Raw genomic sequence first — 49,084 nt, forward strand, 5'->3', positions numbered from 1 at the left:
AGCTGCCCGAGGGTCCAGTCGAACCACTCGCCCGTCCACGGCAGGTCCGGCCGCTGCACGACGCAGGCCGCCGAAGCGATCCACTCGTTTCCCCGAGCCATGGTCACGCCGCCTCAGGTCCGAGGCCACCCGCGTCCGCAGCAGCCGTGGCTGGTCGGGACTGACGGGTGCGCGGCTTGCGCGGAGACCGCGGCTTCCGCCCAGTGGGGAAGTCCTGGACCCGAGCCGATGGGGCGTCCTCGGACGTCTCCACGTCGGCGTGCCGCGAAGCCTCCGGCGCGGGCGGGGCAGCAGCCTCGAAAGGAACGACGCCGTCCTCCACAACGAGCGCCGGGAACGTGGCCGCGGTGTGGCGGACGAGCTCGTCGGGCCAGAAGTCGGCCCGGACCCGGTCAAGGGAGCCGTCCTCCTCGACGACCCACGCCGACCCCGGAGCCGCAGGCGAGAGCCGGTGGGCGGGGGCGAGGGCGGCGGTGCCATCGCCGAGGACCATCCGCGTCTCCTCCGGGGAGCGTAGGCGCAGGGCGATGGTCTGGGTGAACAGGCCCCGCATGCCGACGACCTCCTTGCGCGGGTCCTGCACACAGGCCAGGACGACGACGCCGAGGGCTCGGCCTTGGGTGAGGACCTCCGACAGCAGCCGGGAGGCCTCGCGCTTGGTATCCGCGTCGGCGTAGGCGGTGAGGGCGGCGAGCTCGTCGATGACGAGCACGTGCAGCGGGTCCCCAGGCCGCGGGACATGCAGCCGGGAGACGCCGGCCATCGAGCGTCCGCGTTCCTCGACCACGGCCAGGAGCCGGCGCAACGTCGCGATGGCGTCGGTCGGGGTGATCGCGACGGTGGTGAACAGACGCCGGCCCATCATCACCTCGACACCGCGCTTGAGGTCGACACCCCAGAGCCGGACGAGGTCGGCACGGACAGCGGGAGCGAGGCCACCGCAGACACCCCACAGCATGGAGCCCTTCCCCGAGCCGGAACAGCCGACGACGAGGGTGTGCCTGCCCCTGATTTGAAGCGCCCACGGCGTGCCGTCCTGACGCCGCCCGAGCGTGACGGTGTCGACGCTCAGGTCGTGGCCGAGCGGGCCGGGGACTTCCGCTTCGGCGGGGTGGGCGAGGGCCTCCCGCATCACCAGGTCCACATCAAGCACCGACGGCGTCCACACCTTGACCCGGTAGGATACGGCGGAGAAAGCGGCGGCGAACGCGGGCGCGGCCTTCTCCAGGTCCTCCAGCGTCTGGCCGATCCTCGCCTTGACGCGCAGGGTGAGGGTGTCGCCCTTGGTCAGGACGTCCATCAGGCGGGGGTGGACCCACTCCGAGGCCGTCGAGGTCGTCGAGACGAGCAGCCGGCTGTCGCGTTTCGGGGCCAGGGACCAGGAGCGGCGGCGCACGTTCCGTTGGACCGACAGGCCGCACTCACGGGCGAGCTTGGGCCAGATGCGCCGGGCCCGGTGCCGCCACCCCCACCGACGCGACGGGCCCGCGCAGAAGCACTCGTACCCGACCGGCCAGCCCCAGTCCCACACCGCGGCGACGAGCCCAGGCACGAGCCCGAGGACGACGAGGGCACGGCCCTTCCCCGGGTCCGCGAGCGGGAACGCCAGCAGGGCCGCTACGAGGACGACCCAGAAAACGAACCGGCTGTGACGAGCCATCCAGCGGAACCACAACCGTGCGATGTCGTACCCCGAGGCTGCCGCGGTCTGGGCGAGCCGGGCGGCCCGGGAGCCGACCGAAGCCGACCCCCGAACCCCGACAGCAGGTGCGGCCGACATGGTCAGGCCGCCTTCTGACCCGAACCGGACGAGCCGGAGGACGCCGAGGCGGGCTTGCCCTCGTCGACGAGCCGCTCGGCCCGCCACATCTCCGACAGGCCACCCGCCTTGTTGACCCGCGCCTCGACCGTCAGGCCGACGAACTCGACCGGCGTGAACTCCCCCGTCACCGGACGGTGCGGACAGCCGACCTCGACCAGGGCCGTGGCCATCGACTCGCGCCCGAAGGACGACTGCTTGAAGACGACCTCGACCTGCCACAGCGGCATCCCGGTCGCCTCGTCACGGGCCTGCGTCTCCGAGGGGCGGCGCCGGCCGTCCTTCTCCTCCCACTCCTTGACCTCGTTGACGATGCCCGTCGAGCGCATCGACTGCCGCTTGCTGTCCACCGCGTAGAACGACATGCCACTCCCTCTTTCGTTTAGTGGCCTAAACCCATAGGCCATCGAAACCCCCGAGACTGTTTAGGGGGATAAACGAACCGTAGAGGCTCAGACCTGACGAGTCAAGGGGACTAAACTCACGGCGTGGCGAAGGACGAGTTTGAGCAGGTGCGTGCCGAGCGGGATCCGCTCCGGCAGGCCCAGCGCGCCACCGAGTTGCTTGCCCTCTACCAGCAGCGCGGCGTCGAACTCGCTCGGCTCCGCAAGGAGGCCATCGACCGAGCCGCCCAGGAACTCGGCATGTCATACACCGCCGTCGCCGCGAGGATCGGCCTGTCCAAGGGCCGCATCACTCAGATCCGCCAGACAGCACCACCGGTCGAGCGTGCCTTCTTCGGGGTCGGACCGGTCACCGTCGCGGTCCCGCTTCGCAGAATGGATGGCCGGTCGGCCGGCGTGATCGCCCGTGAGGACGCCGCATCCGCCGAGCAACTCACCGCCCTGCTGACGTCGCTGCAGCTCCAAGTTCAGCAGTTCCACATCCCCACCGATGGCGAGTGGACCCCGAGTGGGGACACCGTCGCGATCTGCGGCCCCAAGTCCTCACATGTGACAGCAGAGGCCATCAACGCCGATCCGCTCCTGACATTCGCGCCGGACGATGACGGCCAATGGACCCTCCGCGACAAGGCCACGGGACAGCACTTCAACTCACCCATGGACGAAGGCTTGACCGACGAGGACCTCGCCTACCTCGGCCGACTGCCCTACCGCGACGGAACGCTCCTAGTTATCGCCGGAATCCACGCCCTCGGCTCACACGGCGCAGTCGAATACCTGGCCAACAATCTGTCTGACGTCTACAAAACCGTTGGGACACAAACGTTCTCGGCCGTCGTGCGCTGCAAGATCGAAGACGGCAAGGTCCTCGAGGCGGAAGCAGTATGGGGCCCGCGAAAGCACCCGTGACGATCACCGCGGCAACACGGAAGGGCAGCGGTCGCACCAACCAGGACCGCTACATCATCGGCCCCAACTTCGCGGCGGTCCTCGACGGAGCATCCAACTTCTCCGAGGAGAACCCTCAGCACGACGGCGGCTGGTACGCCGAGACTCTCGCGGCCAAACTCCGCAAGCTTCTCGCGGCACAGCCAGATGGTGCCCTCCCCGAGATCGTCGGGCGCGCCATCGAAAGCGTCGCCACCGAGCACGATCTCCGATCGAATTCCTCACCGACCAGCACCATCGCCCTAGCCCGCTGGGACGACGAGCAGGCCGAGGTCTACGTCCTCGGCGACAGCACGGTCGCGATCATCCACCCGGACGGAAGAGAGGACGTCTACTCGGACCACAGGCTCGCGTCCATTGGTGAAGATGTACGCCGCGCATACCGAGAACGGCTCGCTGCCGGCAGCGGCTTCGATGATCAGCACCTGCAGCTGCTCGCGTCACTGCAGGCGGAGCAAGCCCGCTGGCGCAATCGCGAGGACGGGTACTGGATCGCCGGCGCAACTTCTGCTGCAGCTTCCCGGGGCATCGTGCAGAGCCTCAAGTGGCCTGACGTCAGTCGAATCGCTATCGCTTCGGACGGAGCCGCAGCGGCAGTTTCGAAGTACCGCCTGTTCCCTTCGTGGGCAGTTCTGGCGGGACTCGATGCGCAGGAAGTCCTGGTTGCCGTCGAGGCTCATGAGTCCCTCGACGGCGATGGCACGGCTTGGCCCCGCAGCAAACGCCACGATGACAAGACACTCCTCTTGCTCGAACGCGCATGAAGCGCAGCGGGTCACGAGACCTGAAGCTCGCAACACTGCAGGTTTGAAGGGGCCCCTAGCCAGCAATGCGCGTGTGACCCTCTAGATTTGGCCGGTGGTAACAATGCGCGAGTCTGGGTGGGCACTCTTCGATCTCATTGTGCGTGAAGCCCCGCAACGTCACGCCAATCCGTGGACGTTCAAGGGCGACGTGCAGGTCTTCGAGCCAGACTTCGACACGCTGGCTCTCCTCCTTGGCGTTCCCGCCCACCTTCAAGCTCCAACGCAATCCGGCATCCCGGCCCTGGCGTTGGATGTCTGGGTCTCCTACGAGATGCGGCGCGCTGGCTTTCACCCCGATCGGGTGTGGCCGCGACCTGAGCCGCCACGCGTGTTGCCCGGCGAAGTGTTCGAGTTCGTCAACAAGCTCCCTGTCGCCGATAGAAAGCGGCTTCAAGCCACCATCAGCACGAAAGGGACCGGAGGGACCGCCTCCGCAAACCTGCTAGGGAAGAACTACGTGAAGCAGGTTGACGTCGTGATGAGTTCGTGGGCAACCGGCCCCGAGCTACTCGTCTCGACGAAGCGTATGGACTCGTCATTCGGCAAGAACGCGGCCAACCGAGTTGAGGAGTCCTACGGGGACGCCAAGAACCTCCGACTCCGGTATCCGCAGGCGGCCTTGGGATTCGTCTTTGCTCTGAGTGCACGGGCGCTTACAGCAGAGCCCGATACCGCCGCTTGGATCGTGGACCTCCTGGGCAAGCTCGGCCGCGAGGATGATGCCTACGACGCCGTCGCGTTGGTCCTGCCGGATCTCACTCCGGAGCAAGAGACTGGCTCGGACGAGGAAGAGCCCGCGGGCCCCCTGGAAGCCGGAACCATTGATGAGTTCCCCGGAGAGGCCGTCGCCTCTCCCTTGGAGGCCGTGTTGGCCCCTCCGACGCTTGAGGCGGAGGCGCGGGCGGCGCTCGGACAGCTACCGCCCGTTCGTCTTCGCCACGAGGAAGTCCCCACAGAACTGGACCCTGGCCGATTCTTCGCCATCATGTGCAACCGCATCCTGGACAACTCTCCCGTGAACTTTCACAAGGAGGCGAGGGCCCTCAGGGCCGAACCGCGACCCTAGCGACCGCGAGTGCGTGAGAGCCGACGATCGTGCAGCGCCGCGCGAGCGGTGCGGATCGCCTGAAGCTCCGCCGCGGGTATGGCGTACTCCCCTTGAAACAGAGCCCCGTCAACCACCTCGACCGCTTCGAAGAGCCGTCCCGCCCCGAGCAGGTCCCGCACTCGACGTCTCACGCTTCGCAGCTCGCCCGACCTCGCGCGAACCAAGGCTGGCGATGGCATTGGCCAACGGTCCGCCTCTCGTGGCTCAAGCTTGAGGATCCCGCCGCCGTACGCGCGCCCGACAACCTCCGCCCCTAGGAGCGTCACCGAGTTCAGTGCCGCGATTGGGAGGTACTGCTTCCCGAGGGCGCGCAACTCCTGAGACAGGTACACACCGTGCACGGAGTTCAGATGGTGAGCCCCCGCTCGGTTCTCGCAGAGGCGCGCCGTATCGGCGTTCATATAGGTCAAGAGCAAGTCGGCGGGGGCGAGGTAAGGAACGCGCCACCACGGCGACCGGATACGACACTTGTACCCGACGTGCACTTGGGCCGCCTCCCCCTCGGCGATATAGCGCGCGGCAGACGGAGACGGACTGCCGGCTGGCCTAAAGAGCCAGGTCGGGGCCCCTTCTCCATCCAACGCGTCAAGGTTCTTGGTGCTGAGTGACAACGCCCGAAGGTGCCGGCTACCCGGGGGCGAAAGGCGGAGCAACTCCCGCCCGGGCAACTTCAGCCGCGCGGCTTCCGCTCCCGTGAGGGCGAAGTACCGGTTCGCTCCTGTGACCATGCCGAGCGTTGTGTCGCCCCACACCTCCAGATCGACGAAGCCAGGGGCGGCAAGGACCTTGCGATACGCAGCTTCCCCAAGGTCGCTCAGGTGCAGACTGGACCACCGCTCCCCTACTCGGGGTGCCCACCTCGTTACATCTGAGTCATCGAGGTCGGCGAGAGCCGCACCATTGCGTGCCTGCAGGAGTTCGCAATGGTCGGTCGGGCCCTCACCCTTCCCTTCGGCAAGAACAAGCACAACCTCTTCGAGGACTCCCGGGAAGATGCGCTCGGTGAACAGCACAAGCCGCACCCGGCTGAAGGACCTCATCAAGAACTCTCGAACAGGCGCGGCGTAGTTCACACTCAAGAGCTCCGCCGGGAGGACGAGCCCGAGACGCCCCCCGTCCTTGACGAACAGCGCAGCGTGGACCGTGAACGCCGCCCAGCTGCTGGCCAGGTTCGTGAGCTTCACACCGGCCCGCAGGGCGGCACGGCGCGACGCTGCCCTCGAATCTCCGGAGAAGCTCTGGTACCGCACGTACGGCGGGTTTCCGATAACCGCGTCATACGCCGCCCGAGGCACCTCCTTGAAGAAGTCGCCGACGCTGATCTGTGCGGCGAGCCCCTCGTGAGCGAGCAGCGCCAGCGCGTTGCTCGCGGACGCCTCATGCAGCTCGGCTCCATGCAGTGACATGAGCTCGGGCTTCGCTCCAAGCGTCACGAGATGACGGCCAGCCTCTAGGAGGAAGGCGGCCTCTCCACACGAGGGCTCGAGCACCGAATCATCAGCGGAGCGAACAGCCCACTGCGTCACGTAGCGGGCGACCGCCTCTGGAGTGAAGAACGCCCCCCTGGCCTTGCGCTGCGCCGGACTGTCGGGAGCAAGGGAGGCGGTCACGGCTTCATACTCTCGCACCCCACCGACAACGCCGAGCCAACCCGCTGGCGAGCCGCCAGATCGCCCAGTCGGTTCTGCTGGATAAGGCTCTATGAGATCAAGGGCGCGGCTCCGCCGCGCCAACCGGCCGTATCAGACCGGCTCACGGTAGGGACCCCCGCGCTCCGGCGCTGGCGCGCCTACGCGCACCCCCACCGCTCACCGCCTGCGCCAGCCGGGAACCAGGGAGCGCGCTGCCCACGCCACCAGGCCACTGACCTCCGAGCCGCCGACCCGACGCTTGAGCATCCGCCCGGCTCCGGACCGCATCAAGGGCGCTACGCGTCACTCCGTGATGGCCTACGGCCACCCCTGACCCGGACCTCCGTCAGGCTCTTGTGCTCCGCTATCGGGTCGGTGGCTCATCCTGGCCGAGTATCTGTCCGCAATTGACGGCGGACGTCGAGCTCACCCAAGAAGGGGCGGTCTCCTAATTGAGGCACGCCTCCTTCAGTTCAGGCGTCATTGCCACGGGGAATTTCCATGAGGCGACCCCAGGCCCGTCCGCGTTCGGCCCGTACTTCGTAGAAGGGGTGGACCTAAAAGTCATCGTGGATGCCGTCATTGTCGCAGATAGAGGCTCCCCCACCCATAGCTCCAGCGAATCGGGGCAATCCTTCAGGCGGCTTTCTGGATTGTCTGGGGTGGCCTGAGGTGGCGCTAGTACACCTGCGATCACCACATAGTCTGCGGATCCGTTTCTGGCATCAACAACACCACAGGAACTCAGCGTGGTGCCTAGGGACCCGTATAGAGGCTTCATCAACTGAGCCTGGCTAAGTCCACGGCCGACTTCCGGTTCGCTGTACTTCTGAAGGGGAAACGGGAATCGGGGGTTCGTCGACGCGAAAGAGATATGCGCCGCCTGCAAGATGCTGTTCTTGGTAGCCGTACCGGGCCCGGCATTCGGGGTTCGGGGGTCACAGAGATGTACTGCGTCGACGGTATCCGTCAATCGTATTGGCCGATATGCAGTCACCTTGACAGTCACCTCAAAACCGTCGTTGTCGACGTACCGGCCTTTAACGTCGTACGCCACTTCTCCGGTGAGGGGTGGGGCCAGATAGGCCCGCCCTGCGCTGGCCGAAGGTGTCGACACTTCCGGTTCAACGGCGCCCGGGGCTGTGGTCATGTCCTCCCGGGCAGAAGGGCCGCCAGTGGGACTACCGCCCGCATTCGAACTACCGCACGAGGTGAGCAACATTGAGGTAAGAGCAAGGGCGGCCCAGCACCGCACGCGTATCATGTGCGCGATGCTAGCCGCTGCCCACAAGCGCTGGAGCCAAAACGTTCTTTTTGCAGAGCCCCGGCACCGCCGCGGAATCGCCCGCCCGGAAGACTCGCAGTAGCGGCCCCGCCCCCGGAAGTTGAATCCCCTTGATTCGTGGACGAGCAAGGTAACTGGTGGCCCGCTCAGTCGCTTGACACGCAGTAAGGCAAGCCGAGCGGCTTGGACAAGCGATAGCGGAACAAGCGGCAGCCTCCGTGCAACCTACGTGCGACATCGAGCCGGTTGAAGGGGAGCGAAGCGGTCGGCAACGGCCACCACTTCGAGCACGACGGAACGCAGCGCAGCCCGCTCGGCGGACTTCCCAAGCTGGATACGCGGGTTCGATTCCCGTCGCTCGCTCGGATGCTCCGCCGCAGGTCAGAGGCCCTTTGTTGGTCCGGACCCGCAGCGGAGCACTTTTCATTCACCGGGGTCGTCCCCGGACGTGCGAGTCAGGCGGCAGACGGGGTTCGGGACTCCGCGCCGCTCTTGATGGCTGCCAGCATGCCGTGCACCTTCTTGCCCATCAACACCGCGCTGGCTGACTCTGCGAGGTTCTGCCACCAGCCGATGTCCTCCTCGAGAACGACCAAGGTCAACGTCGTGCCACCACCCGTGGCTGCGAACAGACAGGTGAAGACCGGACCGTTGCCAACGTCCTTGGTCCGTCCCAGGAGCCGTACCTTCACATGAGCCTTGCTGACGATTCGTTCGTCGGGAACGACCTCCGTGTACGTGCGCTCGATCTGCTCGACGATCATCCCTTTCGCGAACCTGCCCACGATGTGCGCCGTGGTGCCCACACCCTCCGGTGTCATGACGACATCGGTGACGTCGAGCTCGGGCCAGCCTTCGAACAGATGACGCGGGTCTCGGCAGTACTCGAACACGTCATGGACCGATGCGTCGATCAGGATGTCGAAAGTGCGCGTGAAATCAGTCATCCTCGGCCTCCTTCCGGTCGGGCGGAGACGTGTCTCCGCGATCTCCACCACTGGCGCTGCCCGAGCCGCACCAGTGCTGATGTGGCCCTTTCAGGCTGGCCTGGCGGCAGGGAGGGAAACCAGAGCCGAAGGGCCCGGAACCGAGGCTCGCCTCCCGCGGGTCGCGTCCCACCATTGGCCGGTTGCGCGCCTACGCTGGCGACTGTGGACTCGCCGGGGAGGCTCCGGAGCGCGACGCTGGCTCTCGCGCTGCTGACCCTCGCCTCCTGCACGAACGCCGACAACACACCACGCTCGCCCACCGCTGCCGGCCCGACGGGTTCACCCTCGACGGCGGCCACGAGCACGGCAGCCGCAACGACGACGAGTTCACCCTCCCCCACGTCGAGCGAGTCGCCGGCGACCTTCCCGATGGCTGTGGTCACCGGGCTGACGAACCTCAAGGCCACCGTCACCGTGCAGCAGCTGCGACGCCTGGCCAGGGATGGCGACCTGCTGGTCCCCTGTGGCGTCGAGATCACCAGACCCGACCTCGAGACCCCCGCCAGCTGCGTCGAGGCCGACCAGATCGCGGGTCTCGTCCAGAAGGGGCAGCAGCGGGTCGCGCTCCTGCCGCCCGGCCTCGTGGAGCCGGCCACCAAGGTCCTGTCCATCGGCGGCAAGGGGCCGTTCGGGATGTTCGGCCCCGACCTCTTCGGCGACCGGCAGGCCAGAGCGATGGACTATCCCATCCTCGCCACGACGAGACCGGGGGCCGGGCTGGAAGCGAGCTGGACGGCATACGACTCGTCTGAGATCTGGACCCTGACCAACGTGGGGAGCCTCTGCTCCGATCGGGGGGCCGCCATCCAGGCGGTGTCCCGGGGCGGGGAGTGGGACTGGGTGTTCGACGGCGGGACCGCGCGCTATGCCGGCCCAGCCGTCGTCGACCCGCCGAACCGAGAGCCCTACCGCTCGGTGCAACCCGTCGACTCGGGCAACGACGGAGCGACGGCGCAGGTGCTCAAGCGGTCTGACGTCGCGATCGCCGACCACGAGTGCCCGGTCGTCCCGGACCGCACCTGGGAGCCCCAGCTCGGCACGACCGCCGTCTTCAGCGTTCCCGAGGCGGTCCTACCGCGGTGGCGCGACAAGCTCGGCCTCGACGTCGTCTACCTCGCCGCGAACCACATGAGCGACAAGGGGGTCGACGGCATCCGCTCCACCTTGCGCCTCATCGACAAGTACGGGATCCCGCGCACCGGCCTGGGGATGGACCTCGACGAGGCCCTCGAGCCGGCGTACGTGGAGGTTGCCGGCGTGAAGGTCGGGTTCGTCGCGTTCAACGACGTGGGCGGGGTCGTCGCGGCCGACGCCGACACGGCCGGCGTCGCATGGATCACCGAGAAGAACATCCGCACCGCCGTTCGGCGAGCCCAGCGAGGCGGCGCCGAACTCGTGGTCTGCAACCCGCAGTGGTGGGGTGGGGCCGAGTACCACGACGACCTCTGGCCCACCCAGCAGAAGCAGCTGCGGTGGTTCGAGCAGGCCGGCTGCGACCACGTCATCGGCTCAGGCACCCACGTCGCCGGGCCGCTCCTGCTCCGCTCCCACGGAGATGAGGTCAGCGCGACCCTCGCGAGCCCGGGCAACTACCTCTTCGGACAGGGCTGGTGGCAGGAGACGCAGGAGGGCCTCATCCTCGACATGACCTTCCGTGGCACGGCCCTGGTCAACGTCCGGCTTCGACCGACCGTGATGATCCGCCAGGCCCGACCGGCGCTGCTCGACCCGCAGGGCGACGGGCGCTACGTGCTGGAGCGCACCTTCCGCTACTCAGACCTCAACTACGGCCGCTGACAACCTCAGCGAGCGCCCGGCGCGTCAACCGTGGGAAGGTAAGGACCCCTATGCCCGTTTTGGCCCGATTCCAAGGTTCACCATGACTCCCTCCACGAAGCGAACGACCCGTGCCGCCAGCGTCACCGCTGCCGCCCTGCTCCTGCCCGCCATGGCCGCGTTCGGCTCGCCCGCGGCCGCACACCCCCAGGGCGCGGAGCCCGGCGTGACCGTCGCCGCCACTCCGACCGACTCCCCTCCCTCCGCCCCGCCGAGGACCACGCACTCGAGCCACCCCTTGGTGGACGCGCAGACCGTGCCCGGCGTCGCAGCCCTCGATTCCGCCGACGCTGCCGAGGCGCGCGAGCACGCCAACGGCAAGGCGGTCGAGGTCGTCTCCGCCTCCACCCCCGTCGACCTCCCCGAGCTCGCCGTCGTCGGCGTCACGTGGCGCGCCGGCTCCGCCCCCGGGGCAACGGTCCAGTACCGGACTCTGGACGGATCGACCTGGACGGACTGGAAGGCCCTCGAGGTGGAGGGCGACCACGCCCCCGAGGACAAGGAGGCCAAGCAGGCCGCCGCGAAGCTCGGCGGGACGCGAGCAGGGTCAGCGCCGCTCGTGACGACCGAGTCCGCAGAGATCCAGGTCCGCGTCATCGCCGTCGACGGCGCGTCCCCGGTCGACGCCCAGCTGGCCGTCATCGACCCCGGGACGTCGACCGCCCCGACCTCCTCGGCAAGCCTGGAGGGGTCGGCAACGACCGGCTCCGCGGAGACCGCGGCCGCCGGCAGCCAGCCGACCATCCTGACCCGCGCGCAGTGGGGGGCCGACGAGTCGATCCGTGACCCCTCCGAGCCTGAGTACGGTGCCGTCGACCTCGCCGTCGTCCACCACACCGCCGGCTCGAACCTCTACACCGAGTCCGACGTGCCTGGCATCATCCGCGGCATCTACACGTACCACGTGAAGAGCAACGGCTGGCGCGACATCGGCTACAACTTCCTCGTCGACCGGTTCGGCCGGATCTGGGAGGGCCGCTACGGGGGCACGGACAAGGCCGTCATCGGCGCCCACGCCTACGGGGTCAACTCCTGGTCGATGGGAGCCTCCGTCCTCGGCAACTTCGAGACGGACACGCCCCCACCCGCGGTCGGGACCGCTCTGCGCGACCTGGTTGCCTGGAAGGCCGACCTCCACCGTTTCGACGTGCTCGGGACGACAACCATCGGGGGCGTCACCTACGACAACCTCGCCGGGCACCGCAACATCAACCAGACCGAGTGCCCGGGAGCGAACCTCCACGCCACCCTGCCGACCCTCCGCACCGCCACCGCTGCGCTCTCGCCCACCGCGACCCGCTACTCGGGGGAGAACCGCTACGAGACCGCCGCCAACGCCTCGGCCGCGAGCTTCGCCCCCGGCGCTCCGGTCGCCTACGTCGCCACCGGTGCGAGCTTCCCGGACGCCCTCGCGGGCGGTCCCGCCGGTGGACATCGCGGCGGTCCGGTGCTGCTGACGGCGAAGAGCTCCCTCCCCACCGCCACGCAGGCCGAGCTGCAGCGCCTCCAGCCGGCTGAGGTCGTGATCCTCGGGGGGACGGCAGCCGTCTCCAGCACCGTCGAGGAGCAGCTGGCCACCGTCGCGCCGAAGGTCACCCGCATCTCGGGAGAGGACCGGTACTCGACGGCCGCGGCCGTGTCCGCGCGTACGTTCGACACCAACGTGCCGGTGGCCTATGTCGCGACGGGCGCCAACTTCCCGGACGCCCTCGCGGGGGGACCCGCCGGAGGGTCCCGGGGCGGGCCCCTCCTGTTGACCGCCGCCGACGCCCTGCCCCCCGCCTCCATCGACGAGCTGGCCCGGCTCAAGCCGGCGAGCATCGTCGTCCTGGGTGGCACCAATGCCATCTCGCAGGAGGTCGTGTCGCAGCTGGGGTCGTACTCGACGTCCGTGGTCCGCGTGTCGGGCGCCGACCGCTACGAGACAGCCGCCTGGACCTCGGCCCGGACGTTCTCGGCCGGTGTCCCGGTCGCGTATGTGGCGACGGGCAGCAACTTCCCCGACGCGCTCTCGGGCGGACCCTTGGGCGGGCACCTCGGCGGACCGGTCCTGCTCACCCGCAGGGACGGCCTGCCCAGCGTGACGGCGAACGAGCTCGTCCGCCTGGCGCCGCAGCGGGTGGTCGTGCTCGGCGGCACGAGCGCCGTCTCGACCTCGGTGGCCCAGCGCCTCTACAACTACGAGGTGTCCACGCCCTGACCCAGCCCGTCCGGACTGCCTCTCGAACGCCCCGATCGCCCGCTGATCGGGGCGTTCGCCTGTCAGCGACCATGTCCGTCGGACACCATGGTTCGGAGACAGGAGGAGGCACCATGGCCCATCCCACATGGCGCGGCGTGACGATCTGCCCGTGCATGAAGGCGCCGCTCGACGAGCTCGCGCGAGCCTCCGGCAAGGACATCCTCGTCGCGCCCATCACCGGCTTCGGCTCGTACCAGGTCGGTCAGACGGCTTCGGCCGGCACGGGATCCGGCGGTGGACACGTCGATCTGGCACTGCGCGGCCTCACCGCCCAGCAGAAGCTGCGGCTCGAGGGGCTCGCCCGGCGGATCGGCTTCTACGCCGACATCCGTGAGCCGACGTGGTGGTCGCCGACCCGCAAGCGCTGGCTCCAGCAGAGCTGGTCGTCCCACCTGCACATGGTCCTCAAGGACTGCCGGCACCTGTCTCCCGAGGCCAGGGCGCAGCTGCGCGAGTGGTTCGCCGGCGAGAACGGCCTCGCCGGTGACGACCCGGACGACGGAGACCGCACCTACCTGCGGCAGACGTGGAAGCAGTACCGCAGCTCGCAGCAGGGGGTGCAGCCGCCCCCGTCCCAGCCGTCCATCACCGTCGCGAACCTCAGGCACGGCCGCCGGAACGGCGACGTCAAGCGCTACCAGGCCGCAGTGTGGCGGCGACTGGCGGGGGCGATGCGCACCAGGATCCTGACGAGGAACCGGCTCAAGGAGACCCAGATAGCCGACGGCTTCTACGGCGACGTCACGGTGGAGATGACCAAGGCTCTCTACGCTCAGATCGCGGCCAAGGAACCCAAGGGCGGCTGGCCGATCTGGGCCGAGCCGGGACCGCGCCTGCTCAAGCGGCTCGGTTTCGTCCCCGTCGGGGCGCGCGACCTGGACGACCCCCACGACGAGTTCGGCGAGCCCGATTCGGTCTCCGACCCGGTGTCCGCTAACATCGACCCGCATCCTGCGGGTGTAGTTCAGTAGCAGAACACCTCCCTTCCCGGGAGGAGACGTGAGTGCGATTCTTGCCGCCCGCTCCAACGAGTCAGAGGGCCCGGTCAGGTGACCGGGCCCTCTGTCGTTGCCAGCCGCCCACCAAGCTGTCCGTATGCCGCTGAGCCGGCCCAGCGGCATACGTCCGCTCGGGCGGGGGGCTGGGTCAACTCGCCAAGCGCGCGGCCCGGAGGCGTCGCAGCGTCTCGTCCAACTCGGTGAGCTCGGCGGCGCTGAAGGTGCACAGGATGCGCCGAAGGTTCTCGTCATGGACGGACACGGCCCTCTCGAGCACGGACTGGCCCTCGGCGGTCAAGGCCGCGTAGACGACCCTGCGGTCGTTGGCGCAGGGAACCCGCTCGACGAGGCCGGCGCCCACCATGCGGTCGACCATCCGGGTGACGCCGCCGCCGGTGAGGGCGACCTGCTCCGCGAGCGACCCCATCGGGGCCAGGCCCGCCTCGGACCGGGAGATGCGCAGCATGACCTCGAACCACGTGTGCGGCACGCCGACCTGCTCCTCGAGGGAGTCGCCCAGCTGCTTCTCCAAGGAGTTGTACGCCTCCATCAGGAGGCCGAAGGTGGAGACCAGGTCGTGGTCAGTGGTTGCGATGCTCATGCAGATAGTTTAACACGCAACTATTTGACAACTGGCCAGATGAAGCGCAGGATAGTTGACGACTCAACAATATCTCTGGAAGGGGATCGACATGCACGTCGCCATCATCGGTTCGGGCAACGTCGGCGGAGCGCTCGCAGGAGCTGCCGTCGCCGCAGGCCACACCGTCACCCTCGCCTCCGCCGACGGCTCGCACGCAGCCGAGGTCGCCGGCAAGACCGGGGCCACCGCCGCGGCCAGCAACGCGGAGGCCGTCCGCGACGCCGAGATCGTCGTCCTCGCCATTCCCGGCCTCGCCGTCCCGGCGGTCGCGGACGAGCTGGGCGAGGCGCTTCGGGGCAAGGTCGTCATCGACTCGACGAACCCGCTCAACGAGAGCTTCACCGACACGTTCACGAGTGAGCGGTCCGCCGCCGAGGAGCTGCAGGAGCGCGTCCCGGGCGTGCCCGTCGTCAAGGCCTTCAACACGATCTTCGCGGGCCGGCACTCGAACCCGACCGAGGGCGGTCAGCCCCTCGATGCCTTCATCGCCGGCGACGACAAGGTCGCCAAGGACAAGGCGGCAGAGCTCGCCCGGTCCCTCGGCTACCGCGTCATCGATGCCGGTGACCTCCGGATGGCCCGGGCGCTGGAGGAGATGGCGTTCCTCAACATCTCGCTCAACGCCGGCAACGGATGGACCTGGCAGAGCGGCTGGAAGCTCGTCGGCCCGACCGAAGCCCCGTGATCACGGACTTCGCTCCGGCGCAGGTGGCGTGGGCCGGGTCCGAGGACCCGGCCGCGCCCCTCGTCGTGCTGTTGCACGGCCGCGGTGCGGACGAGCACTCGATCCTGTCCATCGTGCCCCACCTGCCAGTCGGCCCTGCCTATGCCGCGGTGCGTGCTCCGATCGCCGAGGGCGGCGGCTACGCCTGGTTCGCCAATCGCGGCATCGGCCGACCCGTGACCGAGTCCCTGGCCGCGACCATGACCTGGTTCCGCGCCTGGCTCGACGAGGTGGCGCCCGCTGGTCGGCCCGTGGTCCTCGTCGGCTTCAGTGGCGGGGCCGCCTTTGCCGGCGGGCTCCTGCTCGACGAGCCGTCACGCTTCTCCGGAGCGGCGATCCTCTACGGGACCCTGCCATTCGACGCCGGTGTGCCGGTGACGCCGGGCCGGCTCGTTGGAGCGAAGGTCTTCGTTGCCCAAGGGGACCGCGACGTGGTGATCCCCCGCGAGCTGCTCGACCGCACCTGGTCCTATGTCACCGGCGAGTCCGGTGCGACCGCCCACACCCGACGAGACCCGGGCGGGCATGGCATCACCGCCGAGACCGCAGTCGAGCTGCGCGACTGGATCGCAGCAGTCGTCGAGCCCTGAGCCCCGCTCGTCGAGTGGCCCCGCTCTCCACAAGACGACCTCGAGTGGCCCCCCTCTCCACATCCGGCTCGGACGAGCCTGTGGAGGACGGGGCCACTCGAGTGGAGGGCGGGCACCGAGCCAGCCCAGCGGCATACGAACCTGTTGACGATGGGGCGACTCGAGTCGGGACCTTCGGCCTTGCTTTTGTTACCCAGCGGTAGCATCATGGAAAGTGACCCGCCAGTAACTTGGCGTGCGCCCGAAGGGCGTCATCTTTCCTGACGAGACCGAGTGGAGGACCCCATGGGCCACTACAAGAGCAACGTACGCGACCTGGAGTTCAACCTCTTCGAGGTCTTCGGCCGGGAGGAGGTGCTGGGGCACGGGCTCTACTCCGACGTCGACGTCGACGCCGCGAAGGACATCCTCCGCGAGATCGCCCGCCTCTCCGAGAACGAGCTGGCCGAGAGCCTGCTCGACTCCGACCGCCACCCGCCCGTCTACGACCCGACCACCCAGTCGGTCACCATGCCCGAGTCGTTCGGGAAGTCGTTCCGGGCCTACGTCGACGGAGACTGGGGCAACCTCGACGTCCCCGCCGAGCTCGGTGGCATGGTGATCCCGCCGTCGCTGCGCTGGGCCACCGCTGAGATGATCTGCGGCGCCAACCCCGCGATCCACATGTACACCGCGAGCTACTCGTTCGCGAACCTCCTCTACCACCTCGGCACCGACGACCAGAAGAAGCTGGCCAAGCACATCGTCGACAACGCCTGGCACACCACGATGGTCCTCACTGAGCCGGACGCCGGCTCGGACGTCGGCGCCGGCCGCACGAAGGCGATCGAGCAGCCCGACGGCACCTGGCACATCGAGGGCGTCAAGCGCTTCATCACCTCGGCCGAGTCGGACCTCGTCGACAACATCGTCCACTTCGTCCTCGCCCGTCCGGAAGGCGCCGGCCCCGGGACCAAGGGCCTCTCGCTCTTCATCGTGCCCAAGTTCCACGTCGACCTCGAGACCGGTGAGCTGGGCGAGCGCAACGGCGCCTACGTCACCAACGTCGAGCACAAGATGGGCCTCAAGGTCAGCACGACCTGCGAGGTGACCTTCGGCGAGAAGGAGCCGGCCGTCGGCATGCTCCTCGGCGGGGTCCACGACGGCATCGCCCAGATGTTCCACGTCATCGAGAACGCGCGCATGTTCGTCGGGACGAAGGCCATCGCGACCCTCTCGACCGGCTACCTCAACGCGCTCGAGTACGCCAAGCAGCGCGTGCAGGGCGCCGACCTGACGCAGATGACCGACAAGACGGCACCACGCGTCACCATCACGCACCACCCCGACGTGCGCCGCTCGCTCATGCTGCAGAAGGCGTACGCAGAGGGCCTGCGTGCGCTCGTCCTGTACACCGCAACCCAGCTCGACACCGTCGCCCAGGCACAGAACGGCAACCGCACCGTCGCGGTGGAGAAGGGCACGGACGCCGACCTGGCGGGGCGGGTCAGCGACCTGCTGCTGCCGATCGTCAAGGGCCTCGGGTCCGAGCGGGCCTGGGTGCTCCTCGGCACCGAGTCCCTCCAGACGCTCGGAGGGTCCGGTTTCCTCCAGGACTACCCGATCGAGCAGTACGTCCGGGACGCCAAGATCGACACCCTCTACGAAGGGACGACGGCCATCCAGGGGCTCGACTTCTTCTTCCGCAAGATCGTCCGCGACAAGGGCCAGGCCCTGCAGCACGTGGCTGGTCAGATCCAGGAGTTCGCCAAGGACCTGGGCGGCTCGCTCGACACCGAGCGGGAACTGCTCGGCAAGGCCCTCGAGGACGTCCAGGCCATCGTCGGTCACATGATCAACGACCTGATGAACAGCGACCCCCGGGTCGGAGGAGAGGTGACCAACCTCTACAAGGTCGGCCAGAACACCTCCCGCCTGCTCCTCGGCGCCGGCGACCTCATCGTCGGCTGGCTGCTGCTGCGCCAGGCCGCCGTGGCCCAGGCCGCCCTCGACGGCGGGGCCACCGGCAAGGACGCCGACTTCTACCGCGGCAAGGTCGCCGCGGCGTCCTTCTACGCCAAGAACGTCCTGCCGAAGCTCGCGGCGGAGCGCGCCATCGCCGAGAGCACCGACAACGACCTCATGGACGTGCCCGAGTCCGCCTTCTGACACCGATCGAGAGAGCAGTTCGCGACACCCCCGTGTCGCGAACTGCTCTTTCGATGTTGGGAGGCGGCTGTCGCGACCTGCTCTTTCGATGTTGGGGCAGGGGAGACGTGGCGGGAAACTCGGTGGCACTGGCCGCGATCGGGTCCCTACCGTCTTTCCATGGAGACCATGCAGCTCGACGTCGAGGACGACGGCCTCACCCGGCAGGCCCACCAGGCCCTCGTGGCCAGCCGTGTGTTCGGCCGGCCTTGGTTCGAGCCACCGTCGTTCGACGAGGTCGTCCTCGACTGGCGCCACGAGGACAAGGCAGAGCCGAAGGAGATCTGGGTCGCCGAGCACCGTGGGCAGGTCACGGGCGTCGCGACGCTCTACCTGCCCAAGGAGGACAACACCTGGCTGGCCTGGTTCGACCTGCACGTGCACCCGGACCACCGGCGCGCCGGCCACGGCTCCGCGCTGATCGACCGCATGGCCGAGCGCGCCCAGGCCGCCGGTCGGCGCTCGCTCCTCACCGAGTTCATGGTCCCGGTCGATGACCCGGCCCACTCCTACCGCCGCTTCGTCGAGCGCCACGGCTACTCGCTCAACCACACCGAGGTGATCCGTCATCTCGACCTCCCGGTCGCGGACGACCGCCTCGACGACCTCGACTCCTCCAGTCGGCCGAGGTGGGAGGGCAACTACGTCCTGCAGACCCACGTCAACGGCGTGCCCCCAGAGCTGCAGCCGTCGCTCTGCGAGGTCATGAGCCAGCTCATCGTCGACGCCCCCACGGGCGACATCGAGTTCGAGCCCGAGTACTTCACCCCGGCCCGCTACGAGGAGCAGCTCGCGCTCGAGCGCCGAATGGGCCGGACCCGGCTGACGACCGTCGCCCTGGGCAGCTCCGGCGACGTCGTCGCCTACACCGACCTCGTACTGCCGGCCGGGGCCCCGAGCACGGTCTTCCAGTGGGGCACCTACGTCCACCGCGAGCACCGCGGTCGTCGGCTCGGGATGGCCGTCAAGGTCGAGAACCTCCGGCATCTCCAGGCGGAGCACCCCGGACGCCGCCGGGTCGTGACCGGCAACGACGGGACGAACTCGTGGATGGTGAGCATCAACGAGGCACTCGGCTTCCGCATCGTCGAGCTGTGCCCCGCCTACCAGCGCAAGCTCGACTGAGACGGCTCAGGACCCCGCCGGCACTGACGGGTGCTGGTCCTCCGACGGCCCGCTGCCGGCGACACGCCGCTTGGGCGCCGTGGCCCCGAGCACCAGCCCGACCCCGGCCCCGAGCACGGCGAAGCCCACGATCGGGGTCACCTCCCCGACGAGGAAGAAGACCGGCCGGTTGCCCAGGACGTCGACACCGACGATCGAGACCATGAGGATCCCGAAGAAGATCAGCAGGGCCGACGGCGCGGCGGCCACGTCCGAGCGCCGGCCGGCGCTCGGACCCACCTGCGTCGCGGTGCGTGGGCCTCGGTCGAAACGGACGAACGCCGCCACGATGACCGCGGTCACGGCGAGGAGCACGGCGAACAGGAGCGGGCGACTGAGCCACCAGCCCCACGAGGCGACGGCCGGCTGGTCGACGCCGACGGTCCACAACGTCAGCAGGACGAGCATGAGCGCCGTGAGGTGCCAGAGGAAGGCGGTCATCGCGAACGGCGCCGCACTCAGCACCGCCCGCCACACGCGAGGGCGACCCAGCACCCGGTTCATCACCGGACGGGCGATGACCGCCAGTCCGCAGATGCCCAGGCCCTGCGCCAGCAGCGCGGCCGTCGGGGGCGCCATGTTGGAGACCGGCTCCCCGGGCAACCCCACCATCGAGGTGGGATAGGGCCCGACCGTGACAGCCACGAACATCCCGGTGTAGCCGACTGCGACCATCAGCCAGCCCACCCGCGGCGTGAGCCGCCCGTCACGCCAGAGGAACCCCAGCTGGTGGAACGCGAGCCACACCAGCGCGAAGTTGAGGTTGCCGACGAACTCCACCGCGGTGAACCGGACCACGTCGACGAGGACAGCGGACCCGATGAGGAGCCCAGCGGCATACGGCCCCCACCGCTCGTGGAACGCGCGCATGAGGGGAGCGAAGGCACACGCCCCGAGGTAGATCCCGACGAACCAGAGCAGCTGCGGCACCGCGACGAGCGCGTCGCGGGCGAACCGACCGACGATCCCCGGACGAGCGGTCAGGCCGGTGACGTGCGCCACCACCCCGATGACCACCCAGACGGCAAGGAAGGCGAGCGACGGGCGGAGGAGGCGCACCGCTCGAGCCCGGAAGAACGCCGCGTAGCGACCCGGCGTCCGCGGCGGCACCCGGCGGTCGAGCGAGTCCAGCGCGTAGGCGTGGGCGACGCCCCCGACGAGGAAGAAGAGCGGCATGACCTGGAGCAGCCACGTGAGTGGCTGGAGGTCCGGCACGACCGTGAGGGCATTGCTGATCTGCCCGGTCGGGGTGAGGCCCACCATGAGCCAGTGCCCGACCACGACGACGAGGAGGGAGCCGGCCCGAAGCGCATCGACCCACCGGTCGCGGTCGGCCGGCGTGGCATCGGCAGCCCGCGCTGCGGAGCCACGCGGAGACGGGGCGGACCGAGTCGTCACCCTCTCATCGAACTACGAAGGCGGGCCGAGCGCGTCAGTTCGCGCTCAACCCGCCCCGGATGATCCCGATGAGGGGTCAGTACCGCTCGTCCCGGCGGTCGATGATCTCGTCGCGACGCTCGACGACCTCGGGGGCGCCTCGATGCTCCGTCACCGTCGTGTGCCTGGTGCGCTGGGCGTTCTGGATGACGCCCATGATCAGGGCGAGAGCGCCGCCGGCCATGAGGATGATCCCGACGACGTCGAGGTTGTAGTTGAGGATGTTCTCGTCGAGCCCGGTGAACGTCAGGATCGCCCCAAGAACCAACAAGGTGATTCCGAGTCCGATTCCCATGTCGTCTCCTTCTCCGTGGCGGGCCACGCGCCCGCCTCGGACCTCACTTACCCGCGACGGCGGAAAATCACACGCACCACACCGGCAGCAAGCGCAATCGCGAGCAAACCGGCCGACACCCAGAGCGCGAGCCCGACCTCGGCCATCAGGCCGTCCTCCGCGTGTCGATAAGCCGCAGCGACCACGGCGGAGCCGATCGGGTCGGCGACGACCTCCGTGGACGCGTCCCGGCCGAGCACGATGGCCCCGGCGAACGCCGCGGCCGCGAGCAGTCCGCCGACGCCGAGCAGGCCCAGGGCCCGGACGCGGCGCCGGGCGAGGATGAGCGCCAGCGCGGCCAGGGCCACGACGATCCACGGCGCGGCCGAGCCCGCCACGGCGCCGACCGCGTAGACCCGACGAGCGGTGGTGAGGTCGTCGACGGAGAAGAGTGCGATGGGGACCTCCGGCGCGAGGTTGAGGCTGCCGCGCACCGGGACGCCGAACCGGTCGAGGAGCCGGTCCACCCCGGTGACCTCGATGGTCAGCGGCATGACGACGTGACCCGTCGAGTCGACCCTCGCCGGGCGCTCGCCCTCCATGACCGCAAGGAACTCGCGATGGGCGCCACGGAGGCCGGATTCCCAGGCCCGCTCGACCTCGGGCTGCTCGAGCACGGTCGTCACGAGCTCGCGCAGAGGCGCCGCGAGCTGTCGGGCGATCGGGTCGGGCACCTTGAGCTGCACCTCGACGGACTCGAGGACGCGCTCGGTCAGGGCCTCGCGAACCTCAGGGGACGAGGCGACGGGCCGCAGCTCCCTGACGAACTGGTCGGTGTCGGTGCCGACCGACGTGACCCAGGCGACGAGGAGAGCCACGGGGAGGAGGATGACGGCGAGCAGTCCGGCGACGCCGGACACGAGGCACCGCACGGTCAGGCTCCTCTCAGGTCGAGGGTCAGGTGTGTCGGTCCGCCCTGGACGAGGGTGAGGGGGATGCCCCAGTCCTGCTGGAAGAGATGGCAGGCCGCGTGCTCCGGAACCACGCCCGTGTCCGGGTCACCGTCGCAGGCGGCCGCCTGCACGGACACGTGGAGGGTGCCGGACCGGATGCCGCTGGCCAGGGTCAGCGTGCGACTCAGCCCCCGCGCCCGGCCGCCTCCGTCGACGAGGAGCCCCTCGGGTGAGGCGGAGACGTCGAGCATGGTCGGGTCACCCCACCGGTCGTCGAGCTTCTGGCCCTTCGGGGGGACGAAGGTGACCGCCAGGCGGACCTGCCCGGGTGCCAGCTCGGTCGGCGGCCGCTGGGTCCGATGGGCCGGCCCGTCGACGCGCTGTGCGGCCTCAGGGAGTGGGATCCGGGTGAGTCGATGGGCCGCCGACTCGACGACGACGAGTCGCGTCTCACCCGTCTCGGGGTCCCGCTCGACGGCCGCATCGCTCGGCTCGGCGAGGTCGCGGGCCAGCGTCGTCACCTCCCCACGGACCGGGTCGTAGCGGCGGATCGCGCCGTTGTAGGTGTCGCTGATGGCGACCGAGCCGTCAGGCAGCTCGGTGACGCCGAGCGGGTGCTGGAGGAGGGCCTGGGCGGCGACCCCGTCGCGGTGGCCGAAGTCGAACAGGCCCGCGCCGACGTGCGTCTCGACGACGAGGTCGCTCCCTGGGCCGTCGGCGCCACCGCGGACCGGCGAGACCGACCTCAGGGCCGACGTCTCCGAGTCGGCGATCCAGACGCGGGCGCCGTCCGCCGCGGTGGACAGGCCGGATGGCTGCGCGAACCACGCCTCGCCGGCTGGACCGTCGCGCAGCCCCTCGTTGGTGGTGCCGCCGACGACGTGGACCACGCCGGCCTCCACGGTGTCACCGGGCGTCCACGCCCAGAGCTGGTGGGTGCCGGCCATGGCGATGAGGAGCCGGTCGCCGAGCCAGGCGAGGTCCCACGGTGTGGACAGGTCCTGGCCGAGGGCCGGCCCTCCCCCGGAGCGCTCCCGCAGCTGGCGGCCGGTCCCGGCCAGCGCGCGAATGGTGCCGTCAGCGAAGCACAGCCCCTTGACCTGGTGGTTCACGGAGTCGGCGATGAGCAGGTCGACGCCGAGGCGGTCGCGCACGGCACGGGTCGCGAGCACCACCCCCTGCGGCTCGTTGAGGGTCTCGTGCCCGCCCCAGCGCGCACGCTCGGTGACGAGGTCCGGGTCGAGATGGACGATCTGGTGGTTGGCCGTGTCGGAGATGACGAAGGAGCCGTCGTCGAGGGCCACGACCTTGCCCGGGAACCGGAGTGCCGTGTCGGCCGGAGGCGGCGGGACGTAGGGGTCGTCGCCGGGCTGGAGGGTGCCCTTGGCGGTGTGCTCCCCGATGAGCTCGCCGACGAGGGCGGCGAGGCCGGGACCGTGGCCCTCGCCCGACATGGAGGCGACGACGTAGCCCTCGGGGTCGACGACGACGAGGGTCGGCCAGGCCCGGGCGGCGTAGGCGCGCCAGGTGACGAGGTCCGGGTCGTCGAGGACGGGATGGTGCACGGCGTAGCGCTCCACGGCAGCCGTGAGGGCGTCGGGGTCGGCCTCGTGCTCGAACTTCGGCGAGTGGACCCCGACGATGGTCAGCGCGTCGGGGTACTGCTGCTCGACGGGCCGCAGCTCGTCGAGCACGTGGAGGCAGTTGACACAACAGAAGGTCCAGAAGTCGAGAACGAGGACGCGACCCCTGAGGTCGGCCAGTGACAGGGCCCGTCCGCCGGTGTTGAGCCAGCCGCGGCCGACGAGCTCGGGCGCTCGGACCCGCACTCGGGCCCGAGCTGACGGCTCGGCGGTCACCGCAGCCGCCGGTCGGCGAGCACGGGGAAGGCCTTGCGCCAGCGGTGCGTCAGGTCCAGGTCGACGTCCACGCTGAGGACCTCCTCGTGGTGCCCCGCCGTCGCGAGGACGGTGCCCGTGGTGTCGACGACCTGCGAGCGGCCGCCCATCTCGTGGCCGGCGTGGGTGCCGGCGGTGTTGCACTGGATGACGACGCACTGGTCCTCGACGGCGCGAGCCTGCCCGAGGAGGGTCCAGTGGGCCACCCGCTTGGCGGGCCAGGCCGCCGGGACGACGAAGGCCTCGGCGCCGCGGTCGAGCAGGGCGCGGTAGAGCTCGGGGAAGCGCAGGTCGTAGCAGGTCGAGAGACCGACTCGCACGGAGCTCGCTGCGCCGGCTGGGCCCGTCGAGCCGGCGCCGCGGACCGGGACGTCGATGACGACGAGGTCGGCGCCGGGGTCGAGCAGCCTGGGCTCGCCCTCGCCGAAGCCGAACCGGTGGATCTTGCGGTAGGTGGCGACGAGCTCGCCTGTGGGCGAGAACACCACGGAGGTGTTCCACAGGCCGTGACCGTTGGCCTCGGTGGGCTCGGCTCGCTCGACGAGGCTCCCGCCGTGCAGCGTGACGCGTGCGTCCTTGGCGGCGGCCGCGAGGGCGCGCGCGATCGGGCCGTCGACCGGCTCGGCGCGCTCGTCCCAGCTGCGGTAGTCGAAGCCGCCCGCGGACCACAGCTCGGGAAGCACGACGAGGTCATGGCCCTCTTGGGCGCGAACGAGGTCGACGACGCGTGCGGTGCGCTCGGCGACGCTCTCGTCGTCGCCGTAGGCGAGCTGGATGAGGGCAACCTTCATGCCCCAACTCTCACACATGGGGCGCCGGGGACGGGCCTCCGGTCAGCCGGCGAGGGCCTCGCGGGAGCGCACCTCGCGGCGCTTGTCGGCCAGCTGGTCGCGCCACTCGGGATCCGACTGGACGAGGTAGACGAGGCCACAGTCCTGAGGGCCGCTCGCGCCGGGGAAGCACAGGGTGCATGGCTCGCCGATGCGGATCGGGCACTTGGGTGTGGGCGTCGCGGCCATGAGGACCTCCTGCACTGAATTCTACGCTGCGTAGTAGTTAACAACGAAATCACTTCCCGTATGCCGCTGAGCTCGCTCCCGGCAACCGGCGGGGTCCCGGCCCTCCCGCACCCCTTCGTCGAGTGGGCAGTTCGTGCCGTCCACCCCCCGATGGAGTGGGCAGGCGATGCGACCCGCTCGGCGGCAGGAGCTGCACCCTCGACCGAGAGGGTCCGGGGAAGGTCAGGGGCGAGGGCTCTCGTCGTGCCGCGCCAGCCTGGCCAGGTGCTCGTTGTAGGCCACCAACTCGGCGTCGCCGTCGCGGTCGGCGTGCCGGTCCCGGCGACGCCCCTCGGCGCGGTCGGCCCGGGACCACTGGAAGGCGACGAGGAGCGCCAGGACGAGTGAGGGCAGCTCGCCGATGGCCCAGGCGACGGCGCCGCCGTTGCGCTGGTCCTCGAGCGGGTCGCCGACCCACGACACGTCGACCGTCGTGAAGAAGTCGGGGGCGAGCAGGGCGGTGCCGCTGATCATGGCGACGCCGAAGAAGGCGTGGAAGGCGATGGTCGCGAAGAGGACGATGAGGCGCAGCGCCGGGCTCCACCGGGGCGGGCCCGGGTCGGTGCCGACGAGCACCCACGCGAAGAGGTAGCCGGCGATGACGAAGTGGGCCGTCATGATCAGGTGCCCGGTGTGCGTCGTCAGCGCAAGGTGGAACAGGTCGGTCCAGTAGAAGACGACGAGGCTCATGAAGAAGAACGCCGCCGCGAAGATCGGGTTGCCCACGACCTTGAGGTAGGGCGAGTGGACCAGGCCGAGGACGAGCTCGCGCGGGCCGAGGGTGCCGTCACGGCGCGCTCGCAGGGTGCGCAGCGCCATCGTCACCGGGGCGCCGAGGACGAGGAAGATCGGCACGACCATCGCCTCGATCATGTGCAGCGTCATGTGCCAGGAGAAGGCGACCCGGCCGTAGATGCCGAGCACCCCGTTGGTCGCCCAGATGAAGACGAGCCAGCCGACGACCCAGCTGACGGTGCGCAGCACGGGCCACCGGTCGCCCCGCCTGGCCAGCCGGACGACGCCGGCGAGGTAGAGCCCGATCGCGAGCAGGGCGGTCGCGAGGAAGAGCCACTCGACGCGCCAGGCGCTCACCCACGACAGCGCGGTCGGGGCGGGCGGCTCGGGGAACCCGGTCAGGGCGAGCGCAGCGCTGGGGTTCGAGACCGTCTCCGGCACGGGCGGCTGGGTCCGGGCCAGGGCCGTGGCGATGCCGAAGGCCAGCCCCATGACGACCATCTCGCCGAGGGCCAGCAGCGTGAAGGCCCGTCCCGAGCGGGCAGCGGTCTCGGCCCGTTCGAGCGCATCGATGGTGACCCGTCGATGCCACCAGCCCGCGAGGCCGAGCACGAGGAGCGCACCGATCTTGAGCAGGACGAGGACGCCATAGGCGCTCGTCAGGTCCTCGAGCCGCTCGAACCGCGTCGAGGCGGCCATGACGCCGGAGACACCCAGGGCGGTGAAGGCCCACAGGGCGACCGTGGAGTAGCGGCGGGCGACGGCTGCGAGTGCGTCGCCGAGAGTGCTGCGCAGGAGGATCAGGGCGAGCAGCCCGCCGGTCCACACCGTGGCGCTGAGCAGGTGAACGGCCAGGGCGTTGACGGCGGTCTCGTGGTCGGCGGATCCCCCGGCGTGGCCCGTCAGGCCGAGGACGGCGACGCCGAACAGCGCGGTGAGCAAGAGCGCGACGGCCACTGACCGAGCGCGAGCGAGCGATGCGAAGGACGCGACGACGAAGGCGGCGGCCGAGGAGATCAGGCCCACGCGAAGGGTCTCGATGGCCCACACCGACCTGAGCAGCTCCGCGGCGAAGAGGGGGTGGTCGAGGGGCAGCCCAGCGGCGTCGGCGAAGGTGAAGACGACGACGACGGCTCCCGCGCTCGCCCAGACGAAGGCGGCCGCCGTCGCGATCCGGAACGCAGCGGCTCGGCGCGGCTCGTCGATGGCGGCCGAGGCCTGACGCGTGGCACCCGGGATCATCGTCGCGGCGAGCAGCAGCGCCCCGACGGTGAGGGCGGCGGCGAGGTCGTGCACGAGACGCACGAGCGGCAGGGCCCAGCGCACCACGGGCCCCGCGTCGGTGAGGCCGGTGGGCGGCGACGACACGGCGCCCCCGAACCAGGCCGCGAGGACGCTCGCGCCGAGTCCGGCCACGATGACGAGCGGGACCGCCACCATCGCCACCATCGCCACCCACGCCGGGGATCGACGCGAGGCGACTTCACGGGCGGCTGAGGGCATGCCTCAAGCCTAAGTAGTCTGGGGGCATGCCTCTGCACCCGGCCGCTCCCGATGACCAAGGCGGCTTGCTCGACGCCTTCGAGCAGGTGGTCCAGGCCATCGTCGACCTGGGCTGGGCCTGCCGCGAAGACGACTTCGAGAAGCCGACCGAATGCCCCGGTTGGACCGTCAAGGACCACATCGTCAAGGTGGTCGCCACGGAGAAGGCCTTCTCGGCACTGCCCCGGGAGCCGCACGGGCCCGCCAACCCCGCGGAGGTGCGCAACCAGTTCAACCGGATGGTGGACCTGGAGCTGGCTGCCCGTCGGACGTGGACCGGTCGCAGCGTCGTCTCCGAGCTCGCCGACTTCCACCAGCACCGGATGTCCCAGCTGCGTTCGCTCGACGTCGACCTCGACACCGAGATCGCCGGCTTCTTCGGGGCCCGCACCACCTTCGGCGACCAGCTCCGCGCCCAGATCGCCGAGACGTGGGTCCACGAGCAGGACGCCCGGACCGCACTGGACCGTCCCGGCGACCTCGACTCCCCCGCTGCGGCAGTCTTCACGGCTGCGATCCTCGACGCGCTGCCCGTGGTCGCCGTCCGCGACGCCGGCATCGAGCCGGGCCACGCGGTCGTCCTCGACGTGACCGGCCCGGTCCTGGCCCGGGGCGGAGCCCGCGTGGTCCAGGGAGCCGACGGCGAACCGGTCGGCGAACAGCTCTTCAGCGGGCAGGACCCGGAGGCCGGCGAGCCCCTCGAGGTCACGACGGTGCAGCTGACCACCGAGGCCCTGACCCGCCGAGCCGCTGGGCGCCGGAGCACCGACCAGACCCACTTCACCGTCCTCGGCGATGAAGCGACGGGCCGCCGCCTGCTGGACGCCCTCGACGTGCTGTCGCCCGCGCCCACCGCCTGAGCGCGGCCCGGCGAGAGGCGCTTGCCAACGTCGGGGGGAGCGCTTACGGTCGACTCGTCGGTGAAGCCAGTGCCGCGTCTTTCGACCCGCTGGAGCACTGTTGCCCGACCCGACCCTCCCCTCGGCCGAGCCTCGTGTGGATGCGCGAACGCGTGAGCTCATCGCCACCGTCCTGTCCTCGTCGAACGCCCACGAGCGTCGTGCCGCCCTCGACGAGGCCGCCCGCCTCCACATGCCCCTGGCGAGGGCCCTCGCCCGCCGCTATGCAGGCCGCGGGCTGGAGTTCGAGGACCTCGAGCAGGTCGCGTTCCTCGCCCTGCTCAAGGCGGTGCACCGGTTCGACCTGGAGCAGGAGACGGAGTTCGGCGCGTACGCCACTCCGACCATCACGGGTGAGCTGCGACGGCACTTCCGGGACCACGGCTGGCTCGTCCGGCCACCGCGCGAGCTGCAGGAGCGACGCCAGCTCGTGGCCGCGGCCCAGGGCCGCCTCACGCAGCGGCTGGGGCGGGAGCCCAGCGAGGCGGAGCTCGCGGAGGACCTCGGGCTCCGCGTCGACCAGGTCCGCGAGGCCCTGGTCGCGGCGGAGAACCTCCGGCCGGCGTCGCTGGACGTCACGGCCGACGACGCCGGACCGACCACGGACCGGCCGCGGCGCCACACCGCCAGACGGGACACCCACGAGCCGCCGGCCGACGACGTCATCGTCGTGCGCCTGGCCATCTCCCGGCTGCCGGCACGGGAGCGCGCCATGGTCGCGTTGCGCTTCGACACCGGTCTGAGCCAGGCGGAGATCGCCGAGGCCATGGGACTGAGCCCCATGCAGGTGAGCCGGACCCTCCGCCGCGTGCTCGGACTGCTTCGCGACGAGCTCGAGTCGGGAGGGGTCGCACCCCGCTGAGGTGGCACGCGGGCCACCTCGGCTCAGCTCCGCTCGGGCGGCCCCTGGTGGCCGTACTGCTGCTCCTGGCCACGGACGACCTGCTCCGCGACGTGCGCGAGCTTCATGTTCAGCTCCTGCGAGGTGCGTCGGAGCACCTCGAACGCCTGCTCGGCACCCATGTGGTGCGCCGCCATGAGCAGCCCCACCGCCTTGCCGATCTCTCGGTTGCTCTGCAGGCCCAGGCGCAGCGTCGCCGCCTCCTCACGGGCTCGGAGGGCCATCAGCGCCACCGAGGCGAAGGAGGCGAGGACGGCTCCCTGGTCCGCGGAGCGCTCGGTGAGCGCACCCGGCTGGTCGGCGAAGAGGTTGAGCGCGCCGACCTTGTCGCCGTCGAGGAAGAGTCGGTAGCCGATGGCCGAGCGCACCGGGGTCTCCGTGATGACCCGCTCGGTGAACCGGGGCCACGGGCTGGTGCCCGCAGTGAGGTCGGCGTCGTGCTGGTAGGCCTCGTCGAGCACGGCGTCGTAGCACGGCCCCTCGCGGACCTCCCGCTCGATCTCGTCCGCCCGGCGGGCGATGTCGTCGGTCGAGGCTGCGGTGACGAAACGCTCGCGCTGCTTGAGCATGATCGACGCGCGCTCGCACCCGTCGACGAGTCGGCACGCAGCATCGACGATCGACTGGTAGACGTCGGACTCGTCCGCGCCCGCGTAGATCAGGCCGGAAAGCCGCACGAAGACGTCACGAGTGCCCTCGTCGCTGGGTTGGTCGTCAGTCATCCCGTGGTCCTCCGATAGTCGTCGCCCTCTACTTCTGCCGGGCGGCACCTCGCTGCGCTCATCCTCGCACGCCCCAGCGCCCACCGGGCCACCGCCACTGAAGTGACGGACCGCCCACCGGAAGGGGCACCCTCGTCGGGCGCGAGCAGGAGCGAGCCCAGCGGCATACGGCAGCCGTATGCCGCTAAGCCGGCACCCGCTCGCTGGGGCCGGTGGAGGGTCGGCGGGCTAGCGCAAGTTGTGCATGTCACGGCGCGACAGGAAGGCCCGCGTGCCGAGCGCCATGAGGAAGGCTGCCGCGCCGGCGAGGACAGCCACCCAGTAGCCGTGGCGCGCCCCGACCCGGTCGATGACGGCTCCCGAGATCGCCGACCCGGCGGCGATGCCGATGATCAGACCGGTGAGCACGAGCGTCATGCCCTCGTTGATCTGGGCCTTCGGGACGATCCGCTCGATGATGTTCATCGTCGTGATCAGGGTCGGCGCCGTGGCCATCCCGGCGACGAGCATGATCGCCGCGAGGATCCAGAGGTTGCCCGCCAGGAGCACGGGCGCCTCGAGGACCATCATCCCGAGCGTGCCGACGATGAGCAGCTTGGTCAGGTTGCGTCCGTGGGACACCTGGCCGAACACGAGGCCGGAGGACGCCGACCCGACGGCGAAGAGCGCGAGGATCGCGCCCGCCACGTTGTGGTGCCCGGCGTGCTCGGCGACGGCGAGCGTGACGACCTCGTTGACGCCGAAGATGGCCCCGGTCATCACCATGATGAACGCGAGCGGGATGAGGCCGGGGTTGTGGTGCGCGTGGCCCGCGGGACGCTCGTGGTGCGGGACGATCGGCGGCTCGGTCGACCGGGCCGAGACGAAGACGAGCACGCCGATGGCGTAGCAGATCGCCGCGAAGAGGAAGCCGGCCTCGGGGAACAACGTCGTCGACAGCCAGATCGCGAGGACGGGACCGATGACGAAGGTGACCTCCTCCATCACCTGCTCGAAGGACATGGCCGTGTGCAGGCTGCGGGGGTCGTGGGCGAAGATGTGCGACCACCGCGCCCGCGCCATCGTGCCGAGGTTGGGAATGACGGCGCAGAGCGGGAAGGTGATGAAGAGCACCCACGACGGCCAGCCCCGCCACGACGCAACCATCGTCAGCACGGCCCAGAAGCCCGACCAGATGAAGAACGGGACGGCGACGCGCCGCTGCCCGTAGCGGTCGACGAGCCGCCCGAGGAGTGGAGCGGCCAGGGCCAGGGCCACGAGGCCCGCCGCCATGACGGCACCGGCCAGCTCGTACGAGCCGCGTCGGGCCGCCACCATCGCCACGGTCGCGACGGCGAACATCGCCCCCGCCGAGCGCGCGGTCATCCCCCCGATGATGAAGGTGCGTGCCCCCGGGACCTCGAACAGAGGACGGTAGGACGAGAGCAAAGCGAGATCCTGTGTTCGGGTGGAGGGCTGGGCTGGGTGGTCGGGTGCTTCAGTCGGTGTGGCGGGTCGGTCGGCCGACACTCATCGGCCCGAGCCATAGTGGCACGCCTCGGCGGCGCGTGCGTCGGCGGCTGACGCCGCGCCCCCGCAACAACTACGCCGAACCGGCGGCGGTCGCACCCTCTCCGCCTCGGGCGGGACCGTGCTTGCGCCGGAGCGACCACATCTGGGGGGACCGTTCGAGCTCGACGGCGACGTCCCAGGGGACGCCGCCGGGCACGGTCTCGCGCCGGAAGGTGCGGACGAGGCGACGGGCGAGCTCGGGGTCCCTGGCGACGCGGCCGGCCAGGGCGTGCGCCTCGGTCTCGACCTCGGCGTCGTCGTGGGCGGACCAGGCCAGCCCGAGCTGGACGGCACGCTCGCCGGAGACCTCCTCGCCGAAGAGGCCCATCGCCGCGGCGGCCTCCCGGCCGGCCACCCGGTTGAGCAGGGTGAAGTGACCCCCGCCGGGATGGATCCCGATCTGGGCGAAGCCGGGCAGCAGCCGCGCCGTCCGCGAGACGATCCGCAGGTCGGTGGCCAGGGCGAGGTTGAGCCCGGCCCCGACCGCGGCGCCGCGCACCGCTGCGATCGTCGGCACGCCGAGGTCGCCGATCGTCGTGAACGCGCGGTAGACGGTCTCGAGGTTGCGGTAGGCCTCGTCCTCGACGGGGTCGAGCCCGGTGTCCGCGAGCACGGCGCGGACGGCGCCCGCGCAGAAGTGCTGGCCGCCCGTGACGACCACCGCACCCACTGTGGCGTCGGCCTCGGCAGCCCGGGCGGCGTCGATGAGCTCCCGGGACATCTCGACCGACAGCGCGTTGCGCCGCTCGGGGGCGGACAGGGTGATCGTCGCGACGGCGTGGGCGACGGCGTACGTCACTTCACTCATGCCTTGCGTGCCTTCACTCATGGGTCTCCTTCGTCTCGGTCGTGACGGCCGCGGTCAGCGCCGGCCGGTGAGGATCAGCGGCCACAACCGGTCGCGTCCCGCGGAGGCGGCGAGCTCGGCGAGCGTCTCGTCCCACTCGTGCACGGATCCGTACTCGCTGCGTCGCACGAGGATCGGCTTGGTCAGCAGGTGCAGCTCGTGCTCGAGCGTGGTGCCGATCGCGCCGAGGACCTGGTGGGCGCCTCGGACGACGACCGAGGCAGCATGTCCGACGCAGGACTTCGCCACCCCGACGGCGAACAGCATGCCCGGGTCCTGCCACTGCGAGGACGCCGCCCGAGCCACCGCGGTGTCCGTCGCCGCGCGGGCCAGGGACGACTCGGTCGCGATGTCGGCCACGAGGTGCTGCACCGCCTGGAACCGGCCGATCGGCCGACCGAACTGCTCCCGCTCACGGGCGTGCGTGAGGACGAGCTCGAGGACCCGCTCCATGGCGCCGCACACCTGCGCCGAGCGGGCCAGCGCGCCCCGGAGGTGGAACTGGTGGCCCACCGAGTCATCGACGACGGGAGCGGACTCGAGGTCAGCGACCTCGAACTGCACCGTGTCACAGGGCTCTCCCGCGAGGTTTCGCCGCTCGGTCAGGCTCACCCGGTCCTGCGGGACGTCCGCGACCCGCCACCGCTCGCCGTCCTCCCACAACGCCACGATAGAGGTGGCGTCCCGGCCGAAGGTCACGTTGAGGGCCCGACCCGACGGGTCCGGCCGGCACACCGTGCGCAGCGCGCCGTCGTTGGGCAGCCCCGCCTCCTCGAGCAGCCAGGCACCGAGCACCCCGTGCTCGACCAGGGGTGCCGGGGCCCCTGCCGCGGCAGCCAGCCCGAGGAGGGCCGCGCCCTCGATCCAGCTCGCACCGCTGCCCCCGCTGGCCTCCGAGGCGGTCAGCCGCGTCAGGCCGAGCTCGTCGAGCTGGGCCCACAGGGCGGGGTCGAACTCGATGTGCTCGGTCGGCGCCGACCGCGTCGACCGGTAGGTCGCGAAGAGGTCGGTCAGCATGCCGACCAGGTCGGGATCGGCCGTCGTCGACACGGCCAGGTGCTCCAGCCCGGCCATCAGCGCATCCCCAGGCCGCGCGCGATGACGCCGCGCAGGATCTCGTTGGTGCCGCCCCGCAGGGTGAACCCCGGGCGCTGGAGGATCGCCGCGTGCAGGAGCGTGTAGAGCTCCTCGTCCTCGATCCAGCCGCTCGCGGTCAGCGTGTCGACGTAGTCGGCGATGTCGCCCTCCGCCGTCGTGCCGAGGACCTTGACCGCCGCCGCGGCCGTGTCGGCCTCGGCGTGCGCCTCGAGCGCGGTCGAGACCGCGAAGGACATCTGGTGCAGCGCCGCGACCCGGGCGACCTGACGGCCCAGACCCTGGTCGAGGGGCAGGCCGCCCTCCCCCATCGCCTGGGCAGCGGCCGCGAGCAGCTGGAAGGTCGACAGGTAACGCTCGGGGCCGCTGCGCTCGAAGCCCAGCTCGGAGGTGACCTGTCGCCACCCCTCGCCGATGGTCCCGAGCACCCGGTCGTCCGGGACGAGGACGCCGTCGAGGTGGACCTCGTTGAAGTGGTGGTCCCCGCCCATCGAGATGATCGGGCGGATCGACACCCCCGGCGCGCCCAGGTCGACGATGAACTGGCTCAGGCCCTCGTGACGGTGGGCCGGGTCGAGCGGTGCCGAGCGAGCCAGCGCGAAGAACGCGTCCGCCTCATGGGCGCCGGAGGTCCACACCTTCGTGCCCGTCAGCCGCCACCCGCCCTCGACCCGCTCGGCCCGCGTGCGGACGCTGGCCAGGTCCGAGCCCGAGTCGGGCTCGCTCATCCCGATGCCGAAGACGACCTCCCCGCGGCTGATCCGCGGCAGGAAGTCGCGCTTCTGCTCCTCGGTGCCATAGGTCAGCAGGGAGGGCCCGATCTGGCGCTCGGCGACCCAGTGGGCCGCGACCGGGGCACCGACGACGAGCAGCTCCTCCGTGACGACGAACCGCTCGAGGTAGGTGCGCCCCTGACCTCCGTACTCCGTCGGGATGACCATCCCCAGCCAGCCGCGGGCCGCGAGCTCCCGGGTGAAGTCGCGGTCCCATCGCGTCAGCCACGTGTCGACATGCGGGACGAAGCGACCGGCCGAGACCTGCTCCGCGAGGAACTCACGCACCTCCAGCCGAAGATCGAGCAGGGCCGCACCCTCGACCACGACCGGCGGAACCAGCTGACGGCTCATGTCCCAGTCCTCCTGTGCCTCTGACACCCTTCGTCGGGCGACGACCACAGCGTGTCACGACATCAGCCACCCCGGTGCGCCCGGACCACGGCTGCCCCTTCCTCCCGCGGGACCTCAGGCGGTGGTGGCAGCCGGCACCGCCCGCGGGACCGAGCGCGCGCGCAGCCTGCCGGCGCCGAGCGCGACGAGGACCAGGCCGAGGGCGAGCCAGGCACCGAGGACCACGAGGTGCGGTCCAGCGCCGGCCCCGTCGAAGTAGGCGGCACTGCGCAGGAGCTGACCGCCCGCACCCGGTGGGAGCCAGGCCCCGATCGTGTGCCAGGGCTCCGCGAGGAACTCAGGTGCGGTCGCCAGTCCGGACAACGGGTTGCCGACGAGCAGGAACAGTGCCGCGCCGAGTCCCATCCCGGGCAGCCCGGCGACGAGGAGCAGGCCGAGCAGGGTGGCCGACATCGCCGCGATGACGAGGGCCATGGCGCTCGCCTCGAGCAGCCAGCTGCCCTCGAACACGTCGTACCAGTGCAACAGCCCGGCGAGCGCCGCCCCGAGGACGACGGCCGCGGAGAGCACCGCCGCGAGCCTGCCCCATGCGCCCCTGACGATCCGGTTCATCACCAGCACGGGAGCGATCGCGGCGATGAACAGCGGCAGCAGCGCGGTCGCCAGGCCGGCTCCTCGGCTGTCCTGCGCCGGCAACGACACGACCTCCTTGACGGGCACTGCCCGGCCCTGCTGCTGGCCCAGCTGCGTCGCGAGGGCGGACAGGCCTTGCGCGACGGCCGGGCTCGCGGCGGGCGCGGTCAGGACGCTCGCGCCGGCCGGCGCGAGCGCGATGCCGCCGTAGACGTCCCGGTCCCGGATCGCCTGCGTCAGGGCCGTCTCGTCCGCGAAGGTCTGCACCTCGAACGCGCCGGGGGCTTTCGAGCTCAGGCCACCGGCGACCTGCTGGATCGCTGGTGCGGGTCCAGCGAGGCCGATGGGCACGGCCCTGGGCTCGCTGTGGACGGCCGGCAGGGCAAAGGCGGTGAGGACGACACCGATGAGGAGGGTGAGGAGGACGATGGCGCCGAGCGGCCCGCCCGGCGGGACGTGCTCCACGGCGGCGGCCCGGGGCTCTGTGGCTCGTCCCCGGGGACGCTCGCCCGAGGCGTCGGCGGGGGGTGCGTCGTGCGTGAGACCGGATGACATGACAACTCCTTTCAACGGCTGTTGAAACCACCATAGGGGAGGTCGGCCGTTAGTTTCAACAGGTGATGAATCGCGGGCTATGCTGGGCCCATGTCCCGACGTCCCGGCCCGCGCTCCGACCGTGAGGACGTCCGGGGCGACATCCTCACGGCGGCTCGCGCCCTCTTCGCGAGCCGCGGCTTCAAGGGGACGACGATGCGGGCGGTCGCCGAGGGCGCCGGGGTCGACGTGGCGCTGGTCCCCTACTACTTCGGCAACAAGGACGGCCTGTTCGCCGCCGCCCTGGAGCTTCCGGTCGACCCGCACCAGAAGATCGACGAGGTCTTCGCGGCGGGGCTCGACGGGATCGGCGAGCGCATCGTGCGCACCGTGGGGTCGATCCTCGACGACCCGACCACCGGGCCGGCCCTGCTCGGGCTGATGCGCTCGGCCCTGTCCGAGGACACCGGCCACGAGGTCATCCGCGACTTCATCGACAGCGTCATCATCGGCAGCTACGCCCGGCACCTCCATCGGCCGGACGCCCGCGCCCGCGCCTCCCTCGCCGCCACTCAGATCATCGGCATGGTCCTCGCCCGCCGGGTGGTCGGGATCGAGCCGGTCGCGAGCATGAGCGTCGACGAGCTGGCCGCCCACGTCGGTCCGACGATCCAGCGCTACCTGGCCGGCGACCTCCCCTGACCCTGGCTGGGCTCGCAGCCCGCTGAGACCCCCACAGCCGCCGGTCGGCCAGCCGTCACCGAGCCAGCGCGGGCTCAGTGAGCCGGTCAGGCGCCGCTGACGAGGAGGAAGCCGACCAGCCCGACGATGACCGCCGTGATGAGCCACGCGACGACGGTCGTCAGCCGGTGGTTGGCCATCGCCCCCATGAGGCGGCGGTCATGGGTGAAGAGCAGGAGCGGGACGAGCGTGCCGGGAAGCGCGAACGACAGGACGACCTGGCTCCACACCAGGGCCAGCGTGGGCTCGACGCCGAAGCCGAGGATGACGAGGGCCGGCACCACGGCCAGGGTCCGGCGGAGCAGGGCCGGGATCGGCCGCCTGCCGAAGCCGGTCATGACGACGTCGCCGGTCTGCACACCGACGAGCGTCGACGCCAGCCCGGAGGCGAGCAGCGCCACGGCGAGCATCGTGGCCGCGATCTGCCCCGCCTGGGCGCCGAGGGCCGCATAGGCCGTCTCGATGCTCGCTCCGGCCTGGCTCGGCAGCGCGGCCGCGAAGACGACGAGGCTGATGTTCGCCGCACCTGCGACCGTCATCGCGATGACGACGGAGCGCACGGTCTGCCGCCCCACCCGCATCCGGGTCTCCTGCGAGGGCTCCGTCGTGCCGTCGTCGCGGGCCCGCGACGCCGCCGAGTGGAAGTGCAGGGCGTGCGGCATGACGGTCGCGCCGACGATGCCGACCGCGAGCAGGGCCGCCGAGGAGTCGAGCGGCCCGGGCACGGCGGACCGCAGCAGGGCGACTCGGTCGACCTCGGCGATCAGGACCTGCCAGAGCAGCGACCCGATGATGACGGCGAGGAGGACGAGCACGACGGACTCGAAGTGGCTGCGGCCGTGCACCTTGAGGTAGAGCACGACCAGGCTGAACCCGGTCACGGCGACGGCACCCCACATGAGCGGCATGCCGAAGAGCAGGTGGAGGGCGATGGCCCCGCCCACGATCTCAGCCAGGTCGGTCATGATGACGACGATCTCGGCCTGGGTCCAGAGCAGGATCCGACCGACTCCGGGGTACCGACGGGCACTGTGCTCCGCGAGGCTGAGGCCCGTCACCATGCCGAGCTTCGCGGCGAGGTACTGGATGACCATGGCCGCGCAGCTGGCGAAGACGACGACCCACACGAGGGCGTAGCCGTGCTGGGCGCCGGAGCTGATGTTGACGCCGAAGTTGCCGGGGTCGACGTAGGCGATCGCCGCGAGCAGCGCCGGCACGAGGGTGCGGGGCGCGCTGAAGGTCCCGCCGAGGCCGTGCTCGGGGGACCGGTCGTCGACCCGTGACGACGGTGCGCGCTCCGTTCGCTCAGCCATGGTCAGAGCATGGGCCCTCGACGCCCGTCACGCCAACCCGAAGGACCCGTCGCGACGTGGCGCCGCGGGTGCGGTGTCAGCGAGCGGCGGCGAACCCCAGCAGCGCCGCGATCCCCAGCGCACTGCGCGGGTCGTAGCTCGACGTCCACAGCCCGCCGTGGACCGCCGCATCCGCCTCGTCCTGCCACGGGTGCTCGTGCGCCGGGGAGCCCGTGCGCAGGTCATGGACGAGGAGGATCGCCATGAGCGTGTTCGCGGTCCCCGGCTCGAAGACCTCCACCCCGAACCGGTGCGCCCCGGCGTAGGCCGCGGCCAGCGCCCGGTTCTTCAGGACCGACCGCGTGCGAGTGGGCGGGGCGACCTTGAGCGAGACGACGCCACCGTCGGCGCGGTAGGCGGTGGCCCGCCACCGCTGGAGCCGCTTGGCGAGCAGGTAGTTCGGGCCCTGCTGGAGGACGACGGAGTCGTTGATGCCCGGGTCCTCGCCCGGCACGTAGTTGCGGCGGAGCAGGCGCCCCCCGCTGAGGGTCCGCAGTGGCACCCGCAGGACCTTGGACGTATGCCGCTGGGCGTAGTTCTCGACGGACCTGGCCACCGCGGCGGGCGGGACCGCGAACACGTCGGTCGGCGTCGCGAGGAAGGCCAGTGAGACGTCCTCGCGGCCACGGTCCTCGACGACCCTCTGCGTCAGGGCGTCGACGGCCGTGGCGACCCGGACGTTCGTCGCGCCGTCGGCGTAGACGTAGTTGCCGAGGACCAACGGGCCCTCCCGCTGCGCGACCCACCGCGTCACCGACGCGAGGTCGTGCACCAGGTCCCCGCCGAGCCGGTCCTCCACGGAGCCGGGGCCCGGCTGCACCGGCACGGTCATCGAGCCGGCCAGGCGCCGGGTGTCGCCGATGAGTCTGTGCCAGAGCTCCCGTCGCGGGAGGTCGACCGCCACGACGTCGGCGCCCCACCTGAGCAGGGACCGGAGCGGGCCCATCTCGGCGGCCGCCCCGAGGACGACGACCGTCTGGTCGGACAGGTCGAGCCAGTCCGGGTTGTCCATGACCAGCTCGACGGCCTCCGCACAGCTCGGCTCCACGACGCCGCGCTCGACCCACCCGGCCAGCACGCGACGGAGCCGGTCCCCGGAAGCGCGCTCAGCGGCATACGGCATCGACACCGTGCGGTCGGGGGCACCCTCGCCACGGATCGTGTGGGAGCCCAGCGAGCCGGTCCGCTCCTCGAGCGCCGCGGCGAGCGGCCCCTCGCCCGAGGGCCCGAGCCAGCGCATCCGACCGTGCACGGAGGCGAGCCCCTCCCGAGCAATGGACTCGGCGACCACGGCGCTGGGCAGGCCCGCCTCGACGAGGCGGCGGAAGTGCTGGAGGTAGCCCTGACGCCAGTTGGTCTCTCGCGCAGCCGAGGCGGCCCCGACCGGGTCGGCCGCGCGGAGCGCGTCGGTGACCACCGCTCGCCCGAGGGCGGCCGTGCTGCGCCGACCGGACGCCTCGTCGACCGGAAAGACCACGCCGCTGTGCTCGCCCATGAGCCCATCCTGCCCGTTCGGGCGGGCGTGACGGGCCACACACCGCCCGAGGCCGGGGTGGAGGGGGACAATGTGGGGTAGTTCGGATCGAGGAAGGCAAGGAGGCCCGCGAGTGACGGACACGACGACTCACAGCACACGGTTGGCCGAGGAGCGCCAGACCACCGTGGATCGGCTCGAAGGACTCCGGCGGGAGTTCGGCCAGGTTGTCGAGGCGACCGTGGACGCCAACTCGGACGACGAGCACGACCCCGAAGGTGCGACGATCGCCTACGAGCGCTCGCAGGTCGCTGCCCTCATCGACCACGCCGAGCAGCACCTCGCCGAGATCGACGCCGCCCAGGAGCGGCTCGCCCAAGGCATCTACGGGCTCTGCGTCGTGTGCGGCCGCCGCATCCCAGAGGAGCGGCTCGAGGCCCGACCCACGGCGCGGACGTGTGTGGAGCACGCCGGCCGCGCGTGAGCTCAGGCGAAGCCGTGCTCGAGGAGGCTGAAGGCCTCGTCCACTGCCTCCTCGACGGTGCCGCTCCCCCCGGAGTACTGGTGCTCGATGCAGGCCCTCACCGCGGCGAGCGCGCTCGCGACGGTGACCCGAGGCCGCACTGACTCCCGAGGGTCGAGCCCGAGCCGGTCGGCGACGAGCTCGGTGAGGACGTTCTCCGCCCGGATGTTGTTGCCCACCAACGCTGGCCCGAGGGACGGCTCACTCAGGATGACCCGTCGGCGCTGCGCGCGCAGCTGCGGGTCGTACGTCGTCGGGGAGAGTCGGGCCTCGACGATGGCGCGGATCGACTGGAGGATCGGCTCGTTCGCCGGTCGGGCGTCGAGCAGGGCCCGCATCTCGCCGAGGTCTGCCGGGGTCGCACCGAGGACGGCGCTCTCCTTGGTCGGGAAGTAGTTGAACAAGGTGCGCGGGCTCACCCCTGCACGAGCTGCGATCTGGTCGGTCGTGACGGCGTCGAATCCGGACTCCTCGACGAGGCCGAGGGCGGCGCGGTGGATCGCGAGGCGGGTCTCGCGCTTCTTGCGCTCACGCAGGCCACAGTCCGGCTCGGTCATGTGGGCAGCATAGGAAATTCGTGCAGTGATCGCAATTTTGCAGTGAATGCAAGAATTACGTATCGTTGGTCCATGCCGTCATCCACCGCCCCGCCCCGGACCATCGAGCCGGACGAGGTCTCGACCGGGCTCGACCCCCGCGCGAGGCAGATCTTCATCGCGCTCATGCTCGGCATGCTGGTCGCCTCGATCAGCCAGACCATCGTCGGACCGGCCATGCCCCGCATCGTCGCCGAGCTCGGCGGGATGGACCACTACTCCTGGCTCGCGACCGCCGCCATGCTCGTCAGCGCGATCACCGTGCCCATCGTCGGCAAGCTGTCCGACCTCTACGGGCGGCGCGGGTTCTACCTCGGCGGCCTCGTGGTCTTCATGGTCGGCTCGGTCCTGTCCGGCTTCGCCCAGAACTTCTGGTGGCTGATCGGCGCGCGCGCCCTCCAGGGCGTCGGGATGGGCACGCTCATGCCGCTGTCCCAGACGATCATCGGCGACATCATCCCGCCGCGGCAGCGGGGCAAGTACCAGGGCCTGATGGGCGGCGTCTTCGGGGTCTCGTCCATCCTCGGACCCCTCGTCGGCGGCTTCGTCACCGACAACTGGGGCTGGCGCTGGCTGTTCTTCATCAGCCTGCCGATCGGGATCATCGCCTACTTCGGGGTCTTCCGCTTCCTCCACCTCGAGCACGTCGACCGCGAGACCGTCATCGACAAGGCCGGGATCGCGCTGCTCTCCGTCGCGCTGATCCTCCTCCTCGTGCCCACCTCGCTCGGTGGCACGACGCTGGCCTGGGGATCACCGGTGACGCTGGGCCTCTATGCCGCCGGGGTCGCGGCGCTCCTGGCCTTCATCGCGGTCGAGCGCCGGGCCGTCGAGCCGGTGCTGCCGCTGCGGCTCTTCCGCAGCTCGGTCTTCACCCTGTCCAACGTCGCGAGCTTCATGGTCTCGGTCATGATGTTCGGCGCGATGATCTACCTGCCGGTCTATGCGCAGGGGGTCCTCGGCGTCTCCGCGACGAACTCCGGCCTCATCCTCATGCCGATGTCCGTCGCGATGATCGGCCTGTCCATCGTGGCCGGGTTCGTCATCACGAGGACAGGTCGCTACAAGCTCCAGACGCTCATCGGCATCCTCATCATGGGAGCCGGCTTCTGGATGCTGATCCGGCTCGACTACGGCGCGACGGAGCTCGACCTGACCCTGGCGATGGTCGTCTTCGGCATCGGCCTGGGCATCGCCATGCAGGTCTACACGCTCATCGTCCAGAACTCCGCCCAGCGCCGCGACCTCGGCGTCGCGACCGCCTCGACGCAGTTCTTCCGCAACGTCGGCTCGACGGTCGGGATCGCCGTCTTCGGCACCATCATGTCGAGTGGCCTCGCTGTCAACATCGCCTCGCACCTGCCGCCCGGAGCGGCTGAGCGCCTCGCGACCTCGGGCCAGCAGGTCGACGCCGGGTCCGTGCTCGACCCCTCAACCCTGGCCAACCTGCCCGCCGACGTCGTCACCGGCGTGCAGCAGGGACTGGCCGACTCGCTCCACGCCGTCTTCCTCTGGGGCCTGGTCCCGTTCGCCATCGCGCTCGTCGCCACGCTCTTCATCAAGGAGCTACCGCTGCGCAACACCGTGCACACCGCCGACGAGGCCGGGCGTGAGCTGCTCGACACCATGGGCCAGACCGCCCCCGATGACGAGCTCGTCGTCCCCCTCGGGCGCGACGCCGGCAACACCCGCACGAAGGAGCGCCTCCTCGGGCTCCGCCTGGGGCTGCTCGCAGATGCCGCGCTCTCCGGCGACCGGCCCCTCCTGTCCCGGGCCGTCGCCGAGGTCGGGGCCGGCGACCTGCAGCGGGGGGCAGCGCTCCTCCAGCGCACCGCTCGCATGTTGACGACCGAGGACCACGCCGTGGCGGCGGACACCGAGTGCTACGCCGTCGAGGTGGCCGAGGCCGCCCGCCGATCCGGGCCGCTGACCGCGGAGCTCAAGCGCGAGCTGGCCACCGCCGTGGCGGAGCGCGACGCCCGCACCGTCATGACGACGGTCGAGCCCACGGTGGCGCAGCGGTACGAGGCCGTCGACATCGAGATGCTCGAGCGAGTCGGTGACGACCTCACGTCGGCCTACCTGGTCGACGCGATGCGCGCCCGCGCCTGACCCCGCGCCGACACCGGTGGGGCCCGTATGCCGCTGGGCTCACTCCCGCTGCGAGGCACCCCTCCACGCCGGGTGCGTGTGCACCCGGCAGTCTGCGCTGTCTTCCATCATCAACAACGGGAGCCGGACGATCTGCATCTACAACAACAAGGTCGTCATGCTCCGCGTGGCTCCCTACCAGGACGTCTGGTACGTCGGCGACACCAAGAACGACCGGGCCGACTACTGGAAGTCCTTCGCAGGTAGCGTGAGCTGCCCGCTCACATAAGGCTTCCGGCGAGGTGCCGTTGCCAGGGGTTCCCTTGGTAGCGGCACCTCGTCGTGTTGACGTCGGAAGGACAACGCGTGTCGCTCGGAGACCGTCGTCTCACCTTTGCGTACCTCCTCCTCTCCGTGGCCCTCGCTGCCGTCCACGTCGCCACGTCGCCTGGCCTGCCCATCGACCTCGAGGTCTACCGCCGTGCGGGCGAGGCCGTGCTCGGCGGCGGCGACGCGGTGTACCAGGGCGGGGACGGGCAGCTGCCGTTCACCTATCCCCCGTTCTCCGCGGCCCTGTTCACGGCCTTGGCCCTCGTCCCTCCGGGTGCCGCGACGGTCGCCGTGGCCGCCCTGTCCTACCTGGGCCTCTCGACGATCGTCGCGCTGAGTGTCCGGCACCTGGACATCGACCGACGCCTCGGCGTCCCCATCGTGCTGCTCGCTGCGCTGACCGAGCCGGTTGCCGAGACGGTTCGCTTCGGCCAGGTCAACCTCATCCTCGCCGCGCTCGTCCTGCTCGACCTGCTCGTGCTCATGCCCCGCCGCAGCCGCGCCGCCGGGCTGCTCGTGGCCATCGCCATCTGCATCAAGCTCACGCCCGCAGTCTTCCTGCTCCTTCCCCTCGTGCGCCGCGAATGGCGCATCCTCGCCCGGACCGCCGCCGCGAGCGCGGTGCTGACCATCGTTCCTGCCCTCGTGATGCCGGCGTCGTGGCTCGACTTCTGGACACGCGCGGTCTGGAGCCCGGAGCGCGTGGGCGGTGTCGAGTTCCTGTCGAACCAGTCCATCAAGGGTGCCGTCTGGCGAGCCGCCGGCCCGGGCGGGTTCCCCGTCGTGACCGCACTCCTCGTGGTCACCGTCGTCCTCATCACCCTGGTGGCCGTGCAACGGGCGGGCGAGCGTGACGCGATCGGGACCGTGCTCCTCGTGGCCCTGTGCGGCCTCCTCATCTCGCCCATCTCGTGGATCCACCACTGGGTGTGGACCGTGCCGCTCGTGCTCTGGCTGGTCTCCCACCGGGACGCCGGCACGGGTCGCCGCCCGGCCGTTCTCCTGACCCTGGCCGCAGCCTGGCTCGTCGTCCTCCTGACGCGGGTCGTCTGGCTGGCGCCATCAGGTGACGGGCGTGAGCACCTCGCCCCGGTGGTCACGAAGCTCCTGTCCGATGCCTACACCCTCCTGGCGCTCGCCACGCTGGGTGCGGCTGCTGCCATCCAGGTCGCCGGCCACAAACGCAACACACCCGCTCACCGCGTGATCACCCCAGATGCAACGGGGGCAAGCAGCCGGTAAGCGGGTGTGTTGCGGTGGAAGGGGGGTCAGCCCCAGACCAGAGCCCGGCTCGGGTCCTCCATGATCGCCGCGAGATCGGCCAGGAACCTCGACCCGAGCTCCCCGTCGATGAGCCGGTGGTCGAAGCTCATCGCCAGCTGCGTGACGTGCCGGACCGCGATCTCGTCGGTGCCGTCGGCAGCGGTGACCACCCAGGGCATCTTCCGGACCGCCCCGAAGGCCACGATCGCCGACTCACCGGGGTTGATGATGGGGGTGCCGCTGTCGACGCCGAACACGCCGACGTTGGTGATCGTGATCGTCCCGCCCGACATCTCCGCCGGCTGGGTGCGCCCCTCGCGGGCCGTGCCGGTGAGCTCGCCGATCGCCTGCGCGAGCCCGAGCAGGGACATCCCGTGGGCGTCCTTGATGTTCGGGACGATCAGGCCGCGCGGTGTGGCAGCCGCGATACCGAGGTTGACGTAGTTCTTCTGGACGATCTCCTGCGCGGCCTCGTCCCACGTCGCGTTGACGCCCGGGTTGCGGCGGATCGCGAGGATCATCGCCTTGGCCAGGATGAGCAACGGCGTCACCTTGACGTCGCGGAACTCCTTGTCCCGCTTCAGCCGGTCGACGAGCTCCATCGTGCGCGTCACGTCGACGGTGACCCACTCGGTGACGTGCGGAGCGGTGAACGCAGAGCCCACCATCGCCTGCGCGGTCATCTTGCGTACGCCCTTGATGGGAGTGCGCACCTCCCGCTCGCCGGACCCCAGAAGCATGCCGTATGCCGCTGGGCCCGCCTCCGCACCGACGCTCGCCGCCGCTTCGCCTCCAGCCGAAACAGCCTGAGCTGCAGTGTCGCTCGCACCGGACGCGAACGCCTGGACGTCGTCGCGGGTGATGATGCCCTCCGGCCCGGAGCCGGGCACGGACCACAGGTCGACACCGAGGTCCTTGGCCAGCTTGCGGACGGGCGGCTTGGCCTTGGGCCGTCCCTCCCGGGCGACGGGGGCAGGTGCCGGCGCCGGGGACTCCGCCCTGGGGGCCGGCGCGACCGGTTCTGCGATGGGCTCCTGCTCGGCCACCTGCTCGGTCTCCGTCGGAGCCGACGCGCGAGCCGGCGTCGCCTCGGGGACCGAGCCCAGCGGCATACGGCCATCGGCTTGCTTGCGGGCTCTCCGGGCGGTGGCGCCGGCCTTGGCGCCGTAGCCGACGAGGATGGCCTCCTGCTGCTCCTGCTTGGCCTCGCCCGCCGGAGCGGCAGGCGCGGCCTGGTCCGGCTGGCCGTCGTCGATGCTGATGATCGGCGTGCCGACGTCCACGGTGTCGCCGACCTCGACGAGGAGCTCCGTGACGGTGCCCGACCACGGGATCGGCAGCTCGACAAGTGACTTGGCGGTCTCGATCTCGAGGACCATGTCGTTGACCTTGACCGTGTCGCCGGGTGCGACCTTCCACTCGACGATCTCGGCCTCGACGAGGCCCTCGCCGGGGTCGGGAAGGTTGAACGTCCGAATTGCCATGTGTGCCAGTCCTTCAGTACGCCAGGGCGCGGTCGACGCCGTCGAGGATCCGGTCGAGGTCGGGGAGGAAGTCCTCCTCCATCCGGCTCGGCGGGTACGGGATGTTGGCGCCGTTGACGCGGATCACCGGGGCTTCGAGCTCGTAGAAGCACTGCTCGGTGACCTGGGCGGAGATCTCCGAGGCCATCCCGAGGAAGCTGCTCGCCTCGTGGACGACGACGAGCCGGCCGGTCTTGCGGACCGACGCGACGATCGTGTCGATCGGCAGCGGGGAGAGCGACCGCAGGTCGATGACCTCGATCGAGGTGCCGTCTGCCTCGGCGGCGGCCGCCGACTCGAGCATCGTCTTGACCACGGGGCCGTAGCCGAGCAGCGTGACGTCGGTCCCCTCGCGGACGACGTTGGCCTCGAAGAGACCCCGCGGAGCCTCGGCAGCGGCCGTGTCGTACTCGCCGCGGTCGTGGTAGCGGCGCTTCGGCTCGAAGAACATCACCGGGTCGTCGCACTCGATCGCCTGCTGGATCATCCAGTGGGCGTCCTCCGGGTTGGAGCACGCGACGACGCGCAGGCCGGCCGTGTGGGCGAAGTACGCCTCAGGGCTCTCCGAGTGGTGCTCGGGGCTGCCGATGCCGCCCCCGAAGGGGATCCGGATGACGAGGGGCATCTTCACCGCGCCCAGGGAGCGCGCGTGCATCTTCGCGACCTGGCTGACGATCTGGTCGAACGCCGGGTAGACGAAGCCGTCGAACTGGATCTCGCAGACGGGGCGGTAGCCGCGCAGGGCCAGGCCGACGGCCGTGCCGACGATGCCGGACTCCGCGAGCGGTGAGTCGATGACGCGGGCCTCGCCGAAGTCCTTCTGCAGGCCCTCGGTGATCCGGAAGACCCCGCCCAGCTTGCCGATGTCCTCACCGATGAGGACGACCTTCGGGTCCTTCTCCATGGCCCTGCGCAGGCCGCTCGTGATGCTCTTCCCAAGGGTCACCTTCTCGAGCGCCATCAGTTCGCCTCCTCGAAGCTCGCCTGGTAGGCCACGAAGGCGGCCCGCTCGGCCTCCATCACCGGGTGGTCCTCCGCGTAGACGTGGTCCCACATCGCCTCGCCCGGCATCGTGTCCATGGTGATGCAGCCGTGGCGCAGCTCGGCGGCGAACTGGTCCGCCTCCTCGTCGACCTGCGTGAAGAACGCCTCGTCGGCCCAGCCCTCCCGGGACAGGTAGGTCTTCAGACGCAGGATCGGGTCGCGGAACTTCCACTGCTCGACCTCGGCCGAGACGCGGTACTTCGTCGGGTCGTCCGCCGTCGTGTGCGCACCCATGCGGTAGGTGAAGGCCTCGATGAGGAGCGGGCCGTTGCCGTTGCGGGCCTCCTCGAGGCAGTGCTGGGTCACGGCGTACGTCGCGAGGACGTCGTTGCCGTCGACCCGCATGCCCGGGAAGCCGAAACCGCGGGCGCGCTGGAAGAGCGGGATCCTCGTCTGCTTGGAGACCGGCTCCGAGATCGCCCACTGGTTGTTCTGGCAGAAGAACACGACGGGGGCGTCGAAGGACGCGGCGTAGACGAAGGCCTCGTTGACGTCGCCCTGCGAGGAGGCGCCATCACCGAAGTAGCAGATGACGGCCGTGTCGCGGTCGGGGTCGCCGGTGCCGACGTTGCCGTCCATCTTGACGCCCATGGCGTAGCCGGTGGCGTGCAGGGTCTGGGCGCCGATGACGATGGTGTAGAGGTGGAAGTTGTGCTCCTTGGGGTCCCACCCGCCCTGGCTGACACCGCGGAAGAGCTGCAGTGAGCTCTGCGGGTCCATGCCGCGCACGAAGCCGACGCCGTGCTCGCGGTACGTCGGGAAGCACATGTCGTGCGGCTTGAGCGCGCGACCCGAGCCGACCTGGGCCGCCTCCTGGCCGAGCAGGCTGGGCCACAGTCCGAGCTCGCCCTGGCGCTGGAGGGCGTACCCCTCGGCGTCCAGGCGGCGGATCAGCACGAGGTCGCGGTAGAAGCTCCGCAGGTCCTCGGGCGTGAGGTCCGCGACGTACTTGTCGTAGTCGGGGTGAGAGAGACGCTCGCCCTCGGGGGTCAGCAGCTGGATCATGTCCGGGCCGCCGTCACCGACCGCTGGGGTCGGCTCGTGCAGCTCGGCGACTACTTTGTCGCTCACTGGGGCTCCTTCACCGGACGTGGAGTTCCGGCATTTCTGGTCGGGCCGTGCGCGGGGTTCACCCGCCCGACGGCTGGGTCACGCGGCCCGCCGAGGGTGACGGCGGACGCGTGAGGGGTCCTCGGCACGGAACTTACCGGAGCCCTCCGGAAATCTCACAATGCGGGACGGCTACTCACGGTAGGTGGGTCGGCCCAGCACCTCCTCAGGGTGCTCCGTCTCGTCGCGGGCGACGGTTCGCAAGGTAGGCAGCGGGCATGCCGGGGCCCGGTCGCACGCCGATCTCCCCCGCCGGGATCGGGGCGTGCCTCTCGCACACGGTGTCGGCCCGGACCTCGCCACCGCAGTCGGCGTGGAGGTACACGATGGGCGGCTCGCCAGGGGCGGCCCAGCGGTCGCCCCAGTGCGTCAGCGCCACCATCGCCGGAGCGAGGTCTCGCCCCTTGTCGGTGAGGACGTACTCAGCCTGGCGCGGGTGGCCCAGGATGTCTCGGCGCTCCATGATCCCGGCCGCGACGAACGCCTCGAGCCGCGACGCGAGGACGTTGGTCGCGATTCCGAGGTTGTGCTGGAAGTCGCCGAAGCGCGTCACGCCGGCGAACAGCGCATCGCGCACGATGAGCAGGCTCCACCGCTCCCCGACGAGCTCGAGCGCCCGCGCCATCGAGCACACCTGGGAGTCGTACGTCTTGCCGAGCATGGCAGCAGTCTAGGAGAAACTACTTGCATCACGAAAGCAGACCGTCGTAGCGTCTTCTTGCATCATGCAAGTAATACGGAGAGGCAACCTCATGGGACAGGACCTGACGCACTCCTTCACCGTCGACCAGTCGCCGGAGCAGGTGTACGAGGCCATCAACGACGTCCGGCACTGGTGGTCGGACAACGTCGTCGGGGAGACCGGGACCCTCGGCGCCGAGTGGGTCTACGTGGCTCCGGACATCCACTTCTCGAAGCAACGGACCACGGCGCTCCGGCCAGGAGAACGGGTGGAGTGGCTCGTCGTCGACAGCCACCTCGACTTCCTCGCAGACCCGCAGGAGTGGACGGGCACGACGATTCGGTTCGACATCAGCCGCGAGGACGGCCCCGATGGCCGAACCCGCCTGACCTTCACGCACTTCGGCCTCACCCGGGCGGTGGAGTGCTTCGACGTGTGTGAGACGGCTTGGGGCCAGTACGTGCTCGGCAGCCTTCGAGACCTCATTCGGTCAGGCGCCGGGCGACCCGGGGAGTTCAGCAACCCGGAATCCCTCGAGGCGGCTCTGGCGGGGACAGCCCAGGTCCCCGACGCCTCCTGATCCAGCCCGCACGCCACCCACCGCTGACCGAACCATCCCGGTCGCGCACCTCCGTCCCAGCTCCAGCCCCTGACGCACTGACCCGTCACGCGGGTCAGTGCGACCCGGTGATCAGAAAGCCGCACTGACCCGTCAGGCAAGTCAGTGCGACCCGGTGTGTCGACGGCCACGGGAAACTGCCCGTAGGCGGTCACG

General features: G+C 70.4%; 44 protein-coding genes and 1 tRNA gene (1 of these 45 only partly in view). 19 read left to right on the forward strand and 26 right to left on the reverse strand.

Annotated features, from left to right (window positions below):
* The 3 genes in view from ABWV20_RS04365 to ABWV20_RS04375 are tightly spaced (at most 2 nt apart) and all read right to left on the reverse strand, a layout consistent with a single transcriptional unit that may run on beyond the window.
* On the reverse strand, nt 1-101 hold the start of the coding sequence (locus ABWV20_RS04365; protein ID WP_353353600.1) for a WhiB family transcriptional regulator. It extends 184 nt beyond the left edge of the window; 101 of the gene's 285 nt are visible here — the first part of the coding sequence; its start codon is at nt 99-101; its stop codon lies beyond the left edge, outside the window.
* 2 nt (nt 102-103) lie between these two features.
* The gene (locus ABWV20_RS04370) at nt 104-1,780 is read right to left on the reverse strand and encodes an FtsK/SpoIIIE domain-containing protein (RefSeq protein WP_353353601.1); all 1,677 of its coding nucleotides are present in this window, start codon (nt 1,778-1,780) and stop codon (nt 104-106) included.
* Nucleotides 1,781-1,782: 2 nt separating this feature from the next.
* A complete protein-coding gene (locus ABWV20_RS04375) occupies nt 1,783-2,184 on the reverse strand; it encodes a hypothetical protein (RefSeq protein ID WP_353353602.1) in 402 nt (133 codons plus the stop codon).
* Nucleotides 2,185-2,307: 123 nt separating this feature from the next.
* Here ABWV20_RS04375 and ABWV20_RS04380 point away from each other — a divergent pair, with 123 nt between their 5' ends.
* The 3 genes from ABWV20_RS04380 to ABWV20_RS04390 all read left to right on the forward strand — a co-directional run bounded on the left by ABWV20_RS04380 (nt 2,308) and on the right by ABWV20_RS04390 (nt 5,043).
* Nucleotides 2,308-3,132, forward strand: coding sequence for a hypothetical protein (locus ABWV20_RS04380; RefSeq protein ID WP_353353603.1), 825 nt, complete (start codon nt 2,308-2,310; stop codon nt 3,130-3,132).
* Complete coding sequence (locus ABWV20_RS04385; RefSeq protein ID WP_353353604.1) at nt 3,129-3,935, forward strand: protein phosphatase 2C domain-containing protein; 807 nt, start codon at nt 3,129-3,131, stop codon at nt 3,933-3,935. Before ABWV20_RS04380 ends, ABWV20_RS04385 begins: the two co-directional genes overlap by 4 nt.
* 103 nt (nt 3,936-4,038) lie before the next feature.
* On the forward strand, nt 4,039-5,043 hold the full coding sequence (locus ABWV20_RS04390; protein WP_353353643.1) for a hypothetical protein: 1,005 nt from the start codon (nt 4,039-4,041) through the stop codon (nt 5,041-5,043).
* Here the strand turns inward: ABWV20_RS04390 and ABWV20_RS04395 are convergent.
* A complete protein-coding gene (locus ABWV20_RS04395) occupies nt 5,040-6,695 on the reverse strand; it encodes an N-6 DNA methylase (protein ID WP_353353605.1) in 1,656 nt (551 codons plus the stop codon). The two genes, ABWV20_RS04390 and ABWV20_RS04395, sit on opposite strands and share 4 nt — an antisense overlap.
* Nucleotides 6,696-8,456: 1,761 nt before the next feature.
* Nucleotides 8,457-8,948, reverse strand: a complete 492-nt coding sequence (locus ABWV20_RS04400) for an SRPBCC family protein (RefSeq protein ID WP_353353606.1) — start codon at nt 8,946-8,948, stop codon at nt 8,457-8,459.
* Nucleotides 8,949-9,152: 204 nt separating this feature from the next.
* On the opposite strand from ABWV20_RS04400, the gene ABWV20_RS04405 reads away from it, so the two are divergent.
* From ABWV20_RS04405 to ABWV20_RS04420, 4 genes are all read left to right on the forward strand, one after another.
* Entirely contained in the window at nt 9,153-10,787 is a 1,635-nt protein-coding gene (locus ABWV20_RS04405; RefSeq protein WP_353353607.1) for a CapA family protein, read from the forward strand.
* Between the two features lie 82 nt (nt 10,788-10,869).
* Nucleotides 10,870-13,026 carry a cell wall-binding repeat-containing protein gene (locus ABWV20_RS04410; protein ID WP_353353608.1) on the forward strand — a complete coding sequence of 719 codons (2,157 nt, stop codon included), beginning with the start codon at nt 10,870-10,872 and terminating at the stop codon, nt 13,024-13,026.
* Nucleotides 13,027-13,139: 113 nt separating this feature from the next.
* Nucleotides 13,140-14,039, forward strand: a complete 900-nt coding sequence (locus ABWV20_RS04415; protein ID WP_353353609.1) for a hypothetical protein — start codon at nt 13,140-13,142, stop codon at nt 14,037-14,039.
* Nucleotides 14,022-14,095 (forward strand) — tRNA-Gly (locus ABWV20_RS04420). Before ABWV20_RS04415 ends, ABWV20_RS04420 begins: the two co-directional genes overlap by 18 nt.
* Nucleotides 14,096-14,214: 119 nt before the next feature.
* On the opposite strand, the gene ABWV20_RS04425 is transcribed toward ABWV20_RS04420, so the two are convergent.
* A complete protein-coding gene (locus ABWV20_RS04425; RefSeq protein ID WP_353353610.1) occupies nt 14,215-14,667 on the reverse strand; it encodes a MarR family winged helix-turn-helix transcriptional regulator in 453 nt (150 codons plus the stop codon).
* A 91-nt stretch (nt 14,668-14,758) separates the two neighbouring features.
* Here ABWV20_RS04425 and ABWV20_RS04430 point away from each other — a divergent pair, with 91 nt between their 5' ends.
* The 4 genes from ABWV20_RS04430 to ABWV20_RS04445 all read left to right on the forward strand — a co-directional run bounded on the left by ABWV20_RS04430 (nt 14,759) and on the right by ABWV20_RS04445 (nt 19,335).
* Nucleotides 14,759-15,394, forward strand: coding sequence for an NADPH-dependent F420 reductase (locus ABWV20_RS04430; protein ID WP_353353611.1), 636 nt, complete (start codon nt 14,759-14,761; stop codon nt 15,392-15,394).
* Entirely contained in the window at nt 15,391-16,023 is a 633-nt protein-coding gene (locus ABWV20_RS04435) for an alpha/beta hydrolase (protein WP_353353612.1), read from the forward strand. The genes ABWV20_RS04430 and ABWV20_RS04435 overlap by 4 nt, the downstream gene beginning before the upstream one ends.
* Before the next feature lie 285 nt (nt 16,024-16,308).
* Nucleotides 16,309-18,171 (forward strand): acyl-CoA dehydrogenase, encoded by a 1,863-nt coding sequence (locus ABWV20_RS04440; RefSeq protein WP_353353644.1) that lies wholly within the window; start codon nt 16,309-16,311, stop codon nt 18,169-18,171.
* 159 nt (nt 18,172-18,330) lie between these two features.
* Nucleotides 18,331-19,335: a GNAT family N-acetyltransferase gene (locus ABWV20_RS04445; RefSeq protein WP_353353613.1), complete on the forward strand. Its 1,005-nt coding sequence runs from the start codon at nt 18,331-18,333 to the stop codon at nt 19,333-19,335.
* Between the two features lie 6 nt (nt 19,336-19,341).
* On the opposite strand, the gene ABWV20_RS04450 is transcribed toward ABWV20_RS04445, so the two are convergent.
* From ABWV20_RS04450 to ABWV20_RS04480, 7 genes are all read right to left on the reverse strand, one after another.
* Nucleotides 19,342-20,772 (reverse strand): acyltransferase family protein, encoded by a 1,431-nt coding sequence (locus ABWV20_RS04450; RefSeq protein ID WP_353353614.1) that lies wholly within the window; start codon nt 20,770-20,772, stop codon nt 19,342-19,344.
* Nucleotides 20,773-20,848: 76 nt separating this feature from the next.
* Entirely contained in the window at nt 20,849-21,106 is a 258-nt protein-coding gene (locus ABWV20_RS04455) for a DUF6458 family protein (RefSeq protein WP_353353615.1), read from the reverse strand.
* Between the two features lie 47 nt (nt 21,107-21,153).
* A complete protein-coding gene (locus ABWV20_RS04460; RefSeq protein WP_353353616.1) occupies nt 21,154-22,017 on the reverse strand; it encodes a hypothetical protein in 864 nt (287 codons plus the stop codon).
* A gap of 2 nt (nt 22,018-22,019) precedes the next feature.
* A complete protein-coding gene (locus ABWV20_RS04465; protein WP_502901755.1) occupies nt 22,020-23,897 on the reverse strand; it encodes an NHL domain-containing thioredoxin family protein in 1,878 nt (625 codons plus the stop codon).
* Nucleotides 23,894-24,727 (reverse strand): carbon-nitrogen family hydrolase, encoded by an 834-nt coding sequence (locus tag ABWV20_RS04470; RefSeq protein ID WP_353353618.1) that lies wholly within the window; start codon nt 24,725-24,727, stop codon nt 23,894-23,896. Before ABWV20_RS04470 ends, ABWV20_RS04465 begins: the two co-directional genes overlap by 4 nt.
* A gap of 42 nt (nt 24,728-24,769) precedes the next feature.
* Nucleotides 24,770-24,955 (reverse strand): DUF6767 domain-containing protein, encoded by a 186-nt coding sequence (locus tag ABWV20_RS04475; RefSeq protein WP_353353619.1) that lies wholly within the window; start codon nt 24,953-24,955, stop codon nt 24,770-24,772.
* Nucleotides 24,956-25,177: 222 nt separating this feature from the next.
* Entirely contained in the window at nt 25,178-27,232 is a 2,055-nt protein-coding gene (locus tag ABWV20_RS04480; RefSeq protein ID WP_353353620.1) for a bifunctional copper resistance protein CopD/cytochrome c oxidase assembly protein, read from the reverse strand.
* 26 nt (nt 27,233-27,258) lie between these two features.
* Between ABWV20_RS04480 and ABWV20_RS04485 the strand changes: the two genes are divergently transcribed.
* Together ABWV20_RS04485 and ABWV20_RS04490 are read left to right on the forward strand one after the other, a co-directional pair.
* Nucleotides 27,259-28,131: a maleylpyruvate isomerase family mycothiol-dependent enzyme gene (locus ABWV20_RS04485; protein WP_353353621.1), complete on the forward strand. Its 873-nt coding sequence runs from the start codon at nt 27,259-27,261 to the stop codon at nt 28,129-28,131.
* A 136-nt stretch (nt 28,132-28,267) separates the two neighbouring features.
* Nucleotides 28,268-29,032, forward strand: coding sequence for a sigma-70 family RNA polymerase sigma factor (locus ABWV20_RS04490; RefSeq protein WP_353353622.1), 765 nt, complete (start codon nt 28,268-28,270; stop codon nt 29,030-29,032).
* 23 nt (nt 29,033-29,055) lie between these two features.
* Here the strand turns inward: ABWV20_RS04490 and ABWV20_RS04495 are convergent, their stop codons facing one another.
* The 6 genes from ABWV20_RS04495 to ABWV20_RS04520 all read right to left on the reverse strand — a co-directional run bounded on the left by ABWV20_RS04495 (nt 29,056) and on the right by ABWV20_RS04520 (nt 35,601).
* The gene (locus ABWV20_RS04495; RefSeq protein WP_353353623.1) at nt 29,056-29,793 is read right to left on the reverse strand and encodes a GAF and ANTAR domain-containing protein; all 738 of its coding nucleotides are present in this window, start codon (nt 29,791-29,793) and stop codon (nt 29,056-29,058) included.
* Between the two features lie 228 nt (nt 29,794-30,021).
* Entirely contained in the window at nt 30,022-31,158 is a 1,137-nt protein-coding gene (locus tag ABWV20_RS04500; RefSeq protein ID WP_353353624.1) for an MFS transporter, read from the reverse strand.
* Between the two features lie 217 nt (nt 31,159-31,375).
* Nucleotides 31,376-32,152, reverse strand: coding sequence for an enoyl-CoA hydratase-related protein (locus ABWV20_RS04505; RefSeq protein ID WP_353353625.1), 777 nt, complete (start codon nt 32,150-32,152; stop codon nt 31,376-31,378).
* A gap of 54 nt (nt 32,153-32,206) precedes the next feature.
* On the reverse strand, nt 32,207-33,265 hold the full coding sequence (locus ABWV20_RS04510) for an acyl-CoA dehydrogenase family protein (protein WP_353353626.1): 1,059 nt from the start codon (nt 33,263-33,265) through the stop codon (nt 32,207-32,209).
* A complete protein-coding gene (locus ABWV20_RS04515; protein WP_353353627.1) occupies nt 33,265-34,413 on the reverse strand; it encodes an acyl-CoA dehydrogenase family protein in 1,149 nt (382 codons plus the stop codon). The genes ABWV20_RS04510 and ABWV20_RS04515 overlap by 1 nt, the downstream gene beginning before the upstream one ends.
* Before the next feature lie 114 nt (nt 34,414-34,527).
* Nucleotides 34,528-35,601, reverse strand: a complete 1,074-nt coding sequence (locus ABWV20_RS04520) for an ABC transporter permease (RefSeq protein ID WP_353353628.1) — start codon at nt 35,599-35,601, stop codon at nt 34,528-34,530.
* A gap of 90 nt (nt 35,602-35,691) precedes the next feature.
* Between ABWV20_RS04520 and ABWV20_RS04525 the strand changes: the two genes are divergently transcribed.
* Entirely contained in the window at nt 35,692-36,282 is a 591-nt protein-coding gene (locus tag ABWV20_RS04525; RefSeq protein ID WP_353353629.1) for a TetR/AcrR family transcriptional regulator, read from the forward strand.
* A gap of 86 nt (nt 36,283-36,368) precedes the next feature.
* Here ABWV20_RS04525 and ABWV20_RS04530 read toward each other — a convergent pair whose 3' ends face one another.
* Both ABWV20_RS04530 and ABWV20_RS04535 read right to left on the reverse strand, forming a co-directional pair.
* Nucleotides 36,369-37,634 carry an Nramp family divalent metal transporter gene (locus tag ABWV20_RS04530; protein WP_353353630.1) on the reverse strand — a complete coding sequence of 422 codons (1,266 nt, stop codon included), beginning with the start codon at nt 37,632-37,634 and terminating at the stop codon, nt 36,369-36,371.
* Nucleotides 37,635-37,710: 76 nt separating this feature from the next.
* Nucleotides 37,711-39,168 carry a hypothetical protein gene (locus ABWV20_RS04535; protein ID WP_353353631.1) on the reverse strand — a complete coding sequence of 486 codons (1,458 nt, stop codon included), beginning with the start codon at nt 39,166-39,168 and terminating at the stop codon, nt 37,711-37,713.
* A 112-nt stretch (nt 39,169-39,280) separates the two neighbouring features.
* On the opposite strand from ABWV20_RS04535, the gene ABWV20_RS04540 reads away from it, so the two are divergent.
* Nucleotides 39,281-39,631: a TraR/DksA family transcriptional regulator gene (locus ABWV20_RS04540; RefSeq protein WP_353353632.1), complete on the forward strand. Its 351-nt coding sequence runs from the start codon at nt 39,281-39,283 to the stop codon at nt 39,629-39,631.
* 2 nt (nt 39,632-39,633) lie between these two features.
* On the opposite strand, the gene ABWV20_RS04545 is transcribed toward ABWV20_RS04540, so the two are convergent.
* Entirely contained in the window at nt 39,634-40,227 is a 594-nt protein-coding gene (locus ABWV20_RS04545) for an acyl-CoA-like ligand-binding transcription factor (RefSeq protein WP_353353633.1), read from the reverse strand.
* 72 nt (nt 40,228-40,299) lie between these two features.
* On the opposite strand from ABWV20_RS04545, the gene ABWV20_RS04550 reads away from it, so the two are divergent.
* The 3 genes from ABWV20_RS04550 (at nt 40,300) to ABWV20_RS04560 (ending at nt 43,929) form a co-directional block, all read left to right on the forward strand.
* A complete protein-coding gene (locus tag ABWV20_RS04550) occupies nt 40,300-42,378 on the forward strand; it encodes an MDR family MFS transporter (RefSeq protein WP_353353634.1) in 2,079 nt (692 codons plus the stop codon).
* A gap of 76 nt (nt 42,379-42,454) precedes the next feature.
* The gene (locus tag ABWV20_RS04555) at nt 42,455-42,646 is read left to right on the forward strand and encodes a hypothetical protein (RefSeq protein WP_353353635.1); all 192 of its coding nucleotides are present in this window, start codon (nt 42,455-42,457) and stop codon (nt 42,644-42,646) included.
* 77 nt (nt 42,647-42,723) lie between these two features.
* On the forward strand, nt 42,724-43,929 hold the full coding sequence (locus tag ABWV20_RS04560) for a glycosyltransferase 87 family protein (protein WP_353353636.1): 1,206 nt from the start codon (nt 42,724-42,726) through the stop codon (nt 43,927-43,929).
* A gap of 26 nt (nt 43,930-43,955) precedes the next feature.
* Here ABWV20_RS04560 and ABWV20_RS04565 read toward each other — a convergent pair whose 3' ends face one another.
* The 4 genes from ABWV20_RS04565 to ABWV20_RS04580 all read right to left on the reverse strand — a co-directional run bounded on the left by ABWV20_RS04565 (nt 43,956) and on the right by ABWV20_RS04580 (nt 48,288).
* On the reverse strand, nt 43,956-45,434 hold the full coding sequence (locus ABWV20_RS04565; protein ID WP_353353637.1) for a dihydrolipoamide acetyltransferase family protein: 1,479 nt from the start codon (nt 45,432-45,434) through the stop codon (nt 43,956-43,958).
* Nucleotides 45,435-45,447: 13 nt separating this feature from the next.
* Entirely contained in the window at nt 45,448-46,434 is a 987-nt protein-coding gene (locus ABWV20_RS04570) for an alpha-ketoacid dehydrogenase subunit beta (protein ID WP_353353638.1), read from the reverse strand.
* A complete protein-coding gene (pdhA, locus tag ABWV20_RS04575; protein ID WP_353353639.1) occupies nt 46,434-47,588 on the reverse strand; it encodes a pyruvate dehydrogenase (acetyl-transferring) E1 component subunit alpha in 1,155 nt (384 codons plus the stop codon). Before pdhA ends, ABWV20_RS04570 begins: the two co-directional genes overlap by 1 nt.
* Before the next feature lie 205 nt (nt 47,589-47,793).
* Complete coding sequence (locus ABWV20_RS04580; RefSeq protein ID WP_353353640.1) at nt 47,794-48,288, reverse strand: winged helix-turn-helix transcriptional regulator; 495 nt, start codon at nt 48,286-48,288, stop codon at nt 47,794-47,796.
* Nucleotides 48,289-48,379: 91 nt separating this feature from the next.
* On the opposite strand from ABWV20_RS04580, the gene ABWV20_RS04585 reads away from it, so the two are divergent.
* Nucleotides 48,380-48,889, forward strand: a complete 510-nt coding sequence (locus ABWV20_RS04585; protein WP_353353641.1) for an SRPBCC family protein — start codon at nt 48,380-48,382, stop codon at nt 48,887-48,889.
* The last annotated feature ends 195 nt before the right edge of the window (nt 48,890-49,084 follow it).

The organism is Intrasporangium sp. DVR, from assembly GCF_040365325.1.
GTDB lineage: Bacteria > Actinomycetota > Actinomycetes > Actinomycetales > Dermatophilaceae > Intrasporangium.

Excerpts from the sequence above, each read along its gene's own strand:
- ABWV20_RS04370 (WP_353353601.1), bottom strand. The coding sequence starts at position 1,780 with ATGTCGGCCGCACCTGCTGTCGGGGTTCGGGGGTCGGCTTCGGTCGGC.
- ABWV20_RS04375 (WP_353353602.1), bottom strand. The coding sequence starts at position 2,184 with ATGTCGTTCTACGCGGTGGACAGCAAGCGGCAGTCGATGCGCTCGACG.
- ABWV20_RS04390 (WP_353353643.1), top strand. The coding sequence starts at position 4,039 with ATGCGCGAGTCTGGGTGGGCACTCTTCGATCTCATTGTGCGTGAAGCC.
- ABWV20_RS04400 (WP_353353606.1), bottom strand. The coding sequence starts at position 8,948 with ATGACTGATTTCACGCGCACTTTCGACATCCTGATCGACGCATCGGTC.
- ABWV20_RS04410 (WP_353353608.1), top strand. The coding sequence starts at position 10,870 with ATGACTCCCTCCACGAAGCGAACGACCCGTGCCGCCAGCGTCACCGCT.
- ABWV20_RS04415 (WP_353353609.1), top strand. The coding sequence starts at position 13,140 with ATGGCCCATCCCACATGGCGCGGCGTGACGATCTGCCCGTGCATGAAG.
- ABWV20_RS04425 (WP_353353610.1), bottom strand. The coding sequence starts at position 14,667 with ATGAGCATCGCAACCACTGACCACGACCTGGTCTCCACCTTCGGCCTC.
- ABWV20_RS04430 (WP_353353611.1), top strand. The coding sequence starts at position 14,759 with ATGCACGTCGCCATCATCGGTTCGGGCAACGTCGGCGGAGCGCTCGCA.
- ABWV20_RS04440 (WP_353353644.1), top strand. The coding sequence starts at position 16,309 with ATGGGCCACTACAAGAGCAACGTACGCGACCTGGAGTTCAACCTCTTC.
- ABWV20_RS04445 (WP_353353613.1), top strand. The coding sequence starts at position 18,331 with ATGGAGACCATGCAGCTCGACGTCGAGGACGACGGCCTCACCCGGCAG.
- ABWV20_RS04455 (WP_353353615.1), bottom strand. The coding sequence starts at position 21,106 with ATGGGAATCGGACTCGGAATCACCTTGTTGGTTCTTGGGGCGATCCTG.
- ABWV20_RS04470 (WP_353353618.1), bottom strand. The coding sequence starts at position 24,727 with ATGAAGGTTGCCCTCATCCAGCTCGCCTACGGCGACGACGAGAGCGTC.
- ABWV20_RS04475 (WP_353353619.1), bottom strand. The coding sequence starts at position 24,955 with ATGGCCGCGACGCCCACACCCAAGTGCCCGATCCGCATCGGCGAGCCA.
- ABWV20_RS04480 (WP_353353620.1), bottom strand. The coding sequence starts at position 27,232 with ATGCCCTCAGCCGCCCGTGAAGTCGCCTCGCGTCGATCCCCGGCGTGG.
- ABWV20_RS04485 (WP_353353621.1), top strand. The coding sequence starts at position 27,259 with ATGCCTCTGCACCCGGCCGCTCCCGATGACCAAGGCGGCTTGCTCGAC.
- ABWV20_RS04495 (WP_353353623.1), bottom strand. The coding sequence starts at position 29,793 with ATGACTGACGACCAACCCAGCGACGAGGGCACTCGTGACGTCTTCGTG.
- ABWV20_RS04500 (WP_353353624.1), bottom strand. The coding sequence starts at position 31,158 with ATGACCGCGCGCTCGGCGGGGGCGATGTTCGCCGTCGCGACCGTGGCG.
- ABWV20_RS04505 (WP_353353625.1), bottom strand. The coding sequence starts at position 32,152 with ATGAGTGAAGTGACGTACGCCGTCGCCCACGCCGTCGCGACGATCACC.
- ABWV20_RS04510 (WP_353353626.1), bottom strand. The coding sequence starts at position 33,265 with ATGGCCGGGCTGGAGCACCTGGCCGTGTCGACGACGGCCGATCCCGAC.
- ABWV20_RS04515 (WP_353353627.1), bottom strand. The coding sequence starts at position 34,413 with ATGAGCCGTCAGCTGGTTCCGCCGGTCGTGGTCGAGGGTGCGGCCCTG.
- ABWV20_RS04520 (WP_353353628.1), bottom strand. The coding sequence starts at position 35,601 with ATGTCATCCGGTCTCACGCACGACGCACCCCCCGCCGACGCCTCGGGC.
- ABWV20_RS04525 (WP_353353629.1), top strand. The coding sequence starts at position 35,692 with ATGTCCCGACGTCCCGGCCCGCGCTCCGACCGTGAGGACGTCCGGGGC.
- ABWV20_RS04530 (WP_353353630.1), bottom strand. The coding sequence starts at position 37,634 with ATGGCTGAGCGAACGGAGCGCGCACCGTCGTCACGGGTCGACGACCGG.
- ABWV20_RS04535 (WP_353353631.1), bottom strand. The coding sequence starts at position 39,168 with ATGGGCGAGCACAGCGGCGTGGTCTTTCCGGTCGACGAGGCGTCCGGT.
- ABWV20_RS04545 (WP_353353633.1), bottom strand. The coding sequence starts at position 40,227 with ATGACCGAGCCGGACTGTGGCCTGCGTGAGCGCAAGAAGCGCGAGACC.
- ABWV20_RS04550 (WP_353353634.1), top strand. The coding sequence starts at position 40,300 with ATGCCGTCATCCACCGCCCCGCCCCGGACCATCGAGCCGGACGAGGTC.
- ABWV20_RS04565 (WP_353353637.1), bottom strand. The coding sequence starts at position 45,434 with ATGGCAATTCGGACGTTCAACCTTCCCGACCCCGGCGAGGGCCTCGTC.
- ABWV20_RS04570 (WP_353353638.1), bottom strand. The coding sequence starts at position 46,434 with ATGGCGCTCGAGAAGGTGACCCTTGGGAAGAGCATCACGAGCGGCCTG.
- ABWV20_RS04580 (WP_353353640.1), bottom strand. The coding sequence starts at position 48,288 with ATGCTCGGCAAGACGTACGACTCCCAGGTGTGCTCGATGGCGCGGGCG.
- ABWV20_RS04585 (WP_353353641.1), top strand. The coding sequence starts at position 48,380 with ATGGGACAGGACCTGACGCACTCCTTCACCGTCGACCAGTCGCCGGAG.